This is a genomic window from uncultured Paracoccus sp. (genome assembly GCF_945915435.1).
GTDB lineage: Bacteria > Pseudomonadota > Alphaproteobacteria > Rhodobacterales > Rhodobacteraceae > Paracoccus.
This window is the reverse complement of sequence record NZ_CAMEFG010000017.1, coordinates 1-56201: the sequence shown is the minus strand read 5'-3', so window position 1 is coordinate 56201 and position 56201 is coordinate 1. Positions and strand designations below refer to the sequence as shown.

Sequence of the window (56201 nt, the reverse complement as noted above, 5' to 3'; positions counted from 1 at the left end):
TTCGGTCGTGCTGGCGGCGGTGCTGCTCAAGATGGGCGGCTACGGCTTCCTGCGCTTTTCGATCCCGATGTTCCCGGTCGCCAGCGGTATCGCGCAGCCCTATGTCTTCTGGCTGTCGGCCATCGCCATCGTCTACACCTCGCTTGTGGCCCTGGCGCAGACCGACATGAAGAAGCTGATCGCCTATTCCTCGGTCGCGCATATGGGTTACGTCACGCTGGGCATTTTTGCCATGAACCAGCCCGGCGTCGATGGCGCGATCTTCCAGATGCTGTCGCACGGCTTCATCTCGGGCGCGCTGTTTCTGGGCGTCGGCGTGATCTACGACCGGATGCACACGCGCGAGATCGACGCCTATGGCGGTCTGGCCAACCGGATGCCGGTCTATGCGCTGGTTTTCATGTTCTTCACTATGGCCAATGTCGGCCTGCCCGGCACCTCGGGTTTCGTGGGCGAGTTCCTGACGCTGCTCGGGGCCTTCCGCGTCAATACATGGGTGGCGGTGGTGGCGACCTCGGGCGTGATCCTGTCGGCCTCTTATGCGCTGTGGCTCTATCGCCGGGTGACGCTTGGGGCGCTGGTCAAGGAAAGCCTGAAAACCATCAGCGACATGACCGCACGCGAGCGGTGGATCTTCGTGCCGCTGATCGTGATGACCCTGCTGCTGGGCGTCTATCCGCGCCTTGTCACCGACATCACCGGCCCGGCCGTGACCGCGCTGATCGACCATTATCAAGACAGCCAGCCCGTCGCGGATGCGGCGGCAGCCAGCGAGTAAGGGGGCGGTTATGACTTCGCTCGATTTCACGACCATTCTGCCCGAGTTCCTGCTGGCGGTCTATGCGATGGCCGCGCTGATGGCCGGGGCCTTCTTCGGCAAGGACCGGCTGGCGCGCCCGATCCTGTGGGTCACGGTCGCGGCCCTGCTGGCGCTGGCGCTGCTGGTCGGCCTGCGCGACCAGCCGGAACGGACGGCCTTCTTCGCGATGTTCGTCGATGACGCATTCGCCCGTTTCGCAAAGGTGGTCGTGCTGGTCGGCGCCGCCTCGGTCCTGGGGATGAGCGCCGAATACATGGGCCGCAACCGCATGATGCGGTTCGAGTTTCCGATCCTGGTCGCACTGGCCGCCACCGGCATGATGGTGATGGTCTCGGCGGGCGACCTGCTGACGCTCTACATGGGGCTGGAACTGCAATCGTTGGCGCTTTACGTCATCGCCGCCTTCCGCCGCGACAGCCTGCGTTCGTCCGAGGCCGGGCTGAAGTATTTCGTCCTTGGCGCGCTGAGTTCGGGGATGCTGCTTTACGGCATGACGCTGGTCTACGGCTTTGCGGGCACCACGAATTTCCAGGGCATCATCGGCACGATCCAACAGGGTCAGATGCCCATCGGCCTGTTGTTCGGGCTGGTATTCATGATGGTCGGGCTGGCCTTCAAGGTCTCGGCCGTGCCCTTCCACATGTGGACGCCCGACGTCTACGAGGGCGCACCCACGCCGGTCACCGCCTTTTTCGCGACCGCCCCCAAGGTCGCCGCGATGGCCCTGTTCGCGCGGCTGCTGTTTGCGGCCTTCGGGCATGTGCCGGGCGACTGGTCGCAGATCCTGGCGCTGCTGGCGGTCCTGTCGATGTTCTGGGGCGCCGTCGCCGGGATCGGCCAGCGCAACATCAAGCGCCTGATGGCCTATTCCTCGATCGCGCATATGGGCTTTGCGCTGATGGGGCTGGCGGCGGGCACGGCCTTCGGCTTGCAGAACATGCTGCTTTACATGGCCATCTACACGGTGATGAACGTCGGCACCTTCGCCTTCATCCTGTCGATGGAGCGCGACGGCGTCCCGGTGACCGAGCTGACCTCGCTGAACCAGTTCGCCAGCCATCAGCCGGTGAAGGCCGCCGCCCTGCTGGTCCTGATGTTCAGCCTTGCGGGCGTGCCGCCGATGCTGGGCTTCTTCGCCAAGTTCGGGGTGCTGACGGCGGCTGTCGATGCGGGCATGACCTGGCTGGCGGTTCTGGGCGTGATCTCATCCGTCATCAGCGCCTACTATTACCTGCGTATCGTCTATTACATGTATTTCGGCGAAAAGGGCGAGGTGCTGGAAAGCCGCATGGGCGGGGTGCAATATGCGGCCCTGCTGGGCGCGGCGGCGATCATGGTGATCGGTGCGATCTCGATGTTCGGGGTCGAGCGCGCGGCGCAGGATGCCGCCCACTCGCTGACGGCGGGCTTGCAGGCGCCGGTTTCACTTGACTGAGCAATGGCCCGACGGGGTGGGCAGGCATGTGCTGGCGCGTGCCTCGAGCACCAATGACGAGGCGTTGCGCCTTGCCCCCTCGCTGTCCGGCCCGGCCTGGATCATGGCTTACGAACAAACCCTTGGCCGGGGCCGGCGTGGTCGGGGCTGGACCATGCCCGTTGGAAATTTCGCCGCGACGCTGGTGCTGCGGCCCAAGGGCGGGCTGACGGCGGCGGCGCAGCTTTCCTTCGTCGCGGCGCTGGCGCTTTACGATGCGCTGACGCTGGCGGCGGGTCCGGCGGCGCGGCTGGCGATCAAATGGCCCAACGATGTGCTGCTGAACGGCGGCAAGGTCGCGGGCATCCTGCTGGAAAGCGCGGGGACGGGTGGCGTGGTCGCTGTGGGGATCGGCGTCAACCTTGCCGCCGCGCCCGATGCCGCGCAGGTCGAAGAGGGCGCCGTGCGCCCCGTGTCCTTCGCGCAGGAAACCGGCCACCGGGTCGCCCCCGACGAATTCCTGGACCTGCTGGCCCCCGCCTTCGCCCATTGGCAGCACCAGTTCGAGACTTGGGGCTTTGCCCCGATCCGCAACGCCTGGATCGCGCGCGCCGCACGGCTGGGCCAGGAAATCATCGCCCGCATGGGCAGTTATCAGGAACAAGGCGTCTTCGAAGGCGTTGACGACAGCGGTGCGCTGATCCTTGCGACCGCCTCGGGGCGTCGCGCCATCCCGGCGGCCGACATCTTCTTTCAAAGTGAGGCTTGATGCTGCTTTGCATTGACACGGGCAACACGAACACCGTCTTTTCGGTGTGGGACGGCAGCCGTTTCCTGGCGCATTGGCGGATCTCGACCGACCACCGGCGCACGGCGGACGAATATCACGTCTGGCTGTCCACCCTGATCGCGGGCGGCGGGTTCGATGTGCGGATCACCCATTGCATCATCAGCGCCACCGCCCCGCGCGTGGTCTTCAACCTGCGCGTCTTGTGCAACCGCTATTTCGACACCCGCCCGCTGGTGGTGGGCAAGCCCGATTGCCTGCTGCCGGTCGCCCCGCGCGTCGATCAGGGCGTGGCCGTCGGTCCCGACCGGCTGGCCAATGCGGCCGGCGCCTTCGACCGCCACGGGGGCGATGTGATCGTCGTGGATTTCGGCACGGCGACCAACCTTGACGTGGTGGACCGCGATGGCGCCTATGTCGGCGGCGTGATCTCGCCCGGCGTCAACCTTTCGCTCGAGGCGCTGCACATGGCGGCGGCGGCCTTGCCCCATGTCGATGTGACCATGCCCGAGCGGGTGATCGGCACCAATACCGTCGCCTGTATCCAGTCGGGCATCTACTGGGGCTATATCGGCCTGATCGAGGGCATCGTGAAACGGATAAGGGCAGAACGCGACCGGCCCATGAAAGTGGTCGCGACGGGTGGGCTGGCGCCCCTTTTCGATCAGGGATTCGAATTGTTCGATTCCATCGACGAGGATCTGACGGTGCATGGCCTGCGATTGATCCATGATTACAACAAAGAGGCAGGAAATGTCTGAACGCCTGATCTACATGCCGCTGGGCGGCGCCGGTGAAATCGGCATGAACGCATATGTCTATGGCTATGGCCAGCCGGGCAAGGAACGGCTGATCGTCGTCGACCTGGGGGTGACCTTCGGCGACATGGACGGCTCGCCCGGCATCGACCTGATCATGGCCGATGTCGCCTGGCTGGAGGAAAACCGCGACCGGATCGAGGGCATCTTCATCACCCACGGGCACGAAGATCACGTCGGCGCGGTCGGCCTGCTGTGGTCGCGCCTGCGCGCGCCGATCCATTGCCGCCGCTTTACCGGCGCACTGGCCGCGATGAAGATGGACGAGGCGGGCCAGCCCTCGGACGTGATCCGCATCCACGCACCGCGCCCCGAGGTGATCAATGCCGGGCCGTTCCAGGTGCAATTCGTGCCGATCAGCCATTCGATCCCCGAAAGCGCGGCGCTGATCATCGACACGCCCGCCGGTCGCGTCGTCCACAGCGGCGATTTCAAGCTGGACGGGACCCCGGTGGTGGGCGAGCCTTTCGACCCGCAGGTCTGGCACCAGATCGCGCAGGAAAAGGGGATCAAGGCGCTGGCCTGCGATTCGACCAATATCTTCAGCCCCCATCCCGGCCGGTCCGAGGCGCTGCTGGCCGAACCGCTGGCCGCCTTCATCAAGGCGCAGCCGAACCTTGTCGTGACCACCACCTTCGCCAGCAACGTCGCCCGGCTGAAGACCCTAGCCGAGGCCGCGACCGCCGCCGGGCGCAAGGTCTGCCTGCTGGGCCGTGCCATGCGCAAGATGGTCACCGCCGCCGTCGAGACCGGCGTGCTGACCGATTTTCCCGCCGTCATCGGCTCGGACGAGGCGGCGGAACTGCCGCGCAACCAGGTCATGCTGATCGTCACCGGCAGTCAGGGCGAACGCCGCGCGGCGACCGCGCAGCTTGCGCGGGGCCGCTATCTGGGACTGTCGCTGAAAGAGGGGGACAGCTTCCTGTTCAGTTCGCGCACCATTCCGGGCAATGAGCGCGGCGTGATCCGCATCATGAACGCGCTGTCGGAAAAGGGTGTCGATGTCTTTGACGCCGACGACGGATTCTATCACGTCTCGGGCCATGCCAACCGCCCGGATATCGAGGCGGTCCATGACCTGCTGAGGCCCGGCATCGTGATCCCGATGCATGGCGAACACATGCACCTGCGCGCCCATGCCAAGCTGGCCGCCGAAAAGGGCATCGCCTCGGTCGTCGCGACCAACGGGACGATGGTCGACCTGACCGGCGACCGTCCCGTGGTGGTCGAACATGTCGAGACGGGGCGCACCTACCTGGACGGCAACGTGCTGATCGGCGCGATGGACGGCATCGTGCGCGACCGCATCCGCATGGCGCTGAACGGCCATGCGATGGTGTCCATCATCATCGACGAAAACGACGCGCCCCTGCCCGATGCCTGGGTCGAGACGATGGGCCTGCCCGAACGGGGCCGCGCCGGCGTTCCGCTGGTCGATCACGTCGAAAGCGAGCTGGCCGATTTCCTGACCCGCGCCGACGACCGGCTGATCGGCAACGACGACAAGCTGGAAGAGGCGATCCGCAAGATCACCCGCCAGGTCTCGATGGAAGAGATCGGCAAGAAGCCCGAGGTCACCGTGGTCATCAGCCGCCTTGCCGCCGATTGAGCGGGCGGCTTGACCTTTGACGCGGTGGGGGGCAAAGCGCGGGGTATGAGTGAATTCGACCCCACCCCTCCGCGCCGCAACTTCTACGGGCGCCGTCACGGCAAGACGCTGCGGCAAAGCCAGAAGGGCTATCTGTCCGAGGATCTGGGCGACCTGCGCCCGCGCGGCATCACCGTTGCCGAGAACCCGGACCGCACGCCGATCGACCCCGCCGCGATCTTCGGCGATGCCCGGCCCGTCTGGCTTGAGGTCGGCTTTGGCGGGGGCGAACACATGGTTCACATGGCCGCGCGCTATCCGCAGGTGGGCATCATCGGTTGCGAGCCGTTCATCAACGGCGTCGCAATGCTGCTGGGCAAGATCCGCGCGGCGGGGGTGGAAAACGTCAGCGTCCACCCCGGCGATGCGCGGGACCTGATGGACGTGCTGCCCGATGGTTGCATCGACAGGGCATTTCTCAACTATCCCGACCCCTGGCCCAAGGCGCGCCATCACCGCCGCCGCTTCGTCACGCCCGAACATCTTCTGCCGCTGGCCCGCGTGATGAAACCGGGGGCCGAGTTCCGCGTGGCCACCGATATTCCCGATTACGTCCGCCAGACGCTGGAACAGGTCCCCCCGGCGGGCTTCGCGCTGGTGTCGGAAGGGCCGCAGCCCTGGGACGACTGGCCCTCGACCCGCTATGAGCAAAAGGCGCTGCGCGAAGGGCGCGCGCCGCATTACGTCACCTTCCGCCGCAACTGAACGAAAGGCTGCGCCATGTCCGCATCCGCTGAACCCCGGCCCATGACCTCGCACCCGTCCACGGCGCTGAAGGGCGAGGCTGCCGTGCCCGGCGACAAGTCGATCAGCCACCGCGCGCTGATCCTTGGCGCGCTGGCGGTCGGGCAGACCCGCATCACCGGCCTGCTCGAGGGCGAGGATATCCTTGACACCGCCAAGGCGATGCGCGCCTTCGGTGCGACCGTGACCCGGCTGGGCGACGGCGAATGGACGGTCGATGGCGTCGGCGTCGGCGGTTTCGGCGAACCCGAAGGGGTGATCGACTGCGGCAACTCGGGGACCGGGGTGCGGCTGATCATGGGCGCGATGGCGACGACGCCGATCACGGCGACCTTCACCGGCGACGCCAGCCTGTGCCGCCGCCCGATGGCGCGGATCACCGACCCGCTTGAACTGTTCGGCTGCCAGGTCGCCGCGCGCGAAGGCGGCCGCCTGCCGGTCACGATCAAGGGCGCGGCGGATCCCGTGCCCGTGCGCTACCGCACCCCCGTCGCCAGCGCGCAGATCAAATCGGCGGTGCTGCTGGCGGGCCTGAACGCGCCGGGCCAGACCGTCGTGATCGAGGCCGAGCCGACCCGCGACCATACGGAACGCATGCTGGCCGGTTTCGGCGCGCAGGTCGCGACCGAGACGACGGCCGAGGGCCGCGTCGTCACCCTGACCGGCCAGCCCGAACTGCGCGCGCAAAGCGTGGCGGTGCCGCGCGATCCGTCCAGCGCGGCCTTCCCGGTCGCGGCGGCGCTGATCGTGCCGGGGTCTGAAATCCGCGTGCCGGGCGTCAGCCGCAATCCGACGCGCGACGGGCTTTATGTCACCTTGCTGGAAATGGGCGCGGACATCGCCTTTGAAAACCAGCGCGACGAGGGCGGAGAGCCGGTCGCCGATCTGGTCGTCCGCCATTCGACGCTGAAAGGCGTCAGCGTTCCGGCGGAACGTGCCGCCAGCATGATCGACGAATTTCCCATCCTGTCCGTCATCGCCTGTTTCGCCGAAGGCCCGACCGTGATGAACGGCGTCGCCGAATTGCGCGTCAAGGAAAGCGACCGGATCGAGGCGATGGCCTCGGGCCTGCGCGCCAATGGCGCGACGGTCGAGGATACGCCCGACAGCATGACCGTCCACGGCACGGGCGGCTTGCGGGGCGGGGCCAGCGCCGCGACCCATCTGGACCACCGCATCGCCATGTCGTTCCTGGTCGCCGGTCTGGCCTCGGAGCAGCCCATCGGGGTGGACGACGGCGCACCGATCATGACATCCTTCCCCGACTTCCTGCCGCTGATGCAAGGGTTGGGCGCGAAACTGGGTTAATCCGGCAGCCGCACCGGGGCCAGTTCGTCCCAGCGGTCGCCGGGGCCGGGGTTCTGCGGATGGCAGGCCCCGCCAAGGTGGGCCATGATGCCCCAGACGGCATTCAGCGCGGTCTGGACGGCGCCCTCGACCCATGCCGGGGTCCAGCTTATTCCGTCGCCCGCCATGAAGATGCCGCGTTGCTGGGGCGGCATGCCGGATTGCATGAAATGCCCATACATCCGATGGTTGTAGCGGTAATGGCCGGGCAGCGCGCCCTTGAAGGCGCCCAGGAAATTCTCGTCTGCCTCCCAACTGACGCAGATCGGGTTGCCGCGGATATGGCTGCGGATGTCCACGCCGGGATAGATCCGCTCCAGCGCGGCCAGCGCCAGCTCGACCCGCTTTTCGGGGCCGTGGGGCAGCACCTTCAGCGCGTCGGTCATCCATGAATAGGACAGGCAGATGACCGCGGGCCGGTCCGGCCCGTTGTCGAAGAAATAGGTGCCGCGCGTGATCCGGTCGGTCAGCGTCATCGACAGGGCCGGGCGGCCCGTGGCGGGGTCGGGATCGTTCCAGAAGGGGCGGTCCACCATCACGAAGGTCTTGGCCGCCTGCATGTAGCGGGTGCGGTCCAGCGCCATCCACAGCTTCTGGTCGAAGATTTCCTCATCCACCGCGACCGAGGTGGTCAGCAGGTGGCTTTGGCAGGTCACCAGCACGGCGGGATAGTCGCGCGCCACGCCCCATTGGTCGGTGATGGTGAAGCCTCGCGCCCCGTTCCGCGCAATCCGGGCCGCGCGGCCAAGCGTCGCGCCGCCGTTCAGCCCGGCCAGTGTCGTGCCGCCGGGCCAATGCGCGCATTCGGCGGGCTGGCGCCACAGGCGTTGGGGCAGGCTTTCCACGCCGCCGACGATGTATCGCTGATGGTCGTCCAGTTCCAGCAGGTTCACGCGCAGGATTTCCAGCATCGAGTTGGGAAAGTCGCTGTCCCACCCCCCGGTCCCGAAACCGACTTGTCCAAAGACCTCGCGATGGCGGAAACCAAGCGACTGGAAGGCGCGGGACGAGGTAACGAAGTCGTAAAACGTCCGCTCATCCCATTTCGCGACCAGCGCATCCCATATCCGCTTGATGCGGGTCACGTCGCGGGCGCGGACGGCGGCTTGCAGGGCGGTGAAATCGGCGTGCTCCTCCAGCGCGGCGCGATAGGCGGCGGCGACTTCGTGGTAAAGCCGGGGCAGGTCGTCCATCTCGCGGGCGAAATGGGTCTCGCCCTCGAGGTCGATGACGGTGGAACCGGCGGCCTTTGTCAGCGGGTTGGGGAAGGGGCGGCTTTCCAGCCCGACCAGATCGACGTAGTGATAAAAGCCGCGCGACGAAACCGGAAAGCGCATCCCGCCCAGTTCCGCGATGACATCCGTCGTGCCCTCGAATGTCTCGGACCGCAGCCGCCCGCCGAATTTGCCCGATTCGTAGAGGATGGGGCGCAGGCCCATGCGCATCAGCTCATACCCCGCGATGACGCCCGCCGCGCCCGCGCCGATGATCGCGATTTCCTGCCCGTGGCGTTCGGCGGGGATCCGGCCAAGCCCGGCGGGATGGCTCAGCCAGTCGTCATAGGCAAAGGGGAAATCGGGACCGAAGGCGGTGATGGGTTGGGTCATGCTATCCTCGACATTCTGGCGTGCAGCGGTTGGCGGCGCTAGGATCGTGGATAACGCCCTTGCAACGGAAGTGAAGATGAAGCTGGCAATATGGCAATGCGATCCGGCAAATGGCCAGATCGAAAGCGTTTTCCAAGGGTTGGAGCGCCAGCTTGCCGCCGCCGCCGCTGCTGGCGCGGAAATGCTGGTCGCGCCCGAATTGCTGCTGCCCGGCTATAACCGGCCCGACCTGCACAGAGCCTTGGCACAGGCGCAGGACGGGCCGTGGATGGCGCGGCTGCGCGGGCTGGCCGCTGATACCGGCTGCGGCATCTGCCTTGGCTGGGCCGAGCGCGACGGCGATCGCGTCCATAACGCGGCGTCAGCGATCGGTGCGGATGGGTCGTTGCTGGCCCATTACCGCAAGATCCAGCTTTATGGCGCGGTCGAGCAAGCCTCGTTCCAGCGCGGCGACCGGCTTTGCCCGGTGTTCCGGCTTGGCCCGTTCCGGGCGGCGATTCTGGTCTGTTATGACATCGAATTTCCCGGCCACGCGGCGGCGCTGGCCGCGCAGGGGGCGCAACTGATCCTTGTCCCCACCGCCAATCCCAAGGGGTTCGAGCATGTGCAGAACGCCCTTGTCCCCGCGCGGGCGCATGAAAACCGCGCCGTCGTGGCCTATGCGAATTATGCCGGCACCGAGGCCGGGCTGCATTTCGGCGGCCTGTCGCTGATCGCCGGGCCGGATGGCGGCGCGCTGGCCAGCGCCGGGGCGTGGGGCGAGGCGCTGCTGGTCGTCGATCTGGCCTGCCTGCCGCGCATCCCCGCCGAGGGCTGGGCCGCCGAGAGGGGCGAATACCGCCCCGCCGGGGGCTAGGCCCGCCGCATCAGACGGCAGGCACGGCGCGGCTGTCGGGGGCGGGGTTTTCGCGCGGCGGGCGGCCGATGGTGTCGCGCAGGGCCTCCAGCTCGATGAAATTGTCGGCCTGGCGGCGTAATTCGTCCGCGATCATGGGCGGCTGGCTGCGCGTGGTCGAGACGACCGAGACGCGGACGCCGCTCCGCTGCAACGCCTCGACCAGCGGGCGGAAATCGCCGTCGCCGGAAAACAGCACGGCGTGATCCATGCGCGGGGCAAGCTCCATCGCGGTCACGGTCAGCTCGATATCCATGTTGCCCTTGATCTTGCGGCGGCCCATGCTGTCGGTATATTCGCGTGCCGGCTTGGTAATCATCGAATAGCCGTTGTAATGCAGCCAGTCGACCAGCGGGCGGATCGGCGAATAGTCGTCGTTTTCAAGCAGCGCGGTATAATAATAAGCGCGGATCAACTTGCCCCGACGCTCGAATTCCTGACGTAACAGCTTGTAATCAATGTCGAAACCCAGGGACTTCGCAGCCGCATAGAGATTCGAGCCATCAATGAACAACGCCAGGCGGTCGTCCTTGTAGAACACAATTTCCTCCGAGAATAATCCGAGAATGGAAAAACAAACCCAGAGTTTAGGGCTGCTTGCCCTAGGTGCAAACCTGCCCTCTTCGGCAGGTATTCCAAAAGCCAGCTTGCAATTTGCGTTGCAGGCGATAACGGATCGCGGCCCGCAAATCAGGGCGGTCAGCCGATTCTGGCAGACTCCGGCCTTTCCGGCGGGCAGCGGGCCGGATTACGTCAATGCCGCTGCCGTGATCGCGACCGATCTGGACGCGCCCGCGCTGCTGGAATTGCTGCACGGGATCGAGGGCGAAATGGGCCGCACCCGCGATAATGGCCGCTGGCAGGCGCGTGGCGTCGATCTGGACCTGCTGGCGCTGGACGGGCTGGTCCTGCCCGATGCGGGGACCCACGACCATTGGCGCCTGCTGCCCCCGGACCGCCAGCGAATCGAGGCGCCCGACCGGCTGATCCTGCCGCATCCGCGCATGCAGGACCGCGCCTTCGTCCTTGTGCCGCTGGCCGAGGTCGCGCCAGGCTGGATACATCCGCGCCTGGGGCGGACGGTTGCGCAGATGCGCGACGCCTTGCCCCCGCAGGCGTTTGAGGGTATGAGCCTTGCCGATACTTGACTTTTCCGGGGCGGGCGACCAGTTAAGGCTTTTCGCCCCCCAATGCCGATTCGGATGCAAAGGTGACTGATGGCCCGCGTTACAGTCGAAGACGTCGTCGACAAGGTTCCCAACCGTTTTGATGTCGTTCTGCTTGCCGCGCATCGCGCGCGCGAAGTTGCCGCCGGCAGCCCGCTGACGGTTGACCGCGACAACGACAAGAATCCCGTCGTCGCCCTGCGCGAGATTGCCGAGGAAACCCAGTCCGTCGCCGATCTGCGCGAGCGGCTGATCGAGACGACCCAGACCCAGATCGAGGTCGACGAACCCGAGGAAGACGCGATGGCGCTGCTTCTGGGTGCCGAGGTCGACCGCCCCAAGCCCGCCGACGAGGAAACGGAAGAGCGGATGCTGCGCATGATGATGGAAGCGCAGGGCAGGGGTTGAGGAACGGGGTCTTCGGCAGCAGATGATCGACGTCGAAGACCTGATTGCGCTTGTTCGCAACTATAACCCGCGCACCAATGCCGATCTGATTCGCCGCGCCTATGATTACGGGCGGCAGATGCATGAAGGGCAGTTCCGCCATTCGGGCGAGCCTTACTTCACCCATCCCGTCGCCGTCGCCGCCATCCTGACGGAAATGCAGCTGGACGATTCGACCATCGTCACTGCCCTGCTGCACGACACGATCGAGGACACGCGATCAACCTGGGACGACATCGACCGCAACTTCGGGCGCGAGGTGGCGGAACTGGTCGATGGCGTCACCAAGCTGACCAACCTTCAGCTTTCCGGCGTCCACTCCAAGCAGGCCGAGAATTTCCGCAAGCTGTTCATGGCCATGTCGCGCGACCTGCGCGTGATCCTGGTCAAGCTGGCCGACCGGCTGCACAACATGCGCACCATCCGCTCGATGAAGCCGGAAAAGCAGGTGCAGAAGGCGCGCGAGACGATGGATATCTATGCGCCGCTGGCCGGGCGCATGGGCATGCAATGGATGCGCGAGGAACTTGAGGACCTGGCCTTCAAGGTCATCAACCCCGAGGCGCGCAATTCCATCATCCGCCGCTTCGTCACGCTGCAACGCGAAACCGGCGACGTGATTCCCAAGATCACCGCCGATATCCGCACCGTGCTGGAGGCCGAGGGGATCGAGGCCAATGTCTACGGCCGCGCGAAAAAGCCCTTTTCGATCTGGCGCAAGATGCAGGAAAAGCAGCTTTCCTTTTCGCGCCTGTCCGACATCTACGGCTTTCGTATCATCACCCGGACCGATGCCGATTGCTATCGCGCGCTTGGCTGCATCCATCAACGCTGGCGGGCGGTGCCGGGGCGCTTCAAGGATTACATCAGCCATCCGAAATCGAACGGCTACCGCTCGATCCATACCACGGTTTCGGGCCGCGACGGCAAGCGGGTCGAGGTGCAGATCCGCACCCGCCAGATGCACGAGGTGGCCGAGGCCGGCGTTGCCGCCCATTGGGCCTATCGCGACGGGGTGCGCACCGAAAACCCCTTTGCCGTCGATCCGGGCGAATGGATCGCCAACCTGACCGAGCGTTTCGGCGAGGAAGACCATGACGAGTTCCTGGAACACGTCAAACTGGAAATGTATTCCGATCAGGTTTTCTGCTTCACGCCCCAGGGCGACGTGCTGCAACTGCCCAAGGGCGCGACGCCCATCGACTTCGCCTATGCGGTCCATACGCGGCTGGGTCATTCCTGCGTGGGCGCCAAGGTGGACGGCATCCGCGTGCCGCTGTGGACGCGGCTCAAGAACGGCCAGTCGGTCGAGATCATCGCCGCCTCGGGCCAGCGCCCGCAAGCGACATGGCTGGATATCGTCACCACGGGCCGCGCCAAGGCCGCCATCCGCAAGTCGCTGCGCGAAGAGGACCGCGACCGCTTCATCCGGCTGGGGTCCGAACTGGTGCGGGTCGCCTTCGAGCATGTCGGCCGCCGCGTGACCGACAAGGCGCTGCGCACCGCCGCACGCGCGATGGCGCTGCCCGACACGAATGAGCTGCTGGCCCGCATCGGCAGCGCCGAGATCCCCGCGCAGGACGTGCTGCGCCGCCTTTACCCCGAACTGGTCTCGACCCAGAGCGAGATCGACGCCAAGCGCGCCGTCGCCGGGTTGGAGGCCGACCAGGGCTTTACCCGCGCGCCCTGCTGCAACCCCCTGCCGGGAGAGCGGATCGTGGGCATCACCTATCGCGGCAAGGGCGTGGTGATCCATGCCATCGACTGTCCGGTGCTGGCCGAATTCGAGGACAGCCCCTCGCGCTGGGTCGATCTGCATTGGCGCCAGGGCCGTCACCCCGCCGCCTATTCGACCATCCTGTCGCTGACGATCCGTCACGATGCCGGGGTGCTGGGCCGGATCTGCACGCTGATCGGGCAGCAGGGCGCCAATATCTCGGATCTGGAATTCGTCGACCGCAAGCCCGATTTCTACCGGCTGAAGGTCATCGTCGAATTGCGCGACCGCGAACATCTGCACAACCTGCTGACCGCGCTGGACGCCGAAAGCGACGTGGCCCAGGTGGCCCGCATCCGCGACCCGCTGGCCCGGCTCTAGCCGCCCGTCAGCGGCGCGCGATGCAGCAGGCGGAAGTGCCCGTCGGCAGCCTCGCCGAACAGGCAAAGATCGCGGATCAGGAACGGCACGGGCAACAGCGGGACCAACCGGGGCGCCAGCACCTGCATCACCGTATCGGCCTGGTCGCCGGGCAGGGGGCCGGTCAGGGTCAGGTGAAAGCGGAACTGGTCCATGACATAGGGATAACCCCATTCTTCCAGCAATTCGCGCTGGCGCGGGGTCAGGCTTTCGGGCTTGCGGCGGGCCTTTTCCTCGGGGGTCAGGGGCGCACGCAGGTGGTCCAGGCCCTGCACGACCCGCGCCGCCAGATGGGCAAGCGCCGCCGGGTCGCCCTCGGGCAGCAGCGCCAGGAAATGTCCCAGCCGGTCAAGCCGCAATCCGGGCAGGGTCAGGGGACGCATATCCGCCGCCAGCCGGTCCAGCGCGGCGCGCAGATCGGTCTCGGCCACCCCCTCGGCCAGCCGGAAGGGCGGCTTCAGCGTGCCGTGAAAGCCGTATTTCCGCGGCGTGGCCACGACAGGGGGGATGTCCAGCGGCAGATCGGGGTGCGGCACCGGCATCCCGCGCGCGGGGTCCCATCCCAGCCAGGCGGCGGTGAAATCCGCGAAGGGGCCGGGTTCGGGGGCGTAATAGACGGCGTAACGGCCATACATGGGGTCGTCCCTTGCATCGTTCCTGTATCGGCGCGGATTATGCATATGGTGCGCAGGGAAGCCAGCCGGGGCCGTCAGTCCCGCCGCGCGCCAAGCCCGCCGCCGTTCAGGCGGCGCTGCGACAGGCCGATCCTGTCTTCATCCTCGCGGATCTGCTGCACGGTGCGGCGCAGATAGGCCAGATGCTCATGCGCGGCGGCGCGGGCGGCATCGGGCTGGCGGCGCATGATCGTGCCGGCGATCGCCAGATGCTGGTCGCGCAGGGTTTCGCGTATGTCGGGAATGGTGAACAGGCGCTGGCGGTTTTGCAGCACGTCGGTCTTCAGGTTCGACGACAGCGCCCGCATGATCAGCAGCAGCACCAGGTTGTGGCTGGCCTCGTAGATGGCCAGGTGCAGGGCGGCGTCGGCCTCGGCCTCATCCGCGGGGTCGCCCGCGTCATGGGCCTCGGCGATCCGCCGGGCGCATTCGCCGATGCGCGCAAGGTCCAGGTCGTTGGCTCGCTCGGCCGCCATCGCCGCAGCCGAACTTTCCACCACGTCGCGGAATTCAAGGTAATCGTCCGCGACCTCTTGCCGTTCGGCCAGCATGGCGATCAGCGGATCGGTGATCGCCCCGGCGCCGATTCGCGCGACCCGCATCCCCCGGCCCTCGCGGCTGGTCAGCAGCCCCCTTTCCTCAAGCGCCTTCAGCGCATCGCGCAGCGTCGGGCGCGAGACGTTCAGCCGCATGGCCATCTCGCGCTCGGGCAGCAGGGCCTCGCCCGGTTGCAGCGAGCCTTCGAGGATCAGCCCCTCGATATGCCTTGCCACTGAATCGGCGACCTTTTCCGGTCGGAGGGGTTTGTGATCTTGCATCGGGGGAAACGCGGCCAGTTGCATCTTTTGCAGCAAGCTAAGCATTTTACCGGGGCGGCCGCAATATTTCCCTTGTATGATCGGATTTGTTTCCTGCCTTGACTTGGCTTGGAAAAAACTTTTTACCAAAAGGAATGCGACCCGGACGACCGACAGCCGAGGAGGGGCCATCCATGTCCACCGTTGCCATGCCAACGCCCGACGCCGGGATCATCGCCCGCAAGGACCAGATCGTCGCCGCACTGGCGGCGGTGCTGCCCGATGACGCGGTGATCTTCGACCCCGAGGAAACCCGCGCCTACGAATGCGATGCGCTGACCGCCTATCGCTGCCCGCCGCTGGCCGTCGTCCTGCCGCGCACGACCGAAGAGGTCGCCGCCGCCATGCGCATCTGCCACGACATGCGGGTGCCGGTGATCCCGCGCGGGGCGGGAACCTCGCTTGCCGGGGGCGCGCTGCCCACCGCCGACAGCGTGGTGATCGGCACGATGCGCCTGCGCGAGATACTTGAGATCGACACCGACAACCGCTTCATCCGCGTGCAGACCGGCGTCACCAACCTGTCCGTCAGCGCCGAGCTGGAGCCGCTGGGCTTCTTCTACGCGCCCGACCCCTCAAGCCAGCTTGCCTGCACGATCGCGGGGAATATCGGGATGAACTCGGGTGGGGCGCATTGCCTGAAATACGGCGTCACCACCAACAACCTGCTGGGCGTCCGCATCGTCATGGCCGATGGCGAGATCGTCGATCTGGGCGGCCCCACGCTGGGCACCGGCGGGCTGGACATCCTTGGGCTGATCTGCGGATCCGAGGGCCAGCTTGGCATCGTGACCGAGGCGACGTTGCGCATCCTGCCCCGCCCCGAAGGCGCGCGCCCCATGCTGATCGGCTTCGACAGCGCCGAGGTGGCGGGCGAATGCGTGGCGCGGATCATTCGTTCCGGCCTGATCCCGGTCGCCATCGAATACATGGACGACGTGTGCCTGCGTGCGGTCGAATCCTTCGCCAGGGCGGGCTATCCCGATTGCCCCGCCGTGCTGATCGTCGAGGTCGAGGGATCGGCGCAGGAAATCGCCGACCAGACCGCCCGCATCCGCGCCATCGCCGACGAACTGAACCCGGTCGAGTTCCGCGCCAGCCGGAACGAGGACGAATCGCTGGCGATCTGGAAGGGCCGCAAATCGGCCTTTGGCGCGATGGGACGGCTGGGCGACTACCTTTGCCTGGACGGCACCGTGCCGGTGTCGAAGCTGCCCCATACGCTGCGCCGGATCGGTGAACTGTCGCGCGAACACGGGCTTGAGGTCGCCAATGTCTTTCACGCGGGCGACGGCAACATGCATCCGCTGATCCTGTTCAATGCCAACAAGCCCGGCGATCTGGAACGGGCCGAGGCCTTCGGGGCCGACATCCTGCGCCTTTGCGTCGATGTCGGCGGTTGCCTGACCGGCGAACATGGCGTCGGCATCGAAAAGCGCGACCTGATGACCAGCCAGTATTCCGCCGTGGACATGGCCATCCAGTTGGAAATCAAATCCGCGCTGGACCCCTGCTGGCTGCTGAACCCCGCCAAGGTCTTTCCGCTCGAGGTCAGCCAGCCCCATCGCGAAAGGGCCGCATCATGCTGACGCAGGACAGGATCGCCCCGCAGGACGAGACCGAACTGGCCGGTTTCCTGGCCGACAGCCACGGCGCCGGGCGCGCCCTGTGGATCGAGGGCGGCGGGACGCGGCTGCCCGCGGGTCCCGGCGTTCGGCTGTCCACGCGGAACATGTCCGGCATCGTGACCTATGAACCGGGCGAGTTGACGCTGATCGCCCGCGCCGGCACCCCCGTCGATCAGATCGAGGCCGCGCTGGCCGCCGAAGGTCAGGCGCTGGCCTTCGAGCCGATGGACCACCGCGTCCTTCTGGGCGGGAACGGCACGCCCACGGTGGGCGGGCTGGTGGCCGCGAATGTGTCCGGTCCACGCCGCTTGCAGGCGGGGGCGTGCCGCGACCACCTGCTGGGCGTGCGTTTCGTCGACGGGCAGGGGCGGGTCATCAGGAACGGCGGGCGGGTGATGAAGAACGTCACCGGCATGGACCTGGTCAAGCTGATGGCCGGATCGCACGGCACCCTGGGCGTCCTGTCCGAGGTCGTGCTGAAGACCCTGCCACTGGCCGAAAGCCAGCAGACGCTGGCCCTGCCGGGCCTGACGCCCGCGCAGGCTGTGCAGGTCTTTTCCGCCGCGCTGGCGACGCCCTTCGAGGTCTCGGGCGCGGCCTTCCACGACGGCACCGCCTGGATGCGGATCGAGGGGCTTTCGGGCCAGGTCGATTACCGCCGCGACCGTTTGGCGGCGCTGCTGCGCGACCGGCGTGCCGAAGTCATCCCCGACGACGACAGCCGCCGCCTGTGGCGCGACGTGCGCGACCTGCGCCATTTCGCGGCCAGCGAGGGCGCCGTCTGGCGGGTGCTGGTCAAGCCGACCGACGCCCCGGCGGTGATGCGGGCGCTGGAGGCGCTTGGCGGGACCTGTTCGATGGACTGGGGCGGCGGGCTGGTCTGGTATTGCGGCAGTGGCGACGCGGATGCCGTGCGCCGTGCGGCGGGCGCGGGGCAGGCGATCCTGCTGCGCGGGACCGCGACCCCGATCTTTCCCCCGCAGGCGCCCGGCGTCGCGCGCCTTGCTGCCGCGCTGCGCCGGACCTTCGATCCGGCGGGCATCCTCAATCCCGGCCTGATGGGGTAGCAAGATGCAGACGACATTCACCGAACAGCAACTGGCCGACCCGGCCATCGCGCGCTCGAACGAGATCCTGAGATCCTGCGTGCATTGCGGCTTTTGCACCGCGACCTGTCCCACCTACAAGGTGCTGGGGGATGAATTGGACAGTCCGCGCGGGCGGATCTACCTGATCAAGGACATGCTGGAAAACAGCAAGGTGCCGGATGCGAAAACCGTGCAGCATATCGACCGCTGCCTGTCCTGCCTGTCGTGCATGACGACCTGTCCCTCGGGCGTGCATTACATGCACCTGGTCGATCACGCCCGCGAATATATCGAGCAGAACTATCGCCGCCGCTGGGACGAACGTGCGCTGCGCTGGCTCTTGGCGCGGATCCTGCCTTATCCGGGGCGCTTCCGGCTGGCGCTGCTTGGCGCGCGGATCGCGCGGCCCTTTCGCAGGCTGGTCCCCGATGCGCGGCTGCGCGCGATGCTGGACATGGCGCCGCCCCGCCTGCCCGCGCCCAGCCGGAACGACACGCCGCAAAGCTTTGCCGCCAAGGCCCCGCGCCGCAAGCGGGTGGCGCTGCTGGTCGGTTGCGCGCAGCGGGCGCTGAACACCGACATCAACGACGCCACCATCCGCCTTCTGCGCCGCCACGGCTGCGAGGTGGTGATTCCGCAGGGCCTTGGCTGCTGCGGCGCGCTGACCCATCACATGGGCCGCACCGATGACAGCCACGCGATGGCCGCCGCCAATATCCGCGCGCTGGCGGCCGAGATCGACGGGCAGGGGCTGGACGCGGTGGTCATCAACACCTCGGGCTGCGGAACGACGGTCAAGGATTACGGGCATATGTTCGCAAACGACCCGCTGGCCGCCGACGCCGCGCGGGTGGCTGCGCTGGCGCGCGACATCACCGAACTGATGGCCGAGATCGGCTTGCAGGACGCGACCCATGCCGAACCCCTGCGCGTCGCCTATCACTCGGCCTGTTCGCTGCAACATGGCCAGCAGGTCCGCGCGGCCCCCAAGGATCTGCTGAAAGACGCGGGCTTTACCGTGGTCGAACCCAAGGACAGCCATATCTGTTGCGGATCGGCGGGCACCTACAACCTGATGCAGCCCGAAATCTCGGCCGAGTTGAAACGCCGCAAGGTCGCCACGCTGGAGGCCATCGCCCCGCAGGTCATCAGCGCGGGCAACATCGGCTGCATGATGCAGATCGGATCGGGCACCGGCACCCCGGTCGTCCACACCGCCGAACTGCTGGACTGGGCCACCGGCGGGCCGCGGCCGCAGGCCCTTGGAACGGCGGGCTTGCAGCCGGGCGGCCTGACGTAGCAGTATCGGGAACGGCCCGCGCCGATCCGTCAGGCGGCGACGGCGCCCAACCGGATGCAAGGGGGGAAAGATGCAGAAACGTGCGCTTGGCAGGACCGGCCTTGAAATCGCGCCGATCGTCTTTGGCGGCAACGTCCTTGGCTGGACCATCGACGAGGAAACCAGCTTTCGCGTGCTGGATGCCTTCGTCGATCACGGCTTTGATGCCATCGACACCGCCGATTGCTATTCGGCTTGGGTCCCCGGCAACAAGGGCGGCGAATCCGAGACGGTCATCGGCAGATGGCTGAAGGCCCGCCCCGGCCTGCGCGACAGGCTGGTGATCTTTACCAAGATCGGCATGGACATGGGCCAGCCCGGCCAGACGGGCCTGTCGGAACGCTGGATCATGGAGGGGGTCGAGAACTCGCTTTCCCGGCTGGGGATCGAGCGGATCGACCTCTATTTCTCGCATCGCTTCGACCGCGAGACCCCGGTCGAGGAAACGCTACGGGCCTATGACAAGCTGGTCCGGGCGGGCAAGATCGGTGCCATCGGCGCGTCCAACCACGATGCGGACCAGCTTGGCCGCGCCTTGCAGATCGCGCGCGACGAAGGGCTGCCCGCCTATCAGGTCGTGCAGCCCGAATACAACCTGCACGACCGCGCGGGCTATGAGGGCGAGTTGCGCGATTTCTGCATCCGCGAAGGGCTGGGGGTCGTGACCTATTACAGCCTGGCCTCGGGGTTTCTGACGGGCAAATACCGCTCGGCCGAGGATCTGGGCAAATCGGTGCGCGGGCAGGGGGTGGCGCGATACCTGACGCCGCGCGGACAAGCCATCCTGGATGCGCTGGACCGGGTGGCGCGCGATCATTCGGTGAAACCGGCCGAGGTCGCGCTGGCCTGGCTGATCCAGCGCAAGGGGGTGACGGCGCCCATCGCCTCGGCGACCAGCGTGGCGCAGGTGGAAAGCTTTGCCCGCGCTGCAAGCCTGATGATGAACCACGGCGATATCGACGCGCTGGACGCGGCGGGCGCCTGACGGGGCGGCGTTCCTTGCAAGGGTGCCTTGCGAATCCGGCAGGGGACGGCGCGGCATTTCCGGGTTAGACAGCGCGCCTGCCTGACCCCGTTCAGGACCCGGTCCGCCCAAGGAAATGCCCCATGACCAGCACCATCGCGACGCGCGGCGTTCTTCTGGGCTTTGCCGCCTTCGCGGTGTTCGCCTTCAGCGATGCCAGCGTGAAGCTGATCGACGGGCGGGTGCCGCCCATCGAATCCGCCTTTTTCGGTGCGCTTTTCGCCTTTTGCCTCTTGCCCTTCGTGGTCGAGAAGGGGGACCGCTGGCAGGATATCTTCGCGACCCGCAACCACGCGCTGTGGCTTTTGCGGTTCTTTTCATATCCGGTCGGGGTCATCGGCAGCGTCACCGCCTTCACCCATCTGACGATGGCCGAGGCCTTCGTGCTGATCTTCCTGCAACCGGCTTTCGTGACCATCATCTCGACCCTGTTTCTGAACGAACAGGTCGGCACCCGGCGGTGGGGGGCGGTCCTGATCGGTTTTCTGGGCGTGCTGATCGTGCTGCGGCCCGGTTTTCGCGAATTGAGCATCGGCCATCTGGGCGCTCTGGTGGCAGGGCTTTGCGGCGGGCTGTCGGTCGTCATCTATCGCGTGGCCGGAAACGACGACAAGCGGCTGTCGCTGTTCGGCGCGGGGATGCTGGGCGCGGTGCTGATCTGCGGGCTGGCGATGCTGCGCGACTTTCACTGGCCCGCCGCGCAGGACTGGGTGCTGCTGGCGGGCTACGGGCTGATGGCGGCGCTGGCGAACCTGCTGCTGATGCATGCCGCCCTGCGCGCGCCCGCCGCCTGGGTCAGCCCGACGCAATACAGCCAGATGATCTGGGCCATCGTGCTGGATTACCTGCTGTTCAGCGAGATCCTGGACATGCCGATGTTCGTAGGGATCCTGTTCATCACCGTTTCGGGGATGATGACGCTGATGCGCGAACTGGACGGGCAGGTCGGGGAAATCTCTTGCTGATCTATACGCCCGCGGTCTCGTGGACGGCGGGGCGATCCATGCAGCGTTCCACCCACGCCTTGATCGCGGGCGTGGCGGGCATCTGATCGCCGAACCACGCGAAGGGTCCCGCGCAAAGCAGATCGGCGGCGCTGTAATCGTCGCCCAGCAGGTAGGGCTGCCGTGTCAGCGCCTCGTCCAGACGCCGGATCGCCGTGTCGTAATCGCGCAGCGAATCCTTGATCGCGGGATGGTCCACCCCGGCCCAGCCGAGGATGGCCACCGGCTCGAATACGCCCTGATACCATGTCAGCCATGACAGGAAGCGGCCGCGCTGCGGATCGCCGACCGCGCGTCCCAGCCCGGCGCGCGGGAAGCGGTCGGTCAGATAGAGGACGATGGCCGCCCGTTCGCGCACGAAATCCTCGCCCTCGGTCAGATAGGGCACCTTGCCTTCGGGATGCGGATTGGCCGGATCGGTCCCGCCCGAACCGTCCGAGCGCGGAATCGTGACCTCGACCGTCCTGACCTGATCGGCGACGCCGAGTTCGTGGATCAACTGGTTGATGCTGGTCGAGCGGCTGTTCGGTGCGTGATAGAATGTCAGCATGACTTGCCTCCTTGCATTGCCAGCCCCGACTCTGGCACGGGGGTGCTGACAAAAGGTGACAGGATGGCCCGGACCGACCGGCTGATGCGTCTGATGGACCTGCTGCGCCGCCTGCCCGCGCCGGTCACGGCTATGCGGCTGGCGGCGGAAACCGGCGTTTCGCCGCGCCAGCTTTACCGCGACATCGCCACCCTGCGCGCGGGCGGCGCCCTGATCGACGGCGAGGCGGGGCTGGGCTATACGCTGACCGAAGACCCGGCCCTGCCACCGCAAAGTTTCTCGCGGCTGGAGATCGAGGCTTTGCTGCTGGCCGTGCAGGCCCTCGACCGGATCGGCGACGGCGAGATGGTCGAGGCGGGGCGCGCGGCCCTTGCCCGCATCGTCGCGACCCTGCCCGGGCACCAGTCGCAGCAGGCGCTGCACGCGATCACGCACAGCTTCGGCCCGCCGCCCGAACGCGATCCGCCGCAGGTCGATCTGGCGATCCTGCGCGATGCCTGCTGGAACGAACAAGCGGTGCGGATCGGCTATACCGATCTTGGGGGTGCGGTCTCGCGGCGCGTCATCTGGCCGCTCGGCCTGTCCTATACCGACCGCTCGCTGATGCTTCTGGCGATGTGCCGCTTGCGGATGGATTTCCGGGTCTTTCACGTCAACCGCATCCACGCGCTTGCGCCCGCGGGCGAAAGCTTCCGCCCGCGCCGCGCCGCGCTGATGCGCGATTACCGGCGGTCGCGGGCGCGGCATGGAAAAGGCGGGGGCTGACGGGCGGGCCTATACCCGCGTGGTGCCGTCGCCGGTGACCAGATATTTGAAGCTGGTCAGTTGCTCGGCCCCGACCGGGCCGCGCGCGTGCATCTTGCCGGTGGCGATGCCGATCTCGCCGCCCATGCCGAACTCTCCCCCGTCGGCGAATTGGGTCGAGGCGTTGCGCATCAGGATCGCGCTGTCCAGCCGCTTGAAGAACCGCTCGGCGGTGGCGTCGTTTTCGGTCAGGATCGCCTCGGTATGGCCCGAGCCGTGGCGGCGGATATGCGCGATCGCCTCGTCCACGCCATCGACCAGGCGGGCGGCGATGATCATGTCCAGGAACTCGCACCCGAAATCCTCGGGATGGGCGGGGGTGGTGCCGGGGATGCGGGCAAGCTCGCCCTCGGCCCGGACTTCGACACCGGCCTTCAGCAGGTCCTCGATCAGCACGGGGCCGTGTTTGGTATAGAACTGCCAGTCGATCAGCAGCGTTTCCGCCGCGCCGCAGATGCCGGTGCGCCGCGTCTTGGCGTTCAGCATCACGCGCCGCGCCTTTTCCAGGTCGGCGTCGCGGTCGGCGTAGATATGGCAGACCCCTTCAAGGTGGGAAAAGACGGGCACCCGCGCCTCGGCCTGCACGCGCCCGACAAGGCCCTTGCCGCCGCGCGGAATGATGACGTCGATCAGCCCCTGCGCGCGCAGCATCGCATCGACCACGGCGCGGTCGCGGGTCGGCACCATCTGGATAGCGGTCTCGGGCAGGCCCGCCTCGCGCAGGCCCTGCACCATGCAGGCATGGATCGCAGCCGATGAGTTCAGGCTGTCCGACCCCCCCCGCAGGATCACCGCATTGCCTGCCTTCAGCGCCAGCGCGGCGGCATCGGCGGTGACGTTCGGGCGGCTTTCATAGATCACGCCGATCACGCCAAGCGGGGTCGCGACGCGCTGGATGTGCAGCCCGTTGGGGCGGTCCCATTCGGCCAGCACCCGGCCCACCGGATCGGCCTGTTCGGCGATGGCGCGCAGCCCGTCGGCAATGGCGCGGATGCGGGTGCTGTCCAGCGTCAGCCGGTCGATCATCGCGGGCGAGAGGCCCTTTTCCTCGGCGTAGACCAGATCTTCGGCATTGGCGTCCAGAATCCTGCCCTCGGCGGCCTGCATCGCATGGGCGGCGCCGATCAGTGCGGCGTGCTTGCGCTCGGCCCCGGTTTCGGCCAGCACGGCGGCGGCCTCGCGCGCCTGCGCGCCCATATCCGCGATCAGCGCATCGGCATCCCGATTGTCGTTCATGGCGATCCCCATTCGTTTGCGCACCCCGAATAGCCAAGATTTCCCGTGACGGGAATAGACCGGGCCGCGATTTGGGGGAGAAGGTGCAGGATTCTGTTGCAAGGCTCCTGCGGGCCCCGCCTTACGCTGCTAAGCGCAAGGAGTTAGGTTTCGGTTACCCGAGCTGCTTACGCAGCCAGAGCGACCGGAGCACGGTTGTCGTTGGCAACTGTACAATTTGCACCGATATCGGTGGTAGCTCACCGGGACAAAGCAAACATCTTTAGACGTTCGTCGATCCTGTTTCGGCCCCATGTTCCCCCAACGAAGGCGATCTGGTGGAGCCGCCGGGTACCGCCCCCGGGTCCGATCCGCTTATTACATGCGCGTTTATGTCCATAGTCCGGGCGAACCCGAACAATCCGAATATAGGGCCGGGCGGGCGGCGTGACAAGGGGTTGCCGCCCCATGCCCCCGCCCGCAGGCCGGATCAGAAACCGGCCTTGATCCGCTCGAACTCGGCAAGCTGGCGTTCGCGTTGGGCGGGGTCGTTGGGGGTTTGCGCCAGAACCGGGGCGTCGATGTCGGACAGGCCCAGTTGCACGGCGGGTTCGTCGGCGATCGTTTCCATCGCCACGGTCGAGGTATGGCCGTAGCCGATGGTGTCGAGCAGGCCCTTGGCCGAGCGCGGCTCCATCCAGGCGTTGATGAAGTCATAGGTCTTGTCTTCGCTGCCGGGGCCGTTCTTCAGGTTCACGAAGCCGCAGAAGAAGGTCGATGAACCTTCCGCCGGCTCGCGCTGGAAGCCCACCGGATAGCCGTCGTTCTGAAGGATCGACAGGACGTCGTTCCACGACCATGTGACGTCCACCGCGCCCGAGGCCATCAGTTGCGCCTGTTCCGCCGGATCGGCCCAATAGGCGACGACGTTCTGATGCGCCTCGCGCAGCCAGTCGGCGGCGGCCTGGAACTGTTCTTCGGTCACGTCCTCCCAGTCGGTGGTGCCGGTCGCCAGATAGGCCAGCGCCCAGACATCGTCCGAACTGTCGGGCAGCGAGGTGCGGCCCTGATATTTCGGATCGACGAAGACCTGCAACGTCGCCACGTCCTCGACCGGGACGGTGTCGGTGTTGTAGGCGATGGCGGCGGCGCCCCAATCGACGGGGATATACCAGACGCCTTCGCTGTCGCGGAAGATCTCGGAATCCAGGAAACGCTCGTCGATGCTGTCGAAGGCGGGGATGCGGCTGGTGTCCCACGGCTCGATCAGCCCGGCGTCGCGGTATTTCGACACCATCTGCGAACAGGGATGCGCCACATCGGCGCGAAAGCCCGAGGCGAGTTTCTGGAACGCCTCGTCGTCGTCGCCGTAGAAGGCGAAGCTGGGGCCTTGGCCGTGCTGCTCGATATAGCCGCGGAAGATGTCGGGTTCCTCGAAACCGGCCCAGTCGAAGACGGTCAGTTCCGGGTCGGCGGCAAGGGCCGCGGCGGGCAGGGCGATCATGATGGCGGTCGAGCGCAGAAGGGACATGGCGGGTGCTTTCTCAACGGGGGCTTCCTGCCGGACGCTACCCGCGCGCGGGCCGTCCGGCAAGCGGCTTCGCGTCTTGTCCGCTCAGGTTCCGATCTTGGCCATGTCGTAATGGGTGGTCTGGTAGATCTCGTTGATCCAGTTGCCGTAAAGCAGATGGGCGTGGCTGCGCCAGCGGTTCGTGGGCGTGCGCGCGGGATCGTCGTCGGGGTAGTAGTTCACCGGCACGCTGATCGGCTTGCCCGCCGCCACGTCGCGGTCGTATTCGTCCTTCAGCGTCGTGCTGTCGTATTCGAAGTGGTTGAAGACATAAAGCGCGCGGTGGCCCGCGTCCTCGACCAGGCAAGGCCCGGCCTGTTTCGAGGCGATCAGCGTGGTCAGGCCGGGGATGGCGTCCACCTCGGGCTGGCGCACCTCGGTCCAGCGGCTGACGGGCACCAGCACGTCGTCGGAAAAGCCGCGCAGATAGTGGCTGGAGGGCGCGAGATTGTCGTGCCGGAAGCAGCCGAACAGCTTTTCCGTCAGCATGTGCTTGGGCAGGCCGTTGAAATGCCAGGCCATCGCCATGCCGCCCCAGCAGACGCCGAAGGTGGAATGGACGTGGGTCTGCGTCCAGTCGAAGACGCGGCGCAATTCGTCCCAATAGGTGACCTGCTCGAAGGGCAGGTGTTCGACCGGGGCGCCGGTGATGAGCAGGCCGTCGAATTTCTCGCCCGTCGCCTCGACCTCGCGGAAGGTGCGGTAGAAGGCGGCCATGTGATCGGCGGCGGTGTTGCGGCTTTCGTGATCGCTCATGCGGATCAGGTGAAAGTCGATCTGCAGGGGCGTCGCGCCGATCAGCCGGGCAAACTGGTTCTCGGTCTGGATCTTTTTCGGCATCAGGTTCAGCAAACCGATGCGCAGGGGCCGGATGTCCTGCTGGGCTGCCCGGCCCGGCGACATGACCATGACGCCTTCGTTCGACAGGATATCGAAGGCGGGCAGGTCGTTCGGCAGGGTGATGGGCATCAGCTTTCCTTTCTGTCTATGGCCCTTGCGATCAGCCGGATCAGCGCGTCCGGCGTCCCGATTTCGGCAACCTCGCTGGCCAGCAGCGTGACGCCGCGCCGGGCCATCGCCTGGTAGCGCGGCTGGCGGTGGGCCAGCGCGCGGGCATAGGTCCAGCGGATGAAGTCGTCGGGGTTGACCTGCTCTTCGGTCAAGCCGTTTTCGACGCGGTAATCGGTCCAGGCCCGTTCCAGGAATTCGGGCTGGTAATACATCGGCTTGGGCGCGCGGTCGAAGCGGCGCACCAGTTCCGCGGTATGTTCGTCCGATCCCTTGATCCAGACCAGCAGCAGGTCCTGTTCCAGCGCATCCAGCACGGGATCGCTTTCGGCGAACGGGTCTACCACCTCGCAGATCGAGCCGCCTGAATCGCAGACGAAATGCTCGATCCCGTAAAGCTCCCGCGCGCGCTGGATGAAGTGGCGCGTGTCCAGAAGCGCCGAGATCTCGGCGGCGCGGTGCTGGTTCTGGCGGCGCATGTATTCGCGAAAGGGCAGGCCCCCGCGCGTGATGCTGCCGGGCTTGCCCAGGTAGGTGGACAGCGGCGCCAGGTTCTCGAACGTGATGTTGCTGGCGATATAGACCGAATCCGACATCAGCAATTCGCGCAGGAAGGGGACCTTCATCGCCTCGCGCTTGAAGTTGTCGGCGATCAACTCGCCCATGTAGCGGGTGCCGATGCGGTAGTCGATGGAATAGTGGAACCAGTCGCCCGACTGGCGCAGCATGGTCGCAAGATAGGTCTTGCCAAGGCCCGACATGCCGAAGAACAGCACGCGGCGGCGCGGGCTTTCCAGCCATGCCTTTCCGGTTTCGTAGATCATCCCGCCCGTTCCTTCACCACGATGCGCCCTTGTCGCCGCGATAGGTAATCCGCCCGCGCGCCAGTTGGAAGGGGCAAGCCCGCGCCGGGCGCCGCGCAAACGTGATCGCAAAAGCGCCGCCGATCGCAAATCGGCGGTAGCGCGGTGCGCGCAATCGCGCTATGATCCCCGACAGACCCGGAAAACGGGCAATGCAGAGGCAGTGACGGCGGTATTCCATGACAGAGATGGTCTTCGGGGCCACGCCTGTTCGGGTGGGCGATCCTATTCTTCCGCGCTGGTGGCGGACCGTGGACAGATGGGCGCTGGCCTGCGTGCTTGGCCTGTTCGGCATGGGGCTGCTGCTGGCGCTGGCCGCCTCGGTGCCGCTGGCCGAAAGGCACAACCTGCCGCAGTTCTACTATGTCAGCCGCCAGCTTTTCTTCGGCGGCGTGGCGCTGGCGGTGATGCTGGTCATCTCGACCTTCTCGCCGCGCAATGTCCGCAGGCTGGGGGTGCTGGGCTTTGCCGCGGCGATGCTGGCCCTGCTGGCGCTGCCCTTCATCGGAACGGATTTCGGCAAGGGCGCGGTGCGCTGGCTCAGCTTCGGCTTCGCCTCGGTCCAGCCGTCCGAGTTCCTCAAGCCCGGCTTCGTCGCGATCTGCGCATGGTTCCTTGCCTCGGCGGATGAGATCGGGGGACCGCCGGGCCGGTTCTATTCCTTTGTCCTTGCGGTTTTCGTGGTCGTCCTGCTGGCCTTGCAGCCCGATTTCGGGCAGGCCGCGCTGGTGCTGTTTTCGTGGTGCGTGATGTATTTCATCGCCGGTGCGCCGATGACGCTGCTGCTGACCGTGCTTGGCATCGCCGCGATGGGCGGGATCTTCGCCTATGGCGCGTCCGAGCATTTCGCCCGCCGCATCGACGGCTTCCTGACCGCCGAGGTCGATCCGCGCACCCAGCTTGGCTATGCCGCCAATGCCATCCAGGAAGGCGGCTTCTTCGGCGTCGGCGTGGGCGAGGGGACCGTGAAATGGTCGCTGCCCGACGCGCATACCGATTTCATCATCGCCGTCGCGGCCGAGGAATACGGGCTGATCATGGTGCTGGTGATCATCGCGCTTTACTGCACCATCGTCTTTCGTTCGCTGACGCGGCTTCTGCGCGAACGCGATCCCTTCACCCGGATCGCGGGGACGGGGCTGGCCTGCGCCTTTGGCGTGCAGGCGCTGATCAACATGGGCGTGGCCGTGCGGCTTCTGCCCGCCAAGGGGATGACGCTGCCCTTCGTCAGCTATGGCGGCTCGTCGGTGATCGCCTCGGGGATCGCGGTGGGGATGCTGCTGGCGCTGACCCGCTCGCGTCCGCAAGGCGATATCGGCGACATCCTGGGACGGGGCCGCTGATGCCCGTGCCGCTTTGCATCATCGCCGCCGGGGGGACCGGCGGGCACATGTTTCCCGCCCAGGCCCTGGCCGAGGAGCTGCTGGCGCGCGGCTGGCGCGTCAAGCTGTCCACCGACGAACGCGGCGCGCGCTATGCGGGCGCCTTCCCGCCCGAGGTCGCGCGCGAGGTCGTCCAGTCCGCCACCACCGCACGCGGCGGCGTGGCCGCGCGGCTGGTGCTGCCCTTGCGCATCGCCTCGGGCGTGCTGACGGCCAGGGGGGCGATGAAGGCCGACCGGCCCGCCGTCGTGGTGGGCTTCGGCGGCTATCCCACGATCCCGGCAATGGCGGCCGCGGTGGCACTGGGCATCCCGCGCATGATCCATGAACAGAACGGCGTGATGGGCCGCGTCAACCGGGCCTTTGCGCGGCGGGTCGATCTGGTCGCCTGCGGCATCTGGCCCACCGACGCGCCGGACGGCGTGCGCAGCGTCCATACCGGCAACCCGATCCGCGCCGCCGTCGCCGCGCAGGCCGCCGCACCCTATGTCCCACCCGGACCCGACGGCGCGCTGAACCTGCTGGTCATCGGCGGCAGCCAGGGCGCACGCATCCTGTCCGACACCGTTCCCGCCGCCGTCACCGGCCTGCCCGACGAATTGCGTGCCCGGCTGCGCGTCAGCCATCAGGCCCGCCCTGAGGATGCCGAGCGCGTCGCCGCCACCTATGCCGATGCGGGCATCATGGCCGAGGTGCGCCCCTTCTTCGACGACGTTCCGCAGCGTCTGGCCGATTGCCAGATGGTGATCAGCCGCGCGGGCGCCTCGTCCATCGCGGATATCACGGCGGTGGGCCGCCCCGCGATCCTCATTCCCTATGCCGCCGCGACGGGCGATCACCAAAGCGCCAACGCCCGTGCGCTGTCGGATGCCAATGCCGCGATCGTGCTGCCCGAATCCATCCTTGACGAAACCAGCCTCAGGCGCGACATCCGTGCGATCCTGTCCGATGACGGACGCGCAAGCCAGATGGCCGCCAGCGCGCTTTCGCTGGGCCGCCCCGATGCAGCGGCCACCCTTGCAGATCTAGTGACGGAACTGACCCGATGAACGCAGCGACCAAACTTCCCGGCGAACTCGGCCCGATCCATTTCATCGGCATCGGCGGCATCGGCATGTCCGGCATCGCCGAGGTGCTGATGACGCTGGGCTACGACGTGCAGGGGTCGGATGCGAAACGCTCGAAGATCACCGACCGGCTGGAAAGCCTGGGCGCCCGCATCTTCGAGGGCCAGCGCGCCGAGAATATCGGCGAGGCGGGGGTGGTCGTCATCTCGACCGCGATCAGGAAGGGCAACCCCGAACTGGAGGAAGCCCGCCGCCGCGGCCTGCCCGTCGTGCGCCGCGCCGAGATGCTGGCCGAACTGATGCGGCTGAAATCCAATGTGGCCATCGCGGGCACCCACGGCAAGACCACGACCACGACGATGGTGGCGACGCTCCTGGATGCGGGCGGGCTGGACCCCACCGTGATCAACGGCGGCGTGATCCACGCCTATGGCTCCAACGCGCGCGCCGGTGCGGGCGAGTGGATGGTGGTCGAGGCGGATGAAAGCGACGGCTCCTTCAACCGCCTGCCTGCGACCATCGCCATCGTGACCAATATCGACCCCGAACATATGGAGCATTGGGGTTCCTTCGATGCGCTGCGCAAGGGGTTTTACGATTTCGTCTCGGGGATCCCCTTCTACGGGCTGGCGGTCTGCTGCACCGACCACCCCGAGGTGCAGGCGCTGGTCGGCCGGCTGACAGACCGCCGCGTGACGACCTTCGGCTTCAACGCGCAGGCCGACGTGCGCGCGATCAACCTGCGCTATGAAAACGGCGTGGCGCATTTCGACATCGCCCTGCAAGGCGAAGCCGAACTGAACGACGGCGAAGTGCCCCTGATCGAAGGCTGCACCCTGCCCATGCCGGGGGACCACAACGTCTCGAACGCGCTTTCCGCCGTGGCGGTGGCCCGCCACCTGGGCATGAAGCGGTCCGAGATCCGCGAGGCGCTGGCGAAATTCGCGGGCGTCGGGCGGCGCTTCACCCGCGTGGGCGAGGTGGACGGCGTCACCATCATCGACGATTACGGCCACCACCCGGTCGAGATCGCGGCGGTGCTGAAAGCGGCCCGGCAAGCCACGAAAGGCCGCGTCATCGCGGTGCATCAGCCGCATCGCTATTCGCGGCTGGCAAGTCTCTTCGACGATTTCTGCACCTGCTTCAACGAGGCCGATGTCGTCGCCATCGCCGAGGTCTATGGCGCAGGCGAAGACCCCATCCCCGGCGCATCGCGCGACGACCTGGTGGCCGGGCTGATCGCCCACGGCCACCGCCACGCCCGCGCGGTGATCAGCGAGGACGACCTTGCCCGGCTGGTGCGCGAACAGGCGCGGCCCGGCGACATGGTGGTCTGCCTTGGCGCGGGGACGATCTCGGCATGGGCCAACAACCTGCCCGCGCGCCTGCAAGAGGCCGCCGCATGACCGCGCTGGCCACGCATCCCTTTGCCACGGTCACGCTGATCGCGCTGGCCTGGGGGCTGCTGGCCTGCCTGCTTCCCTTCGCGCGCGGCTGGCAGGTGCCGCTGTTCTGGGCGCTGGTGGCGATGGGCGTGCCGATGCTTGGCTGGCTGACCTATGTCATGGGACCGGGCGCCGGCGTCGCGGGGTTTCTGCTGGGGATGGGGCTGTTGAACTGGCCGCCCATGTCGCCCCGCCGCAAGCACCGGCCCGCCCGCCCCGGCGCCCCGCCCACCGCCGCCGAATAAGACGGGCCTGCTGCCCGGCGCGGCGCAGCAACTTGCTGCGATTGCGCCGCTGGCAAGGCCGGATTGGGTATTTGGGTGATGAAGAAAGCGAATTCTCTATCACATAAATACCCATGCGGCGCGGCGGAGGGGCGGCGGGATGGCTCTTCTGGTCCGGGGCATGCTTTGATATGAGATGTGCATGAATGATGGAATTCCGACACCTCGCGGTGCATTGACCGCCGACCGCCCGCTTGCGGACCTGACCTGGCTGCGGGTGGGCGGACCTGCCGATTGGCTGTTTCAGCCTGCCGATGTGGCCGATCTGGCCGATTTCCTGCACGGCCTGGACCCAGCGATCGCGGTGTTTCCGATCGGGGTCGGGTCGAACCTGATCGTGCGCGACGGTGGGATGCGCGGCGTCGTCATCCGGCTGGGGCGGGGCTTCAACGGCATTGCCTTCGACGGTGATCGTGTGATCGCCGGGGCGGCGGCGCTGGATGCGCATGTCGCGCGCAAGGCTGCCGAACAGGGGTTGGACCTGACCTTCCTTCGCACCATTCCCGGCGCGATAGGCGGGGCGGTTCGGATGAATGCGGGATGCTATGGCTCCTATGTCGCCGACCATCTGGTCGAGGCGCGGGCCGTCACCCGCGACGGGCGCGAGGTCGTGCTGGCGCCGGGCGATCTGCGCCTTGCCTATCGCCATTCGGAATTGCCCGATGGCTGGGTGCTGACCCAGGCCACCTTCCGCGCCGAACGTGGCGATCCGGCCGCGCTGGCCGCGAAGATGGCCGATCAGCTTGCCCGCCGTGATGCCAGCCAGCCGACGAAAGAGCGCACGGCGGGATCGACCTTCCGCAATCCGGCGGGGTTTTCCTCGACCGGGCGCGCCGATGACAGCCATGAGTTGAAGGCGTGGAGCCTGATCGACGCCGCCGGTTTGCGCGGCCATCGGCTTGGCGGCGCGCAGATGAGCGAGAAGCATCCCAACTTCCTGCTGAACACCGGCGCGGCCACCGCCGCCGACCTTGAGGCGCTTGGCGAGCTGGTCCGCGAAAAGGTCCGCCAGACCAGCGGCCACCTGCTGCAATGGGAGGTGATTCGCGTCGGTGAGCCGGCCCTTGCCGGTTAATCCTTTTTTCGGAAATAGGCCTTTCTTGCCAGACTCTTTGGCGCTACACTTGCCCAATCGGGTCAGGATCGCGGAACGAACCGCGGCCGGTTGCCCGGAAGAAGATTGAAAAGCCCTGGAAAACAGGGGTGAAAGGCGAAACGTGGCGGGCAGGTCGAGCAGGACGGCCCCGAAAGTCGCAGTCTTGATGGGAGGGTTCTCGGCCGAGCGCGAGGTATCCCTGTCGTCCGGGCGCGAGTGCGCGAATGCGCTGCGGCAGGCGGGCTATGAGGTCGTGGAAATCGACGCGGGCAGGGATCTTGCCCTGCGGCTGGCCGAATTGCGCCCGGATGTCTGCTTCAATGCCCTGCATGGCCGTTTCGGCGAGGATGGCCGCGTTCAGGGCCTGCTGGAATGGATGGGCATCCCATATACGCATTCGGGCCTGCTGGCCTCGGCGCTGGCGATGGACAAGACCCGCGCCAAGCAGATCTATCGCGAGGCGGGCCTGCCGATCGTCGAAAGCGTCGTCGTCGCCCGCGATGCCGCGCGCACCGCGCACCCCTTGACGCCGCCCTATGTGGTCAAGCCCAATGACGAGGGGTCCTCGGTCGGGGTCTATATCGTGCAGGAGGGGGCGAACGGTCCCGCGCAGCTTTCCGATGAGATGCCCGATCAGGTCATGGTCGAGACCTATGTGCCGGGGCGCGAACTGACCACCACCGTCATGGGCGATCGCGCGCTGGCGGTGACCGAGATCGTGACCGACGGCTGGTATGACTATGCCGCGAAATATACGGCGGGCGGATCGCGCCATGTCGTCCCTGCGGATATTCCGGCCGAGATCGCGGCGGCCTGTCTGGATTATGCCCTGCGCGCCCATCGCGCGCTTGGCTGCCGGGGCGTGTCGCGCACCGATTTCCGCTGGGACGAGCCGCGCGGGCTGGCGGGGCTGTTCCTGCTGGAAACCAATACGCAGCCGGGCATGACGCCGACCTCGCTCGTGCCCGAGCAGGCGGCGGTCCTGGGAATGGGCTTTGCCGATCTGTGCCGCTGGATGGTGGAGGACGCGCTATGCACGGCCTGACCCCCGAACGCCATGAGCCGCAAGGCTGGGTCCGGCACGAGCCGCCTTCGCGCGTGGCCCCTGCGCGTCCCGCGCCGCCGCCTCAGCGCCGCGCGGCACCGCGCGATCCGGCGCCCTCGCGGCTGGCCTATCGCCTGCATCGGCTGTGGCTGACGCCCATCATCCGCAAGCTGACCCGCGTGGGGCTGCCTGCCTTCCTGATCGCGCTGACCGCCGGGATCTGGCTGTCGGACGAGACCCGGCGCGCCCAGATCTCGGGCGGGTTGACCGGGTTGATCGAAAGCATCCAGAACCGCGACGAATTCATGGTGCGCATGATGACGATCGAGGGCGCCTCGCCCGCCGTCGATCGCGGCTTGCGGGCGATGCTGCCGGTCAGCCTGCCCGCTTCCAGCTTCGACATCGACCTTGAGGAGTTGCGCGCGCGCCTGCTGCGGCTGGATGCGGTCGAATCGGTCGAGTTGCGCATCCGTCCCGGCGGCATCCTGTCGGCGGTGGTGACCGAGCGGGTGCCGGTGGTACTGTGGCGCCATGCGCGCGGGGTCGAGTTGCTGGACAAGACGGGGCACCGCGTCGCCTCGGCCACGTCGCGCGATGTGCGGCCCGACCTGCCCATCATCTCGGGCGAGGGTGCCGACCGCGCCGCGCCCGAGGCGCTGCTGCTGATCGACGCGGCGGGGCCGGTCCTGCCGCGCGTGCGGGGGCTGGTGCGCGTGGGCGAACGGCGTTGGGACCTGGTGCTGGATCGCGGCCAGCGTATCATGCTGCCCGCCGAAAATCCCTTGCCCGCGCTTGAACGCATCCTGGCCAAGGATCGGATCAACGACGTTCTGGGGCGCGACGTGCGCATCGTCGATCTGCGGCAATCCGATCAGGCGCGGGTGCGGCTTGGCATCGACGCGCAGAACGCGATCCGCCGGGTGCGCGGCCAGCCGGAACTGGGACCGGATGGCGCGCCCATCCAGCAGGCGGCGGCAACGGCAAGAAACAACGGATAAGCAGAAAAGACGTTCGGGGGCAGACATGAGGGATCTTTACCAAGGCCAGCGCGCCATGCGGAACATGCGCCGCCAGGCGATGCAGCGGGGCGTGATCGCGGTTCTGGACATCGGCACGTCCAAGATCGCCTGCCTGATCCTGCAATTCGACGGGCCGGGGGTGTTTCGCGAAACCGACGGCGTCGGGCCGATGGCGGGGCAGTCGAATTTCCGCGTGATCGGCGCGGCGACCACCCGCTCGCGCGGGGTGCGCTATGGCGAGATCGAGACCATGCCCGAGACCGAGCGCGCCATCCGCACCGTCGTCCAGTCCGCGCAGAAGATCGCCGGGGTGCGGGTCGATCACGTCATCGCCTGCATCTCGGGCGCGCGGCCCGCGTCCTACGGGCTGGCGGGCGAGATCGCGCTGGAAGCGGGCAGGGTCACCGAGGAGGACGTGGCCCGCGTGCTGGCGTCCTGCGACGTTCCCGATTTCGGGCGCGGTCGCGAGGTGCTGCATGCGCAGCCGGTGAATTTCGCGGTAGACAACCGTTCCGGGCTGATGGACCCGCGCGAGCATTCGGGCAACCGGCTGGCCTGCGACATGCATGTGCTGACCATTGACGGCGATGCGGCGGGCAACCTGGTCAGCTGCATCCGGCGCTGCGACCTGGAACTGGCCGGGGTCGCCTCGGCCTCCTATGTCAGCGGGCTTGCCTCGCTGGTCGAGGACGAGCAGGAACTGGGTTCGGCCTGCATCGATCTTGGCGGCGGCGTGACGGGGGTGTCGATCTTCATCCGCAAGCACATGATCTTTGCCGACGCGGTCCGGCTTGGCGGCGACACGATCACGACCGACATCGCCAAGGGCCTGCGCACCAGCCACGCCGTCGCCGAGCGGATCAAGACCCTGCACGGCGGGCTTGAGGCCACCGGGCGCGACGACCGCGAGCTGATCGAGCTTGGCGGCGACACCGGCGATTGGGAAACCGATCGCCGCAGCGTCAGCCGCGCCGACCTGATCGGCATCATGCGCCCCCGCGTCGAGGAAATCCTGGAAGAGGTGCGCGGCATCCTGGATGCGGCCGGCTTCGACTACCTGCCAAGCCGCCAGATCGTGCTGACCGGCGGCGGCAGCCAGATTCCGGGGCTGGACACGCTGGCCGCGCGGATGCTGGGCCAGAACGTGCGCATCGGGCGCCCGCTGCGGGTGCAGGGGCTGGCCCATTCGGCGACCGCGCCGGGCTTTGCCAGCGCCATCGGGCTGGCGCTGCTGAGCGCGCATCCGCAAGACGAATGGTGGGACTTCGAGATGCCCGCCGAACGCTATCCGGCGCGCAGCCTGCGCCGGGCCTATGAATGGTTCCGCAAGAACTGGTAGTTACGCCGGAACCTGCCTCGTGACATGGTGCGGGCTTGCCCCACCATATAGGGGGCTATGGGCAACATACCGCCGAAACGACCCGGCCCACACGCAATATTTTGTGGCTGAACCGTGTTTTTCGGGTGACGTTTGGTCGTCGGATCGGTTAGGTTGGACGGAATACGGGGGATTCGTCCGGGGCCTCTGGCACCCGGTGGAGCAGACAAAGGCATACGAGGGCACACGAGCAATGAGTCTCAATCTGATGCTGAATGACGAGCAGGAACTTAGGCCGCGCATCACCGTTTTCGGTGTCGGCGGGGCCGGTGGCAACGCGGTCAACAACATGATCGAGAAGCATCTCGAAGGGGTCGAGTTCGTCGTTGCCAACACCGACGCGCAGGCGCTGGCACAGTCCAGTTCGACGCAGCGCGTCCAGCTTGGGCCGACCGTGACCGAGGGGCTGGGCGCAGGCGCCAAGCCCTCGATCGGGGCCAAGGCCGCCGAGGAAACGATCGAGGATATCGTCGATCACCTGATGGGCGCGCATATGTGCTTCATCACCGCCGGGATGGGCGGCGGCACCGGCACCGGCGCCGCGCCGATCATCGCGCAGGCCGCGCGTGAGATGGGCATCCTGACCGTCGGCGTCGTCACCAAACCCTTCCAGTTCGAAGGCACCAAGCGCATGCGCCAGGCCGACGAAGGCATCGAGGTGCTGCAACGGGTCGTCGATACGCTGATCGTCATCCCCAACCAGAACCTGTTCCGCCTGGCCAACGAAAAGACCACCTTCACCGAAGCCTTCCAGATGGCCGACGACGTGCTGTATCAGGGGGTCAAGGGCGTGACCGACCTGATGGTCCGCCCCGGCCTGATCAACCTGGACTTCGCGGATGTCCGCGCCGTGATGGACGAAATGGGCAAGGCGATGATGGGCGCGGGCGAAGCCTCGGGCGAGAACCGCGCGATCCAGGCCGCCGAGAAGGCCATCGCCAATCCGCTTCTGGACGAAATCAGCCTGCACGGCGCCAAGGGCGTGCTGATCAACATCACCGGCGGCTACGACCTGACCCTGTTCGAAATGGACGAGGCGGCCGAGAAGGTCCGCGAAAAGGTGGATGCCGATGCCAATATCATCGTCGGCTCGACGCTGGACCCGGACATGGAAGGCACGATCCGCGTTTCGGTCGTCGCGACCGGGATCGACGCAGCGGCTGCCGAGGCCGACCTGCCGCGCCGCGGCCTGCGCGAGCCGCTGACCCAGACCCCGCCGATCACGCAGCAGGCGACCCCGACCCGGCAGGACGACGACCTGCCGCCTCCGCGCCGCAGCGCGCCGCTGACCGCCGAGGCTTCGCACGATCCGGCCCCCGCGCCGCGCGCCGAGGCTGCCGACGACCTGCCGCCCCCGGCCTACAATCCGGCCCCGCGCGGCACGGCCATCGACCCGCTGGTCGCCGATGCAGCCGATTTCACCGCGCCGCAGCGTCCGCAGCCCGGCCAGCCCTCGCGCCAGGTGCTGGACCGTCTGGACAATGCCGTCCGCAACGATCCGACGCGCCCGCGCCAGCAGCCGCAACAGGCCCAGCAACCCGCGCCGCAGCCGGCGCAGCCCCAACGTGGTGGTGGTGCCGCTGGCCGCATGGCGGGCCTTGGCCGCATGATCGAACGCATGGCGGGCGGCAGCTCGTCCGAGCAGAAACCGGCGGCCAGTTCCATCGCCGAACGGGTGTCGGAACGGGTGGCAAGCCGCCAGCGTAGTGGCTTTGATGCCGGTTTCGAGGATCTGGCAAGCCCCGACAGCAACGATGAGCGGAGCGAAATCCCCGCCTTCCTGCGCCGCCAGGCCAATTAGGCGCGGTCACAAAACTGAAACCTGTCGAGCAGGACAGAGGCCCGTTCAGGGCCTCTTTTTTATTCCGTTTCAGGGGGTTGCCGCCGATTTTCCCATATTGTTGCGAAACCCGGCGGGAATGTTTCAAAGCGACACAATTCGTTAATTGAGCGCCGCGCCGGTCGTGCCTAACTGGAATGCAGGGCAAGGCGACCGATTCCCCGGCGCCCGCCTGCAAGATCAAGAGGCAGGCTTCATACAGGCCGCAAGAGCAAGAAACGGATGACAGTCATGCAGTATACCATTGCGCATAAGGCCCAGTTTCGTGGCGTCGGATTGCACTCGGGTGCGGCTGTCCGCCTGTCCATCCTGCCCGCCCCCGTCAATCACGGCATCGTCTTTCGCCGCAGCGATCTTGACGGCGCGCTGATCCCGGCCCGCTGGGACCGGGTCACGCCCTCGCAGCTTTGCACCTTGCTGGAAAACGGCGAAGGCGCCAGCGTCTCGACGGTGGAACATGTGATGGCGGCGCTGGCCGGGCTTGGCATCACCAATGCGGTGATCGAGGTGAACGGGCCGGAAATCCCGATCCTCGACGGTTCCTCGGCCCCCTTCGTCGCCGGTATCATCGAGGCTGGCCTGCGCCCGCAGCCCGAAGCGGCGCTGCGCGTCCTGCGCGTTCTCAAGCCGGTCGAGGTGCGCCAGGGCGAAAGCTTTGCCCGCCTGACCCCCGCCGACCATCTGGAGATCCATTTCGACATCGACTTTGCCGATGCCGCGATCGGGCATCAGGAAAAGCGGCTGGACATGGCCAACGGTGCCTTCGTGCGCGAATTGATGGACAGCCGCACCTTCTGCCGCCTGTCGGATGTCGAGGCGATGCAGAAATCCGGCCTTGCCCTTGGCGGCTCGTTCCTGAACGCCGTCGTGGTCGATGGCGACAAGGTGCTGTCGCCCGGCGGGCTGCGCCACCAGGACGAAGCGGTGCGCCACAAGATGCTGGACGCGATGGGTGACCTGGCGCTGGCCGGCGCACCCCTGCTGGCACGTTACACCGGCCACCGCGCGGGCCATGCGATGACCAACCGCCTGCTGCGCGCGCTGTTCGCCGATTCCGACGCCTGGCGTTGGGAAACCTGCTCTCGCGGGTTGGAACAGCGCATGCCCGGCGCGGGCGTTTTCCACAAGATCACCCGGACGAACCAACTGGCCGTCGCCTGACGGCCAGCCGTGTCCGCAAATCACGAGCCGTTGAATGCTTTGCCATTTTGCGCCGCCGGTTTTTCTGTGCTAACAGGTCGTCGCTGTGCCGCCTACCGGCCTCAGCATATGAATGGAATCGGACAGGCAGGTAATGAATGGCGGGCATGAGAACGGCGGGTTCCCTCGTGGCATTGGCGCTTTCGGTAAGCCTGTTGTCTGGCTGCGGCGGCCTTGGCCGTGGCAACGACAGCAACGAATCGCTTGAGAACTTCACCGCCGAGGAAATCTATAAGCGCGGCGAATATGAGCTGGAAAACAACACCCGTCCGCGCGACGCCGTGCGCTACTTCAGCGAGGTCGAGCGGCTCTATCCCTATTCCGAATGGGCCAAGCGGGCGCTGGTGATGCAGGCCTACAGCCACCACAAGGCGCGCGATTACGAAGAGGCGCGCGGCGCCGCGCAGCGTTTCATCGACACCTATCCGGGCGACCAAGACGCGGCCTATGCGAAATATCTGCTCGCGCTCAGCTATTACGACCAGATCGACGACGTGGGCCGCGACCAGGGCCTGACGTTCCAGGCGCTGCAATCGCTGCGCGAGGTGATCGAGGAATATCCCGACAGCGAATATGCGCGTTCGGCCATTCTCAAGTTCGACCTGGCTTTCGATCACCTTGCCGCCAAGGAGATGGAGATCGGGCGCTATTACCTCAAGCGCGGGCACCATTCCGCCGCGATCAACCGCTTCCGCGTCGTGGTCGAGGATTTCCAGACCACCACCCACACGCCCGAGGCCCTGATGCGCCTGACCGAGGCCTACCTGTCCCTTGGCCTGACCGACGAGGCGCAGACCGCCGGCGCGATCCTGGGCCACAACTTCCAGTCCTCGCCCTTCTATCAGGACGCATTCGCGCAGCTTCGCGGACGCGGCTTGCAGCCCGAGGCGCGGGGCGACAGTTGGCTGACGAATGTCTATCGTCAGGTCATTCAGGGCAGATGGCTGTAGGCCGCGATGCTGCGGCATCTCGACATTCGCGACGTCCTGCTGATCGACCGGCTGGCGCTTGAGTTTCACCCCGGCCTGAACGTGCTGACGGGCGAAACCGGCGCGGGCAAGTCGATCCTGCTGGATTGCCTGGGTTTCGTCCTTGGCTGGCGTGGCCGCGCCGATCTTGTCCGGCAGGGCGCGACGCAGGCCGAGGTGACCGCCGTGTTCGACCTGCCCCCCGATCACCCCGCGCGCGCGGTCCTGTCCGATGCCGGCATCCCGGTCGAGGATGAGCTGATCCTGCGCCGCGTTAACAACGCGGAAGGCCGCAAGACCGGCTGGATCAATGACCGCCGCGCCTCGGGCGAGGTTCTGCGCAACCTGTCGGAAACGCTGGTCGAACTGCACGGGCAGCACGACGACCGCGGGCTGCTGAACCCGCGCGGCCACCGGCTGTTGCTGGATGCTTTCGCCGGGATCGAGACTGCCCCCACCCGCGCCGCATGGGGACGGCGGCGCGAGGCTGCGCAGGCGCTGCAAGCCGCCGAGGCCCGTCTGGCCGCCGCCCGCGCCGAAGAGGAGTTCCTTCGCCATGCCGACGCGGAACTGGACAAGCTTGATCCCCAGCCCGGCGAAGAGGCTGAGCTCGACACCCGCCGCCGTGCCATGCAGGCCGCCGAGAAAATCCGCGCCGATGTCGCCCGCGCCCTGCAAGCCCTTGGTCCCGAAGGCGCCGAGGGCGCGATGCTGGACGCCAACCGCTGGCTGGAAGGCGCCGCCGACCGGGCCGAGGGCGCGCTGGACGCCCCCCTGTCCGCGCTGCAACGCGCCCTGATCGAATTGGGCGAGGTGTTTTCCGGCGTCGAAACCGCGCTGGACGGCATGTCCTTCGACCCCCACGACCTGGAACAGACCGAGGAACGGCTGTTCGCCCTGCGCGCCCTTGCCCGCAAGCATGACGTCCTGCCCGACGACCTGGCCAGCCTCGCGGATGATCTTCGCCAACGGCTCGGCGCCTTGGATGCGGGCGAAAGCGAACTCGCCAGCCTTTCGGATGCGTTGGCGCAGGCGGAAGCCGCTTATGCGCTTGCCGCCGATGCGCTGGCCGCCGAACGGGCGGCGGCTGCCGAGCGGCTCGATGCCGCGATGGCAGCCGAACTTGTTCCGCTCAAGATGGAACGCGCGGTCTTTGAAACCCGCCTGTCGCCGGGCGAGCCGGGACCCGAGGGGCGTGATAATGTCGCCTTTACCGTCGCGACCAACCCTGGCGCGCCCTCGGGACCGCTGGACCGCATCGCCTCGGGGGGGGAATTGTCGCGTTTTCTGCTGGCGCTGAAGGTTTGCCTTGCGCGCGGCAATGATGCGCTGGTGATGATCTTCGACGAAATCGACCGGGGCGTGGGCGGTGCCACCGCGGACGCCGTGGGGCGCCGCCTTGCCCGGCTGGCCGATGGCGCGCAGGTGCTGGTCGTGACTCACTCGCCCCAGGTGGCGGCCTTGGCCAGCCAGCATTTCCGCGTCGCGAAATCGGTGGCGGACGGGATGACGACCTCGACCGTGACAAGCCTGACCCGCGATGAACGGGTGGATGAACTGGCCCGGATGCTCGCGGGGGAAGAGGTCACCCCCGCCGCCCGCGCCGCCGCCAAGGCCCTGCTGAAAGGCTGAAAATTCAGTCCAATACGTGATCGATTTGCCGGATCACCGACATCACCTGCATGGATTGGGCATCATAACGAAACAGCTTGCCCTCGACGATTCCGAAGCCTTGACCATGCGGCGCGGGGGCCAGGCCGTAAAGCCCGGGACGGTTGATCGGGTGGAATTCGCCGGGGGCGATCATCTCCCCGACCCGCAGTTGATGGCCCGTGTCTGCAACCTGGATGGGCCTGCTGATCGCTTGGGTCCCTGCGGCAACGAACAGCAGGCAACCTTCGCCGCCGATCCGCATATTGGCCGGACAGTCGCCAGCCTCATGCGCCATCCCCAGATGCCGTGCCGATCGGCCGGGGATGTTCGGGGTCACGGTTTCCTGCGCTGCCGTCTCGCCGGACCGGGCCGGGAACTGGCTGCTTACGAAACCCAGAACCGGCAGCAAGAACGTAGCTGTCAGGCCAACGGCTGCAATGATCCTGAGCTTTGACATCCCTGTAACCGAATTTCATCCAAGCCTGATGCGCTGTCCGTCGCCCAACGCCAGCGCCAGTGCGGGGTTTCCGAATTTTCGGATGGTTTCACCGTAGAGTTGCAAATCAGGCACAGCTTGGCCCGACCCCATTCCCCGCGCCAAAAAAAGGGGACCGGCAGCCGTGCCGATCCCCTGTCTGCCGCCCTGCGCCTGGCTGCTTGCCTGGCATGGGTATTTAAGTGATGAAGAAAATGTTTTCTCTATCACCCAAATACCCATGCGGCGCCGCAATCAGTCCATCGCCTTGAAGTTGAGGCTGGCGCCTTCCCTGATGCCCGAGAACCAGCGGGAGGTAACGGTCTTGGTCTTGGTGTAGAAGCGGAAGGCGTCGGGACCGTATTGGTTGAGATCCCCGAAGGCCGAGCGTTTCCAGCCGCCGAAGCTGTAGTAGCTCAGCGGGACCGGGATCGGGAAGTTGATGCCCACCATGCCGACGTTCACGCGGCTGGCGAAGTCGCGGGCGGTGTCGCCGTCGGCGGTGAAGATGGCCGTGCCGTTGCCATATTCGTTGTCGCAGACCAGTTTCAGGGCCTCGTCATAGCTCTGGGCGCGCACGGTCGACAGGACGGGGCCGAAGATTTCTTCCTTGTAGATGTCCATGTCCGGGGTGACGTCGTCGAACAGCGTCGGGCCGACGAAGAAGCCGTTTTCATAGCCCTGGATCTGCAATCCGCGGCCGTCGATGACCAGCTTGGCGCCTTGTTCGACGCCCGATCCGATCAGCCCCTCGATCCGCTGTTTGGCGGCGCCGGTGATGACGGGGCCGAAGTCGACGTCATCGCCGCCGGTATAGGGGGCGACCTTCAGTTTCTCGATCCGGGGGACCAGGCGTTCGATCAGCGCGTCGGCGGTAGCCTCGCCCACTGGCACCGCGACCGAGATCGCCATGCAGCGTTCGCCCGCCGCGCCGAAACCTGCACCGATCAGCGCGTCGGCGGCCTTGTCCAGATCGGCGTCGGGCATGATGATCATGTGATTCTTGGCGCCGCCGAAGCATTGCGCGCGCTTGCCGTGGGCTGCCGCGCGGCTATAGATATATTGCGCAATCGGGGTCGAGCCGACGAAGCCTACCGCCTGGATCGTGGGGTGGTCGAGGATGGCATCGACGGCCTCCTTGTCGCCATTGACGACTTGCAGCACGCCGTCGGGCAGGCCGGCCTCTTGCGCCAGCTTTGCCAGCATGAGCGAGGTCGAGGGCACGCGCTCGGACGGTTTCAGGATCATCGCGTTGCCGGAAACCAGCGCGGGACCCATCTTCCACAGCGGGATCATCGCCGGGAAGTTGAAGGGCGTGATGCCCGCGACCACGCCAAGCGGCTGGCGCATCGCATAAAGGTCGATGCCGGGACCGGCGTTGTCGGTGAACTCGCCCTTGAGCAGGCTGGGGGCGCCCATGCAGACCTCGATCACCTCAAGCCCGCGCTGGATGTCGCCCCTTGCGTCGGGCAGGGTCTTGCCATGTTCGCATGAGACCAGTTCGGCCAGCGCATCCATGTTGTCGTTGATCAGCGCCCCGAATTTCATCATCACCCGCGCGCGGCGCTGCGGGTTGGTGGCGGCCCATTTCTCTTGCGCCCTGGCGGCGCTGGCGATGGCGGCGTCCAGTTCGGCGGGGGTGGCAAGGGGGACGCGGGCCTGAACCTCGCCCGTGGCGGGGTTGAAGATCTCGGTGAAGCGGCCCGAGGTGCCCTTGACCTCGCGCCCGTCGATCCAGTGGCAAAGTTCGTTCATCTTGTCCTCGTCTGGAATGAAGGTTCCACGGCAAGATAGTCTTGCATCCTTGCGTAGAAAACCGACAGTCTGGCAAAAGCGTTTTGCAATAATGCAAGGAGCCAGGCCGTGGATTGGGACGACATGCGCATTTTTCTGGCGGTGGCGCGCGCCGAAAGCCTGTCCGGGGCGGGGCGGCGGCTTGGGGTCGATGCCTCGACCGTGGGGCGGCGGATCCAGCGGCTGGAGGGGCACCTTGGCGCCAAGCTGTTCGTCAAGACGCCGCAGGGCTATGCGCTGGCTGCCGAGGGCGAGCGTCTGCTGCCCCATGCCGAAAATGCCGAGGCCGCGCTGCTTGGCGCGACCGAGGCTGTGACCGGGCAGAAGGAACTGACCGGCCAGTTCCGCATCGGCGCACCGGACGGCTGTGCGAATTACCTGCTGCCCCAGATCTGCGCGCGCATCTGCGCCGAGAACCCCGAGCTGGAAATCCAGATCGTTGCGCAGCCGCGCGTCTTCAACCTGACCCGGCGCGAGGCGGATATGGTCATCGGCGTCTCGCGCCCCCGGACGGGGCGGCTGACGGTGCAGAAACTGACCGATTACAGGCTGCATCTTGCCGCGCATCGGGATTACCTGGCGGCGCATCCGCCGATCCGGGACGTGGCGGACCTGCGGGCGCATCGGATGATCGGCTATATTCCCGACATGATCTTTGATGCCGAACTGGATTATCTGGCCGAGACGGGGGTGCAGGCGGCGGCGCTGACCTCGAATTCGGTGTCCGTGCAGTTGCAGGCGATTCGGGCAGGGGCGGGGATGGGGATCGTCCATGACTTCGCGCTGCCCTTTGCCCCCGGCGTGCGGCGGGTGCTGACCGGGCAGGTTTCGCTCACGCGGGCTTTCTGGCTGGTGCGTCATGCCGACGATCAGCGGTCGGGGCGGATGAACCGGCTGGCCAGCGCCCTGATCGCAGGGGTGCGGGCCGAGGTGGCGCGATTGCAGGCATTGGCTCTGCCGTGACTCCTATCGCCTCTTGACGCGCGGCGAGGTTGCGGCAACCCTGAAGCCGAGACGGGCGATGACAGAAAGAGGAGGGTGGGAATGCTGGTCAAGCAGATTCTGGCCATGAAGGACAGCGATGAAATCGTGACCATCGGTCCCGATCAGACGGTGGAAGAGGCTGCGCAGTTGTTGGCCCGGCGGCGGATCGGTGCGGTGGTCGTCAGCGAAAACGGCCGCACGGCGCTTGGCATCCTGTCCGAACGCGACATTCTGCGCGTGCTTGGCGAAAATGGCGCGGGCAGCTTGCAGGGCCAGGTCGCGGATCTGATGACGCGCAAGCTGGTGACCTGCGTGACCGGCGACGATGCGCTGAGCGTGCTTGATCGCATGACGCAGGGGCGTTTTCGCCACATGCCCGTCGTCGATGACGAGGGCGGCATGATCGGGCTGATCTCGATCGGCGACGTGGTTTCGGCCCGCCTGAAAGAGCTGAACGCCGAGAAAGAGGCGCTGACCGGCATGATCATGGGCGCGTGATACGCGCGGAAAACGGCACTTGACGCAGCGGATTTCACGACGGATCTTGCGCGCGGCACGGGGCTGCGGTTCCAGGTCGATGATGTGACCCAAAAAGGACGGCATATGCGAGTTGGTCTCTACCCCGGCACCTTCGATCCCATAACGCTTGGTCATGTCGATATCATCCAGAGGGCCGCCGTGCTGGTTGACCGGCTGGTGATCGGCATCGCCATCAATCGCGACAAGCAACCGCTTTTCACGCTGGATGAGCGGGTGCGCATGGTTCAGGCCGAATGCGAAGGCATTGCCGCAAAGGCGGGGATCGAGGTGCTGGTCCACCCATTCGAGAACCTGCTGATCGAATGCGCGCGGGATGTCGGCGCCTCGGTCATCGTTCGCGGGCTGCGGGCGGTTACAGATTTTGAATATGAATTTCAAATGGTTGGGATGAACCGCGCGCTGGATGCCAGTATCGAGACGGTGTTTTTGATGGCCGATGCGCGCCGTCAGGCAATCGCGTCAAAACTGGTCAAGGAAATCGCGCGGCTTGGCGGGGATGTGTCGAAATTCGTCACCCCCCTGGTCGAGCAGGCACTCAGGGCGCGTTTCGCCTGACGCCGCCCAACCTTCCATGACAGGAGAGGCTGGCTCATGTCCAGAAGCGAAAACGACGATTCCGCCGGGGAAAGGCAGGATCTCTTGCCCTATCAGCCGGGCGATCCCGCAAGGCTGGGCTTCGACGCCATTGGTCAGGCGTTGCGGGCTGGCTGGTGGGATTTCCTGAAGGCGCCGGGTTTCGGCCTGTTCTTCGCGGCATTCTACGTCGCGGGCGGGCTGGTTCTGGCCTCGGTCGCCTTCCTGTCGGGGCAAGAATGGTGGCTGCTGCCCTTTCTGGTCGGCTTCCCGCTGATCGCCCCCTTTGCCGCCGTCGGCCTTTACGAGGTCAGCCGCCGGATCGAGTTGGGCCAACCCCTGATCTGGCGCGAGGTCCTGGGCACGGTCGTGGCGCAAAAGGATCGGCAGGTGCCCTCGATGGCGATGCTGATCCTGCTGATGTTCATGTTCTGGGTCTTTGTCGCCCATACGAATTTCGCCCTGTTCATGGGGCTGTCGTCGCTGACCAACATCACCTCTTCGCCGGAATTGCTGTTGCAGGGCAGGGGGCTGGCGATGCTGCTGGTCGGCGCGGTGGTCGGCGCGGGCTTTGCCGCGATGCTGTTTGCGATCACGGTGGTCGGCCTGCCGATGATCCTGGACCGCGAAATCGACCTGATCACGGCGATGATCGCCAGCTTCCGGGCAGTTTTCGCCAATCCGGGGGTCATGCTGGCATGGGCCGTGCTGATCGCGGCGCTACTGTTCCTGGCGATCCTGCCGGTATTTCTGGGGCTGTTCGTCGTGCTGCCGGTGCTGGGTCACGCAAGCTGGCACATGTATCGGCTGCTGATGCCCGACGAATGACATGAAAAGGGCAGCCTTGCGGGGCTGCCCATTCGTCCGTCCGTGCGAGCGTCGTTTATTCGGTGTCCGGCCCGTTGCCCGCCGGAGGGGCCAGCTTGGGCGTGACGCCGTTTTTCAGCGGGTCGTCCTGACGCTGGACCGAGCCTTCGAAATGCGCGCCCGATTCGATGGCGATGGTCTTGTGGACGATATCGCCCTCGACCCGCGCCGAGGCGCTGAGGCGCACCTTCAGCCCGCGCACGCGGCCGATGACGCGGCCGTTCACGATGATCTCGTCCGCGACGATCTCGCCCTTGATGGTGGCGGTTTCGCCGACGGTCAGCTGGCGGGCGCGGATGTCGCCTTCCACCGTGCCCTCGATCTGCACGTCGCCCGCGGTCTTGATATTGCCGGTGACGGTCAGGTCCGAAGACAGGACCGAAGGGGCCGAGCGCACGCGCGACGGGGCGCTGGCGGTCAGGTCGTGGCTTGCGTCATGGCTTTTGGGCGCTTCGGGTTCGGCAGCGCCTTGCTGGCGGGGGCCGGGTTCGGTGACACGGGTCTTAGAAAACATTCTGGGCAGCCTTGATGAAACTCATGGGGTCCACGGACCGACCGTCGACGCGGATTTCATAGTGAAGATGCGGGCCGGTCGATCTACCAGTGTTGCCCATATCACCGATCAATGCGCCGCGCGATACCTTTTGCCCGACACTCACCCGAATTTTAGACAGGTGGGCATAGCGGGTTTCCGTGCCAAGCGCGTGGCGGATCTTGATCAGGTTGCCATAGCCACGCTGCCAGCCTGCAAAGATCACCTCTCCTTCGCCCGTCGAATAGATCGGCGTGCCGACCGGGGCGGCGAAATCGATGCCTTCATGCATCCGGCCCCAACGCCGGCCATAGGGCGAGGTGAAGCGGAAGGCCGATTTCACAGGCATCGCCAGCGGCATCTTGTCCATTGCGATCCGGTAGGTGTTGATCTGGTCAAGCGAGATCAGGATTTCCTGCGCCCGCGCCTCTTCCTGCGAGATTTCGGCATTGCCGCGGGTCGAGACCGTGGCCGATCCCAGCGGACCGCCGGTGCCGGAATAGCCGCGGCGCACGGTGCGCAGCAACTCGTCCGAATTGATGCCGGCCTTGCGGAACATGTCCTCGAGAGGTTCGACCGAGACGTTCACGGCATCCTCGATCTGGGTGAAGATCTCGTTGTTGCGCGCGATCAGCCTTTCGTGGTCCATCGCGATTTCCTGGGCGCGGCGCTGCGCCTCGGCGGTCTCTTGTTCGGCCTTGAGGCGGGCGGATGCGGCCTCTTTCAACTCGTTCGACAGGATGTCCAGCGCGACCGAGAACTCCTCGACCCGGTTGCCTGCCTGGATGCCATCACCCTCGCCCTCGCCCTGAAGCATGGCCATGTCGCGGGCCGTCTGCGCCTCTTGCAGCGAGGCCTGGACGATGGCGATGCCCGATTCCAGCTCGCGCAGGCGGGTGTCGGATTGCAGAAGCTGGCTTTGCATCTGCGACACCTGCGCCAGCGCGGCCGAGAAACGATCCTGTGCCGCCAGCGCCTCGGTTGCGCGGGCGTCGCGTTCGCTGGAAAGCGCGGTCAGGCGTTGTTCAAAAGCATGTTGGGCCTGCGTGGCCTCGTTCTTCGCACCACCCTCGCCGACCGCGTTGATCGCCAGGATCGCGCTTGCCACCAGCGTCCAGCCCAGAACCACCACGCCGCCGCCGATGGCGCAGATCTGCGTCAGGGGACGCAGGCGCAGGAAACGGGCGTTGTTTTCCGACTTGAGAAACAGGCGTTGTTCCGGGAACCAGCGTTCAAGAACCGCGTTCAGGCGATGGGTGATGCGCAATGTCACTGTCCAAATCTGATTGGGCGCTACCCTGACCGGCAAACCGATCGGTGCGCATGCAAGGGGTAAACCGGACCCGTTCCATTCTTGCAACAATTCCGAGCAGAAAATTTTACCGTTTGGCGAAATGTCGCTCACCACGCGGGGCGGCGGGCAAGCTATCGCCGAAATTCCGGCGGGCAGGGTGACGGTGCGTAAATCCGTTTACCGGATATCAGGAATTGATGCGGCCGGTTGTCGCGCCTTGCCCCCGAATCGCGGATGTCATTCGAAGGCGTAGGGCAGCGGTCCGGCGCGGTCGGGGGGGATTCGCAGCGGCCGCCCGACCGGCGGGACGGATCGCTGGTGACAGTTCTGGCGCGGGCAGATGCGGCAGGAAATGCCGATCGGCTCGAAACCTTCGGGATTGGCCAGGTCGAGACCGTCGGCATAGACCAACTGGCCCGCATGGGCGATCTCGCACCCCAGGCAGATGGCAAAGCGGCGGATCGGCGCACCGAAGGCCCCGCCGGGCTTCGACACGTCCCGCGACAGGCACAGATAGCGTTTGCCGTCCGGGGTTTCGGCCAGTTGGCGCAGGAATCTTGTCGGGGTTTCAAAGGCCTGATGAACCGTCCACAGCGGGCAGGCGCCGCCGAAACGCGCGAATTGCAACCGCGTGGCCGAGTGGCGCTTGGTGATCGTTCCGGCCTGATCGACGCGCACGAAGAAGAAGGGCACGCCCTTGGCCCCCGCACGCTGCATGGTCGAAAGCCGATGCGCCACCTGCTCCAGCGAGGCATGGAACAGGTGCATCAGCCGTTCGAGATCGTGGCGTTCGGCCTGCGCGGCGGCAAGGAAGCGCGAATAGGGCATCATCGCGGCCCCGGCGAAGTAATTGGCCAGACCCAGGCGGGCAATGTCGCGCGCGCTGGAAGATCGGAAACGCGCAAGCTCCAGCGTGGCGTCGATCAGGTCGCCATGCGCCTCTAGCGCGACAAGGTGGTTCAGTTGGAAGGCCAGCGTTTCCGCATTTGCCGCCGCATTCGCGATAAGACGCCGCCCCTGCCGCTGGAATACCGGCCCGCCGCCCAGTTCGGCCATCTCGACCGACAGGCCAAGCCGGTTCAGCGCGCGGATGGCGCGGGCGGTCGGGGGCATGTCGCCGTCCGCGGTCCCGTAGCGTTCCGCCGCGCGGTCCACGGCGTCGATGTAATTGTCGCAATAATGGAAGAAGTCGCGCACCTCCTCCCAAGGGGCGGGGGTGGCGTTTTGCGCGCCCGCGCCAAGGGCCTCATCCAGCGCGGCAAGGCGTTCCTGCCCCTCGCGATGCGCGCGGTAGAGGTCCAGGAAGGCGCGCGCGAAGGCGGGGGCGTTGGTGACGGTCAGGCGCAGATCGCTCATCCCCGGCGGGGCGTCGAACAGCGGATCGGCCAGCGCCTCGGCCAGATCGACGGCCATCCGCTCGGAATCGCCCATCGCCATCGTGCCCAGATCGACCGAGAACTCGGACGCCAACCGCAGCAGCACCCCCGCCGAAACCGGGCGATGGTTGTTTTCCATCTGCGAAAGATAGGGCAGCGAGATACCAAGCCGCTGCGCGAATTCGCGTTGGGTCAGGCGGCTGCGCTTACGCGTTTCGCGCAGGGTGACGCCGGCATAGATCTTTTGCGTGGCCAAGGGTTGCTCCGCTTTTGCAAAGTCATGGATAGACGTTGCAAAGGTGCAAAGGCAAGCGTTCAGCCCTGCATCATCTTGTTGCGCTGGCGGCGGATGACCAGCCGGATGATGACGACCGAGCCGATGGACGAGGCCGCCATGATCGCCAGGAGCGGCGCGGCCCCCGTCGTCGGGCCAAGCAGCGCGCCCGCGATGGCGGCCATGAAGGCGCCGCCCGCGACCATCAGCGCGCCGCCGAAGCCGCTGGCGGTGCCCGCAAGTTCGGGCCGGACGCCCATCAACCCGGCATTGGCGCCCGGCAGGACCATGCCGTTGCCCAGACCAAGAAAGGCGACCGCTCCGAAAAAGATCAGCGGCTGGTGCCATCCGGCCAGGTCGGCGGCCAGCGCGATGGTCGGGGCAAGGCTGGCGATGATCGTGCCTGTCAGGATCAGCCGGTTCATCCCGATCACCTTCACCCCCCGCGCCGACACGAAATTGCCGATCGCGTAACCGATCGAGGGCGCCGCGAACCAATATCCCACCTGTGCGGAACTGAGGTGAAAGACCGTCTCGCCCACGAAGGGCGCGCCGCCCAGATAGGCGAAGAACGACCCCGAGGTCAGCGTCGCCACCAGCGCATAGCCCCAGAATTGCCAGGATCGCGCCAGTTCCGGGTAGGTGGAGAACTGCTGGCGCAGGGGCACGCCGCCGTCCTTGGCGGTCTCGCCCATGTCGAACCAGCAAAGCGCAAAGACCGCCAGGCCAAGCAGCCCCATCATCGCGAAATTGGCGTGCCAGCCCAAGGCCTCGTCAAGAATGCCGCCGAAAGCCGGGGCGACCATCGGCACGACCGCCATGCCCATCGTGACATAGCCGATCATGCTGGCGGCCTCGGCCCCCGGCACGATGTCGCGCACGACCGCGCGCGAGATCACCATCCCCGCCGTCACGACCGATTGCACCATGCGGAAGAACAGAAACCAGCCCGCCGACGGCGCCAGAAGGGTCCCCACCGTCGCCAGCAGAAAGACCGCCAGCGCCCCCAGCATCGCCGGGCGCCGCCCGAACAGGTCGCTGACCGGCCCGGCCAGCAGTTGCAGGACCGCGCTCATCGCGAGGTAGACCGAGACGGAAAGCTGCATCACCCCGTATTCCACGCCGTAATAGCGCGCCATTCCGGGCAATGAGGGCAGAAAGACGTTCATCGACATCGCGGCAAGGCCGGTCACGGCAACCAGCGTGAACAGCCGCGGCGGCGTTCTAGGACCAGTCATGAAAGACAAACCAAGCCCCCAGGCAGATGAATGAAAATCCGACGCCATGCTGCCATGTCATCCGCTCACCCAGCCAGAGCCATGAAAAGACAGCGAAAACCGAAAGACTGATGACCTCTTGAATGGTCTTTAGCTGGGCTGCCGAGAAATAGCCATGCCCGGTGCGGTTGGCGGGCACTTGCAGCAGGTATTCGAAAAAGGCGATGCCCCAACTGATCAGGATCACGGCCGCCAGGGGCGCGCTCTTGTATTTCAGGTGGCCATACCAGGCAAAGGTCATGAAGATGTTCGAGACCAGCAGCAGCCCGATGGTCACGACCGGAACGGGCAAGTTCATCCCGCGTCCCAGTTTCTATGCTTTTCAAGGTTGCCGAAACGGGTGAAGCGGCCCTCGAAGGACAGTTCGACCGTGCCGATGGGACCGTGGCGCTGCTTGCCGATGATGACCTCGGCCTTGCCGTGGCACGATTCCATGACCTGCTGCCACGCCGCCATCTTGTCCAGATCGTGGTCGGCGGGTTTTTCGCGCTCGCGGTAATATTCTTCGCGAAAGACGAACATGACGATATCGGCGTCCTGCTCGATAGACCCGGATTCGCGCAGGTCGGACAGTTGCGGGCGCTTGTCCTCGCGGCTTTCGACCTGGCGGGAAAGCTGGGACAGGGCGATGACGGGGATGTCCAGTTCCTTGGCGATGGCCTTCAGGCCCTGGGTGATTTCCGACACCTCGTTCACGCGGCTGTCCTTGGCGGATGCGGCGCGCAGCAGTTGCAGGTAGTCCACGATCAGCAGGTCCAGCCCCATCGTGCGCTTGAGCTTGCGCGCGCGCGCCGCAAGCTGATTGATCGGCAGGGCGGGGGTGTCGTCGATGTAAAGCGGGCAGTTCTGCAAGTCATGCGCGGCCTGCACGAAACGGCGGAACTGGTCCTCGGACATGTCGCCGCGGCGGATCGCTTCGCTGGGGACCTCGGCGGCCTCGGACAGGATACGGGCGGCAAGCTGTTCTGCCGACATCTCAAGGCTGAAGAAGCCGACGACACCCCCCGCGACGGACCCCTGGCTGCCGTCGGGCAATTCGCCCGTGCGGTGGGCCTTGGCGACGTTGAAGGCGATATTCGTCGCCAGCGAGGTCTTTCCCATCGAGGGCCGCCCCGCCAGGATGATCAGGTCCGAGCGGTTCAGCCCGCCCATCTTGTTGTCCAGATCGACCAGCCCGCAGGCGATGCCCGACAGCCCGCCGCCCCGGCTGTAGGCCGCATTGGCCGCCTGCAACGCGCCGGTGACGGCGGCAAGAAAGCTTTGGAAGCCGCGCTCGGCGACGCCCTGTTCGCCCAGCTTGTAAAGGACCTGTTCGGCGTCCTTGATCTGTTCCTCGGCATTGTCCTCGACCGCGACGGTCGAGGCGCGGGCGGCGATGTCATGGCCAAGCGCGATCAGGTCGCGGCGCATCGCGAATTCGCGGATCATCTGCGCATAGTCGCGCGCGGCATGGGATGAAATCGCCGCCGCCGCCAGCCGCGCCAGATAGGCCGGTCCGCCCAGGTCCTTCAGCCCCTGGTCGTTTTCCATGAAGGCCTTGATCGTGACCGGGCTGGCCAGCGCGTTGCGGGTGATCCGCTGCGCGCAGATTTCATAGATCCGGCGATGCACCGGATCGTAGAAATGTTCCGCCTTGATGATCCGGGTAACGTGGTCGAAAACCTCGTTATTGGTCAGCAGGGCGCCCAGCAACTGCTGCTCGGCCTCGATCGAGAAGGGAACGGCCTGATCTGCGGCCTCGCTTGCCAGTTCGGATGGTTTCCTGATCTCCAACGCGCGCAGCTCGCTCATGCCGACCCCTCGATTCCCGTAAGGCTTGCTTATCACATACCGGCCCCGATTGGACCATTGCCTTTTGGCGTCAGGGGTGGGCCGCCTGCCATGCGCGCGGGTCGCCCAGGAAGGATTCGACCTCGGCCAGCGTCGCCTCGTCGAAGGCAGCCTGTGCGCGGGCCTCGGCCAGAACGTCCCACCAGGTGCAAAGATAGTGCAGGCGCACCCCGTGATCGTTCAGCCTTTGCGCGGTTCCCCTGAAGATGTCGTAATAGAAGATCACCGCCGTATCGCCGCATTCCGCGCCGGTTTCGCGAATCGCATCGACAAAGGACAGCTTGCTGCCGCCGTCGGTGGTCAGGTCCTCGACCAGCAGGACGCGCTGGCCCTCGGTCATCTCGCCCTCGATCCGCGCGTTGCGGCCGTAACCCTTGGGCTTCTTGCGCACATAGGTCATCGGCAGGGCCAGCCGCTCGGCGACCATCGCGGCGAACGGGATGCCCGCCGTCTCGCCGCCCGCGACGTTGTCGAAGGCCTCGAAACCCGCGTCGCGCATGACGGTCGCCGCCATGAAATCCATCAGGGTCGCGCGGATGCGCGGATGGCTGATCAGCTTGCGGCAGTCGATATAGGTCGGCCCCTTCAACCCTGAGGCATAGGTGTAGGGTTCCGCCGCATTGAAATGCACGGCCTTGATTTCCAACAGCATTCGCGCGGTCAGGCGCGCGATCTCTTCGCGCGGGGGGAAGGGCAGGGTCATGCGGGATCCTCGACATGCCAGTAAAGCGGAAAGCCGGGGTCGAAGACGGTGACGGTCTCGGCCCCGGTGGTGATCTTGGCGGGGTATTCGGCGGGGGTGTCGCGCTTGACCAGCCGGATGCGGTCCCCGTTCACCGGCAGGCGGTAGAAGGCGGGACCGTTGCGCGAGGCGAAACCTTCCAGCCGGTCCAGGGCGCCGTCTTCCTCGAAGACATGGGCAAGGATCGACATGGTGTTCGGCGCGGTGAAGCAGCCCGCGCAGCCGCAGGGCGATTCCTTGGCCGTGTCGGGGTGAGGCGCCGAATCGGTGCCCAGGAAGAAGCGCGGATCGCCTGAGGTCGCGGCGCGGCGCAGCGCCAGCCGGTGGCTTTCGCGCTTGGCGACGGGCAGGCAATAGTAATGCGGCTTGATCCCGCCGACCAGGATATGGTTGCGGTTGATGACCAGGTGGTGGGTGGTGATCGTCGCTGCGATATCGTCGCCCGCGCCGACGTAATCCACGCCGTCGCTGGTGGTGATATGTTCCATCACGACGCGCAGGCCGGGGTTCTTGCGCCGGACCGGGTCCAGAACGCGGTCGATGAAGACGGCCTCGCGGTCGAAGATGTCGATTTCGGGGTCCGTCACCTCGCCATGCACGCAAAGCGGGATGCCGGCTTCCGCCATTGCCTCGAACACCGGGCGGACCTTGTCGAAATCGCGCACGCCGCTGGCCGAATTGGTCGTGGCACCCGCCGGATACAGCTTGACCGCCGAGATCACGCCGTCCCGATGGGCGCGCAGGACATCGGCGGGATCGGTGGTCTCGGTCAGGTAGAGCGTCATCAAGGGACGCAACGTCACGTTTTTCGGCAATGCGGCATTGATCCGGTCGCGATAATCTGCCGCCTGCTGCCCGGTCACGACCGGCGGCACCAGGTTCGGCATGATGATCGCCCGCCCGAAATGCGAGGAATGACCGCAGACCGCCGCCAGCATCTCGCCGTCGCGCAGATGCAGGTGCCAGTCATCGGGTCGCAGCAAGGTGATTTCGTTCATCATGATCCGGCCTTATAGGGGCTTTGCGCAAAGGGGTGAAGGGCTGCCGGTGGTCCGAAATGGGCACTTGGCAAATGTCTCGCGCCGTTCCAGCTTTGGACAAACGCGACAGGAAAGGAAAGACAAAGAATGAAGACGGGCATATTCGGACCCGCTGTCATGCTGGTGCCGTTCGCGCTGTGGCGGCAGATGAACCAGATCGCATGGAATTCGCAGATGGTGATCGCCTTGCGCGTGGCGGGGATGATGGGGGTCCTGAAACAGGACGCGGCCGAGCCGCAGCGGATGGTGCAGGAAAAGGCCGATGCCGCGGGCGAATCGATGCGCGCCGCGCTGCGTGCCGCGGCCAGCGGCAAGCGGGCCGATCACGTCATGGCGGCGGCGCTGCGACCCTATCGGCGGCGCGCCTCGGCCAATGCCCGCCGCCTGACCCGGCGCAGCTGAGGCGTTTCGGGCAAGCCGGATTTCGCCGGGGCCGTATGAAAGCCCAAATTCCGCGATATATGCGGGGAATATTTCCCGCATAGATAGGCATTTACTGCCTCAATCGGAACAATGCCTCGCCACCTCGACGACGCGAGAACATCGTTTCTAGGATGAAGTCGTCCCGAGTTTTCACGCGGGCTTGGTGGCAAGTCGCTTGGGGCGCGACACGCTTGCTCGGCGTGGTGGACATTTCATTCGGGTGACGAACGGGGCGGTTCTGGCGGACAATGGTTCTTGACGGATTCGCGAATTTTGAACTTGGTGTCAGCTGCCCAGCTGCCCAGCTGCCCAGCTGCCCAGCTGCCCAGCTGCCCAGCTGCCCAGCTGC

The 56201-nt window shown here is 66.3% G+C and carries 53 protein-coding genes and 1 other RNA gene (1 of these 54 running past the window's edge); 34 read left to right on the top strand and 20 right to left on the bottom strand.

The window, feature by feature from the left end; translation table 11 throughout:
- The 7 genes in view from Q0O97_RS07760 to aroA are tightly spaced (at most 45 nt apart) and all read left to right on the top strand, a layout consistent with a single transcriptional unit that may run on beyond the window.
- A protein-coding gene (locus tag Q0O97_RS07760) for an NADH-quinone oxidoreductase subunit M (RefSeq protein WP_294926940.1) crosses the window boundary here: on the top strand, positions 1–778 show its 3' portion. Its footprint begins 758 nt before the window's first position; the window shows 778 of its 1536 coding nt (coding positions 759–1536); its start codon lies beyond the left edge, outside the window; it ends in the stop codon at positions 776–778.
- Positions 779–788: 10 nt separating this feature from the next.
- Positions 789–2255: an NADH-quinone oxidoreductase subunit NuoN gene (nuoN, locus tag Q0O97_RS07755; protein ID WP_294926937.1), complete on the top strand. Its 1467-nt coding sequence runs from the start codon at positions 789–791 to the stop codon at positions 2253–2255.
- Positions 2248–3003: a biotin--[acetyl-CoA-carboxylase] ligase gene (locus tag Q0O97_RS07750; RefSeq protein ID WP_294926934.1), complete on the top strand. Its 756-nt coding sequence runs from the start codon at positions 2248–2250 to the stop codon at positions 3001–3003. The genes nuoN and Q0O97_RS07750 overlap by 8 nt, the downstream gene beginning before the upstream one ends.
- Positions 3003–3782, top strand: a complete 780-nt coding sequence (locus Q0O97_RS07745) for a type III pantothenate kinase (RefSeq protein ID WP_294926931.1) — start codon at positions 3003–3005, stop codon at positions 3780–3782. Before Q0O97_RS07750 ends, Q0O97_RS07745 begins: the two co-directional genes overlap by 1 nt.
- Positions 3775–5448: a ribonuclease J gene (locus Q0O97_RS07740; protein WP_294926928.1), complete on the top strand. Its 1674-nt coding sequence runs from the start codon at positions 3775–3777 to the stop codon at positions 5446–5448. Before Q0O97_RS07745 ends, Q0O97_RS07740 begins: the two co-directional genes overlap by 8 nt.
- Positions 5449–5493: 45 nt before the next feature.
- Positions 5494–6192 (top strand): tRNA (guanine(46)-N(7))-methyltransferase TrmB, encoded by a 699-nt coding sequence (locus Q0O97_RS07735; protein ID WP_294926925.1) that lies wholly within the window; start codon positions 5494–5496, stop codon positions 6190–6192.
- A gap of 15 nt (positions 6193–6207) precedes the next feature.
- A complete protein-coding gene (gene aroA, locus Q0O97_RS07730; protein WP_294926923.1) occupies positions 6208–7539 on the top strand; it encodes a 3-phosphoshikimate 1-carboxyvinyltransferase in 1332 nt (443 codons plus the stop codon).
- Here aroA and Q0O97_RS07725 read toward each other — a convergent pair.
- Positions 7536–9185, bottom strand: coding sequence for an NAD(P)/FAD-dependent oxidoreductase (locus tag Q0O97_RS07725; protein ID WP_294926921.1), 1650 nt, complete (start codon positions 9183–9185; stop codon positions 7536–7538). The two genes, aroA and Q0O97_RS07725, sit on opposite strands and share 4 nt — an antisense overlap.
- 76 nt (positions 9186–9261) lie before the next feature.
- On the opposite strand from Q0O97_RS07725, the gene Q0O97_RS07720 reads away from it, so the two are divergent.
- Entirely contained in the window at positions 9262–10041 is a 780-nt protein-coding gene (locus Q0O97_RS07720) for a nitrilase-related carbon-nitrogen hydrolase (protein ID WP_294926918.1), read from the top strand.
- 10 nt (positions 10042–10051) lie between these two features.
- Here the strand turns inward: Q0O97_RS07720 and Q0O97_RS07715 are convergent, their stop codons facing one another.
- A complete protein-coding gene (locus Q0O97_RS07715; protein WP_294926915.1) occupies positions 10052–10621 on the bottom strand; it encodes an NYN domain-containing protein in 570 nt (189 codons plus the stop codon).
- 25 nt (positions 10622–10646) lie between these two features.
- On the opposite strand from Q0O97_RS07715, the gene folK reads away from it, so the two are divergent.
- From folK to Q0O97_RS07700, 3 genes are all read left to right on the top strand, one after another.
- On the top strand, positions 10647–11228 hold the full coding sequence (folK, locus tag Q0O97_RS07710; RefSeq protein WP_294926912.1) for a 2-amino-4-hydroxy-6-hydroxymethyldihydropteridine diphosphokinase: 582 nt from the start codon (positions 10647–10649) through the stop codon (positions 11226–11228).
- A 69-nt stretch (positions 11229–11297) separates the two neighbouring features.
- Positions 11298–11654: a DNA-directed RNA polymerase subunit omega gene (gene rpoZ, locus Q0O97_RS07705; protein ID WP_294926909.1), complete on the top strand. Its 357-nt coding sequence runs from the start codon at positions 11298–11300 to the stop codon at positions 11652–11654.
- A 22-nt stretch (positions 11655–11676) separates the two neighbouring features.
- Positions 11677–13791, top strand: a complete 2115-nt coding sequence (locus tag Q0O97_RS07700) for a bifunctional (p)ppGpp synthetase/guanosine-3',5'-bis(diphosphate) 3'-pyrophosphohydrolase (RefSeq protein WP_294926906.1) — start codon at positions 11677–11679, stop codon at positions 13789–13791.
- Here Q0O97_RS07700 and Q0O97_RS07695 read toward each other — a convergent pair.
- Together Q0O97_RS07695 and Q0O97_RS07690 are read right to left on the bottom strand one after the other, a co-directional pair.
- The gene (locus tag Q0O97_RS07695) at positions 13788–14465 is read right to left on the bottom strand and encodes a DUF1045 domain-containing protein (RefSeq protein WP_294926903.1); all 678 of its coding nucleotides are present in this window, start codon (positions 14463–14465) and stop codon (positions 13788–13790) included. The genes Q0O97_RS07700 and Q0O97_RS07695 overlap by 4 nt on opposite strands.
- A gap of 74 nt (positions 14466–14539) precedes the next feature.
- The gene (locus tag Q0O97_RS07690) at positions 14540–15277 is read right to left on the bottom strand and encodes an FCD domain-containing protein (RefSeq protein WP_294926900.1); all 738 of its coding nucleotides are present in this window, start codon (positions 15275–15277) and stop codon (positions 14540–14542) included.
- Positions 15278–15495: 218 nt separating this feature from the next.
- Here Q0O97_RS07690 and Q0O97_RS07685 point away from each other — a divergent pair, with 218 nt between their 5' ends.
- The 5 genes from Q0O97_RS07685 (at position 15496) to Q0O97_RS07665 (ending at position 21405) form a co-directional block, all read left to right on the top strand.
- On the top strand, positions 15496–16950 hold the full coding sequence (locus Q0O97_RS07685; RefSeq protein WP_294926897.1) for an FAD-linked oxidase C-terminal domain-containing protein: 1455 nt from the start codon (positions 15496–15498) through the stop codon (positions 16948–16950).
- The gene (locus Q0O97_RS07680) at positions 16944–18056 is read left to right on the top strand and encodes an FAD-binding protein (RefSeq protein WP_294926894.1); all 1113 of its coding nucleotides are present in this window, start codon (positions 16944–16946) and stop codon (positions 18054–18056) included. Before Q0O97_RS07685 ends, Q0O97_RS07680 begins: the two co-directional genes overlap by 7 nt.
- 4 nt (positions 18057–18060) lie before the next feature.
- On the top strand, positions 18061–19377 hold the full coding sequence (gene glcF, locus Q0O97_RS07675) for a glycolate oxidase subunit GlcF (protein ID WP_294926891.1): 1317 nt from the start codon (positions 18061–18063) through the stop codon (positions 19375–19377).
- Positions 19378–19447: 70 nt separating this feature from the next.
- Positions 19448–20401 (top strand): aldo/keto reductase, encoded by a 954-nt coding sequence (locus Q0O97_RS07670; protein WP_294926888.1) that lies wholly within the window; start codon positions 19448–19450, stop codon positions 20399–20401.
- Between the two features lie 122 nt (positions 20402–20523).
- A complete protein-coding gene (locus Q0O97_RS07665; RefSeq protein ID WP_294926885.1) occupies positions 20524–21405 on the top strand; it encodes a DMT family transporter in 882 nt (293 codons plus the stop codon).
- 1 nt (position 21406) lies between these two features.
- On the opposite strand, the gene Q0O97_RS07660 is transcribed toward Q0O97_RS07665, so the two are convergent.
- Positions 21407–21994 (bottom strand): glutathione S-transferase family protein, encoded by a 588-nt coding sequence (locus tag Q0O97_RS07660; protein ID WP_294926882.1) that lies wholly within the window; start codon positions 21992–21994, stop codon positions 21407–21409.
- Between the two features lie 63 nt (positions 21995–22057).
- On the opposite strand from Q0O97_RS07660, the gene Q0O97_RS07655 reads away from it, so the two are divergent.
- Positions 22058–22759 carry a YafY family protein gene (locus tag Q0O97_RS07655; RefSeq protein WP_294926880.1) on the top strand — a complete coding sequence of 234 codons (702 nt, stop codon included), beginning with the start codon at positions 22058–22060 and terminating at the stop codon, positions 22757–22759.
- 9 nt (positions 22760–22768) lie between these two features.
- Here the strand turns inward: Q0O97_RS07655 and Q0O97_RS07650 are convergent, their stop codons facing one another.
- From Q0O97_RS07650 to Q0O97_RS07630, 5 genes are all read right to left on the bottom strand, one after another.
- The gene (locus Q0O97_RS07650; RefSeq protein WP_294926877.1) at positions 22769–24034 is read right to left on the bottom strand and encodes a glutamate-5-semialdehyde dehydrogenase; all 1266 of its coding nucleotides are present in this window, start codon (positions 24032–24034) and stop codon (positions 22769–22771) included.
- Between the two features lie 82 nt (positions 24035–24116).
- Positions 24117–24471, bottom strand: a transfer-messenger RNA (tmRNA) gene (ssrA, locus tag Q0O97_RS07645).
- Between the two features lie 32 nt (positions 24472–24503).
- Complete coding sequence (locus Q0O97_RS07640) at positions 24504–25544, bottom strand: extracellular solute-binding protein (RefSeq protein ID WP_294926874.1); 1041 nt, start codon at positions 25542–25544, stop codon at positions 24504–24506.
- 84 nt (positions 25545–25628) lie between these two features.
- A complete protein-coding gene (metA, locus tag Q0O97_RS07635; RefSeq protein ID WP_294926871.1) occupies positions 25629–26552 on the bottom strand; it encodes a homoserine O-succinyltransferase in 924 nt (307 codons plus the stop codon).
- Positions 26552–27415 (bottom strand): ATPase, encoded by an 864-nt coding sequence (locus tag Q0O97_RS07630; protein WP_294926867.1) that lies wholly within the window; start codon positions 27413–27415, stop codon positions 26552–26554. Before Q0O97_RS07630 ends, metA begins: the two co-directional genes overlap by 1 nt.
- Before the next feature lie 218 nt (positions 27416–27633).
- Between Q0O97_RS07630 and ftsW the strand changes: the two genes are divergently transcribed.
- From ftsW to recN, 12 genes are all read left to right on the top strand, one after another.
- A complete protein-coding gene (ftsW, locus tag Q0O97_RS07625; protein ID WP_294926864.1) occupies positions 27634–28797 on the top strand; it encodes a putative lipid II flippase FtsW in 1164 nt (387 codons plus the stop codon).
- Entirely contained in the window at positions 28797–29885 is a 1089-nt protein-coding gene (gene murG / locus Q0O97_RS07620; protein WP_294926862.1) for an undecaprenyldiphospho-muramoylpentapeptide beta-N-acetylglucosaminyltransferase, read from the top strand. The genes ftsW and murG overlap by 1 nt, the downstream gene beginning before the upstream one ends.
- Positions 29882–31309 carry a UDP-N-acetylmuramate--L-alanine ligase gene (gene murC, locus Q0O97_RS07615; RefSeq protein ID WP_294926860.1) on the top strand — a complete coding sequence of 476 codons (1428 nt, stop codon included), beginning with the start codon at positions 29882–29884 and terminating at the stop codon, positions 31307–31309. Before murG ends, murC begins: the two co-directional genes overlap by 4 nt.
- Positions 31306–31593, top strand: a complete 288-nt coding sequence (locus Q0O97_RS07610; RefSeq protein ID WP_294926858.1) for a DUF2484 family protein — start codon at positions 31306–31308, stop codon at positions 31591–31593. The genes murC and Q0O97_RS07610 overlap by 4 nt, the downstream gene beginning before the upstream one ends.
- A gap of 181 nt (positions 31594–31774) precedes the next feature.
- Entirely contained in the window at positions 31775–32707 is a 933-nt protein-coding gene (gene murB, locus Q0O97_RS07605; protein ID WP_294926856.1) for a UDP-N-acetylmuramate dehydrogenase, read from the top strand.
- A gap of 142 nt (positions 32708–32849) precedes the next feature.
- Positions 32850–33773 carry a D-alanine--D-alanine ligase gene (locus Q0O97_RS07600; RefSeq protein WP_294926854.1) on the top strand — a complete coding sequence of 308 codons (924 nt, stop codon included), beginning with the start codon at positions 32850–32852 and terminating at the stop codon, positions 33771–33773.
- Positions 33761–34771, top strand: a complete 1011-nt coding sequence (locus Q0O97_RS07595) for a cell division protein FtsQ/DivIB (RefSeq protein ID WP_294926852.1) — start codon at positions 33761–33763, stop codon at positions 34769–34771. The genes Q0O97_RS07600 and Q0O97_RS07595 overlap by 13 nt, the downstream gene beginning before the upstream one ends.
- Before the next feature lie 25 nt (positions 34772–34796).
- Complete coding sequence (ftsA, locus tag Q0O97_RS07590) at positions 34797–36131, top strand: cell division protein FtsA (protein WP_294926850.1); 1335 nt, start codon at positions 34797–34799, stop codon at positions 36129–36131.
- Between the two features lie 232 nt (positions 36132–36363).
- A complete protein-coding gene (gene ftsZ / locus Q0O97_RS07585) occupies positions 36364–37971 on the top strand; it encodes a cell division protein FtsZ (protein ID WP_294926848.1) in 1608 nt (535 codons plus the stop codon).
- A gap of 270 nt (positions 37972–38241) precedes the next feature.
- Positions 38242–39171, top strand: coding sequence for a UDP-3-O-acyl-N-acetylglucosamine deacetylase (lpxC, locus tag Q0O97_RS07580; protein WP_294926846.1), 930 nt, complete (start codon positions 38242–38244; stop codon positions 39169–39171).
- 137 nt (positions 39172–39308) lie between these two features.
- Entirely contained in the window at positions 39309–40160 is an 852-nt protein-coding gene (locus Q0O97_RS07575) for an outer membrane protein assembly factor BamD (RefSeq protein WP_294926844.1), read from the top strand.
- Between the two features lie 6 nt (positions 40161–40166).
- Positions 40167–41810, top strand: coding sequence for a DNA repair protein RecN (recN, locus tag Q0O97_RS07570; RefSeq protein ID WP_294926842.1), 1644 nt, complete (start codon positions 40167–40169; stop codon positions 41808–41810).
- A gap of 4 nt (positions 41811–41814) precedes the next feature.
- Here the strand turns inward: recN and Q0O97_RS07565 are convergent, their stop codons facing one another.
- Both Q0O97_RS07565 and Q0O97_RS07560 read right to left on the bottom strand, forming a co-directional pair.
- Complete coding sequence (locus Q0O97_RS07565) at positions 41815–42288, bottom strand: hypothetical protein (protein ID WP_294926840.1); 474 nt, start codon at positions 42286–42288, stop codon at positions 41815–41817.
- A gap of 273 nt (positions 42289–42561) precedes the next feature.
- Positions 42562–44061 (bottom strand): CoA-acylating methylmalonate-semialdehyde dehydrogenase, encoded by a 1500-nt coding sequence (locus tag Q0O97_RS07560; protein ID WP_294926838.1) that lies wholly within the window; start codon positions 44059–44061, stop codon positions 42562–42564.
- A gap of 108 nt (positions 44062–44169) precedes the next feature.
- On the opposite strand from Q0O97_RS07560, the gene Q0O97_RS07555 reads away from it, so the two are divergent.
- The 4 genes from Q0O97_RS07555 (at position 44170) to Q0O97_RS07540 (ending at position 47025) form a co-directional block, all read left to right on the top strand.
- Entirely contained in the window at positions 44170–45063 is an 894-nt protein-coding gene (locus Q0O97_RS07555) for a LysR family transcriptional regulator (protein WP_294926836.1), read from the top strand.
- Positions 45064–45144: 81 nt separating this feature from the next.
- Entirely contained in the window at positions 45145–45582 is a 438-nt protein-coding gene (locus Q0O97_RS07550; protein ID WP_294926834.1) for a CBS domain-containing protein, read from the top strand.
- A 105-nt stretch (positions 45583–45687) separates the two neighbouring features.
- A complete protein-coding gene (gene coaD, locus Q0O97_RS07545) occupies positions 45688–46179 on the top strand; it encodes a pantetheine-phosphate adenylyltransferase (protein ID WP_294926832.1) in 492 nt (163 codons plus the stop codon).
- Between the two features lie 36 nt (positions 46180–46215).
- Complete coding sequence (locus Q0O97_RS07540) at positions 46216–47025, top strand: DUF2189 domain-containing protein (protein ID WP_294926830.1); 810 nt, start codon at positions 46216–46218, stop codon at positions 47023–47025.
- A 55-nt stretch (positions 47026–47080) separates the two neighbouring features.
- On the opposite strand, the gene Q0O97_RS07535 is transcribed toward Q0O97_RS07540, so the two are convergent.
- The 8 genes from Q0O97_RS07535 to pyrC form a co-directional block, all read right to left on the bottom strand.
- Positions 47081–47578 carry a polymer-forming cytoskeletal protein gene (locus Q0O97_RS07535; RefSeq protein WP_294926828.1) on the bottom strand — a complete coding sequence of 166 codons (498 nt, stop codon included), beginning with the start codon at positions 47576–47578 and terminating at the stop codon, positions 47081–47083.
- Positions 47568–48869 carry a M23 family metallopeptidase gene (locus tag Q0O97_RS07530; protein WP_294926826.1) on the bottom strand — a complete coding sequence of 434 codons (1302 nt, stop codon included), beginning with the start codon at positions 48867–48869 and terminating at the stop codon, positions 47568–47570. Before Q0O97_RS07530 ends, Q0O97_RS07535 begins: the two co-directional genes overlap by 11 nt.
- Positions 48870–49127: 258 nt before the next feature.
- The gene (locus Q0O97_RS07525) at positions 49128–50522 is read right to left on the bottom strand and encodes a helix-turn-helix transcriptional regulator (protein ID WP_294926824.1); all 1395 of its coding nucleotides are present in this window, start codon (positions 50520–50522) and stop codon (positions 49128–49130) included.
- A gap of 59 nt (positions 50523–50581) precedes the next feature.
- Positions 50582–51778, bottom strand: a complete 1197-nt coding sequence (locus tag Q0O97_RS07520; protein WP_294926822.1) for a multidrug effflux MFS transporter — start codon at positions 51776–51778, stop codon at positions 50582–50584.
- Positions 51765–52115: a DMT family protein gene (locus Q0O97_RS07515; RefSeq protein WP_294926820.1), complete on the bottom strand. Its 351-nt coding sequence runs from the start codon at positions 52113–52115 to the stop codon at positions 51765–51767. Before Q0O97_RS07515 ends, Q0O97_RS07520 begins: the two co-directional genes overlap by 14 nt.
- The gene (locus Q0O97_RS07510) at positions 52112–53608 is read right to left on the bottom strand and encodes a replicative DNA helicase (RefSeq protein WP_294926818.1); all 1497 of its coding nucleotides are present in this window, start codon (positions 53606–53608) and stop codon (positions 52112–52114) included. Before Q0O97_RS07510 ends, Q0O97_RS07515 begins: the two co-directional genes overlap by 4 nt.
- A gap of 70 nt (positions 53609–53678) precedes the next feature.
- Positions 53679–54350, bottom strand: coding sequence for an orotate phosphoribosyltransferase (locus tag Q0O97_RS07505; RefSeq protein WP_294926816.1), 672 nt, complete (start codon positions 54348–54350; stop codon positions 53679–53681).
- Positions 54347–55390 (bottom strand): dihydroorotase, encoded by a 1044-nt coding sequence (gene pyrC / locus Q0O97_RS07500; protein ID WP_294926814.1) that lies wholly within the window; start codon positions 55388–55390, stop codon positions 54347–54349. Before pyrC ends, Q0O97_RS07505 begins: the two co-directional genes overlap by 4 nt.
- Positions 55391–55516: 126 nt before the next feature.
- On the opposite strand from pyrC, the gene Q0O97_RS07495 reads away from it, so the two are divergent.
- Complete coding sequence (locus Q0O97_RS07495) at positions 55517–55831, top strand: antibiotic ABC transporter (RefSeq protein WP_294926812.1); 315 nt, start codon at positions 55517–55519, stop codon at positions 55829–55831.
- Positions 55832–56201 lie beyond the last annotated feature (370 nt).

Excerpts from the sequence above, each read along its gene's own strand:
- Q0O97_RS07535 (WP_294926828.1), bottom strand. The coding sequence starts at position 47,578 with ATGTTTTCTAAGACCCGTGTCACCGAACCCGGCCCCCGCCAGCAAGGC.
- Q0O97_RS07510 (WP_294926818.1), bottom strand. The coding sequence starts at position 53,608 with ATGAGCGAGCTGCGCGCGTTGGAGATCAGGAAACCATCCGAACTGGCA.
- Q0O97_RS07495 (WP_294926812.1), top strand. The coding sequence starts at position 55,517 with ATGAAGACGGGCATATTCGGACCCGCTGTCATGCTGGTGCCGTTCGCG.
- aroA (WP_294926923.1), top strand. The coding sequence starts at position 6,208 with ATGTCCGCATCCGCTGAACCCCGGCCCATGACCTCGCACCCGTCCACG.
- Q0O97_RS07695 (WP_294926903.1), bottom strand. The coding sequence starts at position 14,465 with ATGTATGGCCGTTACGCCGTCTATTACGCCCCCGAACCCGGCCCCTTC.
- murG (WP_294926862.1), top strand. The coding sequence starts at position 28,797 with ATGCCCGTGCCGCTTTGCATCATCGCCGCCGGGGGGACCGGCGGGCAC.
- Q0O97_RS07560 (WP_294926838.1), bottom strand. The coding sequence starts at position 44,061 with ATGAACGAACTTTGCCACTGGATCGACGGGCGCGAGGTCAAGGGCACC.
- Q0O97_RS07680 (WP_294926894.1), top strand. The coding sequence starts at position 16,944 with ATGCTGACGCAGGACAGGATCGCCCCGCAGGACGAGACCGAACTGGCC.
- Q0O97_RS07665 (WP_294926885.1), top strand. The coding sequence starts at position 20,524 with ATGACCAGCACCATCGCGACGCGCGGCGTTCTTCTGGGCTTTGCCGCC.
- murC (WP_294926860.1), top strand. The coding sequence starts at position 29,882 with ATGAACGCAGCGACCAAACTTCCCGGCGAACTCGGCCCGATCCATTTC.
- Q0O97_RS07550 (WP_294926834.1), top strand. The coding sequence starts at position 45,145 with ATGCTGGTCAAGCAGATTCTGGCCATGAAGGACAGCGATGAAATCGTG.
- Q0O97_RS07650 (WP_294926877.1), bottom strand. The coding sequence starts at position 24,034 with ATGAACGACAATCGGGATGCCGATGCGCTGATCGCGGATATGGGCGCG.
- ftsW (WP_294926864.1), top strand. The coding sequence starts at position 27,634 with ATGACAGAGATGGTCTTCGGGGCCACGCCTGTTCGGGTGGGCGATCCT.
- Q0O97_RS07655 (WP_294926880.1), top strand. The coding sequence starts at position 22,058 with ATGGCCCGGACCGACCGGCTGATGCGTCTGATGGACCTGCTGCGCCGC.
- Q0O97_RS07540 (WP_294926830.1), top strand. The coding sequence starts at position 46,216 with ATGTCCAGAAGCGAAAACGACGATTCCGCCGGGGAAAGGCAGGATCTC.
- nuoN (WP_294926937.1), top strand. The coding sequence starts at position 789 with ATGACTTCGCTCGATTTCACGACCATTCTGCCCGAGTTCCTGCTGGCG.
- Q0O97_RS07610 (WP_294926858.1), top strand. The coding sequence starts at position 31,306 with ATGACCGCGCTGGCCACGCATCCCTTTGCCACGGTCACGCTGATCGCG.
- rpoZ (WP_294926909.1), top strand. The coding sequence starts at position 11,298 with ATGGCCCGCGTTACAGTCGAAGACGTCGTCGACAAGGTTCCCAACCGT.
- folK (WP_294926912.1), top strand. The coding sequence starts at position 10,647 with ATGGAAAAACAAACCCAGAGTTTAGGGCTGCTTGCCCTAGGTGCAAAC.
- recN (WP_294926842.1), top strand. The coding sequence starts at position 40,167 with ATGCTGCGGCATCTCGACATTCGCGACGTCCTGCTGATCGACCGGCTG.
- Q0O97_RS07725 (WP_294926921.1), bottom strand. The coding sequence starts at position 9,185 with ATGACCCAACCCATCACCGCCTTCGGTCCCGATTTCCCCTTTGCCTAT.
- ftsA (WP_294926850.1), top strand. The coding sequence starts at position 34,797 with ATGAGGGATCTTTACCAAGGCCAGCGCGCCATGCGGAACATGCGCCGC.
- pyrC (WP_294926814.1), bottom strand. The coding sequence starts at position 55,390 with ATGATGAACGAAATCACCTTGCTGCGACCCGATGACTGGCACCTGCAT.
- Q0O97_RS07595 (WP_294926852.1), top strand. The coding sequence starts at position 33,761 with ATGCACGGCCTGACCCCCGAACGCCATGAGCCGCAAGGCTGGGTCCGG.
- Q0O97_RS07575 (WP_294926844.1), top strand. The coding sequence starts at position 39,309 with ATGGCGGGCATGAGAACGGCGGGTTCCCTCGTGGCATTGGCGCTTTCG.
- Q0O97_RS07640 (WP_294926874.1), bottom strand. The coding sequence starts at position 25,544 with ATGTCCCTTCTGCGCTCGACCGCCATCATGATCGCCCTGCCCGCCGCG.
- glcF (WP_294926891.1), top strand. The coding sequence starts at position 18,061 with ATGCAGACGACATTCACCGAACAGCAACTGGCCGACCCGGCCATCGCG.
- Q0O97_RS07745 (WP_294926931.1), top strand. The coding sequence starts at position 3,003 with ATGCTGCTTTGCATTGACACGGGCAACACGAACACCGTCTTTTCGGTG.
- Q0O97_RS07720 (WP_294926918.1), top strand. The coding sequence starts at position 9,262 with ATGAAGCTGGCAATATGGCAATGCGATCCGGCAAATGGCCAGATCGAA.
- Q0O97_RS07735 (WP_294926925.1), top strand. The coding sequence starts at position 5,494 with ATGAGTGAATTCGACCCCACCCCTCCGCGCCGCAACTTCTACGGGCGC.
- lpxC (WP_294926846.1), top strand. The coding sequence starts at position 38,242 with ATGCAGTATACCATTGCGCATAAGGCCCAGTTTCGTGGCGTCGGATTG.
- Q0O97_RS07700 (WP_294926906.1), top strand. The coding sequence starts at position 11,677 with ATGATCGACGTCGAAGACCTGATTGCGCTTGTTCGCAACTATAACCCG.
- metA (WP_294926871.1), bottom strand. The coding sequence starts at position 26,552 with ATGCCCATCACCCTGCCGAACGACCTGCCCGCCTTCGATATCCTGTCG.
- coaD (WP_294926832.1), top strand. The coding sequence starts at position 45,688 with ATGCGAGTTGGTCTCTACCCCGGCACCTTCGATCCCATAACGCTTGGT.
- Q0O97_RS07685 (WP_294926897.1), top strand. The coding sequence starts at position 15,496 with ATGTCCACCGTTGCCATGCCAACGCCCGACGCCGGGATCATCGCCCGC.
- ftsZ (WP_294926848.1), top strand. The coding sequence starts at position 36,364 with ATGAGTCTCAATCTGATGCTGAATGACGAGCAGGAACTTAGGCCGCGC.
- Q0O97_RS07740 (WP_294926928.1), top strand. The coding sequence starts at position 3,775 with ATGTCTGAACGCCTGATCTACATGCCGCTGGGCGGCGCCGGTGAAATC.
- Q0O97_RS07515 (WP_294926820.1), bottom strand. The coding sequence starts at position 52,115 with ATGAACTTGCCCGTTCCGGTCGTGACCATCGGGCTGCTGCTGGTCTCG.
- Q0O97_RS07520 (WP_294926822.1), bottom strand. The coding sequence starts at position 51,778 with ATGACTGGTCCTAGAACGCCGCCGCGGCTGTTCACGCTGGTTGCCGTG.
- Q0O97_RS07670 (WP_294926888.1), top strand. The coding sequence starts at position 19,448 with ATGCAGAAACGTGCGCTTGGCAGGACCGGCCTTGAAATCGCGCCGATC.
- Q0O97_RS07630 (WP_294926867.1), bottom strand. The coding sequence starts at position 27,415 with ATGATCTACGAAACCGGAAAGGCATGGCTGGAAAGCCCGCGCCGCCGC.
- murB (WP_294926856.1), top strand. The coding sequence starts at position 31,775 with ATGAATGATGGAATTCCGACACCTCGCGGTGCATTGACCGCCGACCGC.
- Q0O97_RS07660 (WP_294926882.1), bottom strand. The coding sequence starts at position 21,994 with ATGCTGACATTCTATCACGCACCGAACAGCCGCTCGACCAGCATCAAC.
- Q0O97_RS07565 (WP_294926840.1), bottom strand. The coding sequence starts at position 42,288 with ATGTCAAAGCTCAGGATCATTGCAGCCGTTGGCCTGACAGCTACGTTC.
- Q0O97_RS07505 (WP_294926816.1), bottom strand. The coding sequence starts at position 54,350 with ATGACCCTGCCCTTCCCCCCGCGCGAAGAGATCGCGCGCCTGACCGCG.